The organism is Sneathiella sp. (assembly GCF_036844445.1).
In the GTDB taxonomy this organism is placed as follows: Bacteria; Pseudomonadota; Alphaproteobacteria; order Sneathiellales; family Sneathiellaceae; genus Sneathiella.
Genome location: NZ_DAIUFV010000009.1, coordinates 54697 through 109576, shown reverse-complemented (window position 1 = coordinate 109576; position 54880 = coordinate 54697). Strand labels below are relative to the sequence as shown.

58 protein-coding genes, 1 tRNA gene and 1 pseudogene (2 of these 60 running past the window's edge) are annotated in these 54880 nt (G+C 60.4%); 34 read left to right on the top strand and 26 right to left on the bottom strand.

Going from position 1 to position 54880, the window contains the following annotated elements:
• Both grpE and hrcA read right to left on the bottom strand, forming a co-directional pair.
• Window positions 1-345 carry the 5' portion of a nucleotide exchange factor GrpE gene (gene grpE, locus V7Z56_RS15345; RefSeq protein WP_334130441.1) on the bottom strand. The gene continues 282 nt to the left of window position 1, outside the view, so the window shows 345 of its 627 coding nt (coding positions 1-345); its start codon is at window positions 343-345; its stop codon lies beyond the left edge, outside the window.
• Window positions 346-369: 24 nt separating this feature from the next.
• Entirely contained in the window at window positions 370-1398 is a 1029-nt protein-coding gene (hrcA, locus tag V7Z56_RS15340) for a heat-inducible transcriptional repressor HrcA (protein ID WP_334130440.1), read from the bottom strand.
• Window positions 1399-1521: 123 nt separating this feature from the next.
• Here hrcA and rph point away from each other — a divergent pair, with 123 nt between their 5' ends.
• From rph to hemW, 3 genes and pseudogenes are all read left to right on the top strand, one after another.
• Complete coding sequence (gene rph, locus V7Z56_RS15335) at window positions 1522-2238, top strand: ribonuclease PH (RefSeq protein WP_334130439.1); 717 nt, start codon at window positions 1522-1524, stop codon at window positions 2236-2238.
• Window positions 2239-2309: 71 nt separating this feature from the next.
• Window positions 2310-2858: pseudogene (locus V7Z56_RS15330) on the top strand (non-canonical purine NTP pyrophosphatase); the annotation flags it as partial.
• Entirely contained in the window at window positions 2836-4017 is a 1182-nt protein-coding gene (gene hemW / locus V7Z56_RS15325) for a radical SAM family heme chaperone HemW (protein ID WP_334130437.1), read from the top strand. The pseudogene V7Z56_RS15330 and the gene hemW, both read left to right, overlap by 23 nt.
• On the opposite strand, the gene V7Z56_RS15320 is transcribed toward hemW, so the two are convergent.
• Window positions 4009-5469 (bottom strand): penicillin-binding protein activator, encoded by a 1461-nt coding sequence (locus V7Z56_RS15320; protein WP_334130436.1) that lies wholly within the window; start codon window positions 5467-5469, stop codon window positions 4009-4011. The two genes, hemW and V7Z56_RS15320, sit on opposite strands and share 9 nt — an antisense overlap.
• Before the next feature lie 108 nt (window positions 5470-5577).
• Between V7Z56_RS15320 and V7Z56_RS15315 the strand changes: the two genes are divergently transcribed.
• The 4 genes from V7Z56_RS15315 to V7Z56_RS15300 all read left to right on the top strand — a co-directional run bounded on the left by V7Z56_RS15315 (window position 5578) and on the right by V7Z56_RS15300 (window position 9264).
• On the top strand, window positions 5578-5961 hold the full coding sequence (locus V7Z56_RS15315; protein ID WP_334130435.1) for a YraN family protein: 384 nt from the start codon (window positions 5578-5580) through the stop codon (window positions 5959-5961).
• Between the two features lie 74 nt (window positions 5962-6035).
• Entirely contained in the window at window positions 6036-6620 is a 585-nt protein-coding gene (locus V7Z56_RS15310) for a BON domain-containing protein (RefSeq protein WP_334130434.1), read from the top strand.
• 81 nt (window positions 6621-6701) lie between these two features.
• Window positions 6702-7658: a glutathione synthase gene (gene gshB, locus V7Z56_RS15305; RefSeq protein WP_334130433.1), complete on the top strand. Its 957-nt coding sequence runs from the start codon at window positions 6702-6704 to the stop codon at window positions 7656-7658.
• Between the two features lie 82 nt (window positions 7659-7740).
• Window positions 7741-9264 (top strand): YifB family Mg chelatase-like AAA ATPase, encoded by a 1524-nt coding sequence (locus V7Z56_RS15300; protein WP_334130432.1) that lies wholly within the window; start codon window positions 7741-7743, stop codon window positions 9262-9264.
• A 27-nt stretch (window positions 9265-9291) separates the two neighbouring features.
• On the opposite strand, the gene V7Z56_RS15295 is transcribed toward V7Z56_RS15300, so the two are convergent.
• Window positions 9292-10074, bottom strand: a complete 783-nt coding sequence (locus V7Z56_RS15295; protein WP_334130431.1) for a tetratricopeptide repeat protein — start codon at window positions 10072-10074, stop codon at window positions 9292-9294.
• Window positions 10075-10145: 71 nt separating this feature from the next.
• On the opposite strand from V7Z56_RS15295, the gene V7Z56_RS15290 reads away from it, so the two are divergent.
• From V7Z56_RS15290 to V7Z56_RS15275, 4 genes are read left to right on the top strand one after another with little or no spacing between them, the layout of a single operon-like run.
• Window positions 10146-10880 carry an SIMPL domain-containing protein gene (locus V7Z56_RS15290; protein WP_334130429.1) on the top strand — a complete coding sequence of 245 codons (735 nt, stop codon included), beginning with the start codon at window positions 10146-10148 and terminating at the stop codon, window positions 10878-10880.
• A complete protein-coding gene (locus V7Z56_RS15285) occupies window positions 10873-11748 on the top strand; it encodes an SDR family oxidoreductase (protein WP_334130428.1) in 876 nt (291 codons plus the stop codon). The genes V7Z56_RS15290 and V7Z56_RS15285 overlap by 8 nt, the downstream gene beginning before the upstream one ends.
• Before the next feature lie 40 nt (window positions 11749-11788).
• Window positions 11789-12373, top strand: a complete 585-nt coding sequence (locus V7Z56_RS15280; RefSeq protein WP_334130427.1) for a TetR/AcrR family transcriptional regulator — start codon at window positions 11789-11791, stop codon at window positions 12371-12373.
• Window positions 12370-12684 carry a hypothetical protein gene (locus V7Z56_RS15275; protein WP_334130426.1) on the top strand — a complete coding sequence of 105 codons (315 nt, stop codon included), beginning with the start codon at window positions 12370-12372 and terminating at the stop codon, window positions 12682-12684. Before V7Z56_RS15280 ends, V7Z56_RS15275 begins: the two co-directional genes overlap by 4 nt.
• Here the strand turns inward: V7Z56_RS15275 and V7Z56_RS15270 are convergent.
• The gene (locus V7Z56_RS15270) at window positions 12679-13236 is read right to left on the bottom strand and encodes a TlpA family protein disulfide reductase (RefSeq protein ID WP_334130425.1); all 558 of its coding nucleotides are present in this window, start codon (window positions 13234-13236) and stop codon (window positions 12679-12681) included. The genes V7Z56_RS15275 and V7Z56_RS15270 overlap by 6 nt on opposite strands.
• 54 nt (window positions 13237-13290) lie before the next feature.
• Here V7Z56_RS15270 and argH point away from each other — a divergent pair, with 54 nt between their 5' ends.
• Genes argH through V7Z56_RS15245 form a run of 5 tightly spaced genes read left to right on the top strand, consistent with a single transcriptional unit; the run spans window position 13291 to window position 19630 of the window.
• Window positions 13291-14691 carry an argininosuccinate lyase gene (argH, locus tag V7Z56_RS15265; protein ID WP_334130423.1) on the top strand — a complete coding sequence of 467 codons (1401 nt, stop codon included), beginning with the start codon at window positions 13291-13293 and terminating at the stop codon, window positions 14689-14691.
• On the top strand, window positions 14688-14813 hold the full coding sequence (locus V7Z56_RS15260; RefSeq protein ID WP_334130422.1) for a hypothetical protein: 126 nt from the start codon (window positions 14688-14690) through the stop codon (window positions 14811-14813). Before argH ends, V7Z56_RS15260 begins: the two co-directional genes overlap by 4 nt.
• Window positions 14814-14831: 18 nt before the next feature.
• Window positions 14832-16097, top strand: a complete 1266-nt coding sequence (gene lysA / locus V7Z56_RS15255; protein WP_334130421.1) for a diaminopimelate decarboxylase — start codon at window positions 14832-14834, stop codon at window positions 16095-16097.
• 12 nt (window positions 16098-16109) lie between these two features.
• Window positions 16110-18599: a TIGR02302 family protein gene (locus tag V7Z56_RS15250; RefSeq protein WP_334130419.1), complete on the top strand. Its 2490-nt coding sequence runs from the start codon at window positions 16110-16112 to the stop codon at window positions 18597-18599.
• Window positions 18600-18631: 32 nt separating this feature from the next.
• Window positions 18632-19630, top strand: a complete 999-nt coding sequence (locus V7Z56_RS15245) for a glycosyl transferase family protein (RefSeq protein WP_334130417.1) — start codon at window positions 18632-18634, stop codon at window positions 19628-19630.
• A 9-nt stretch (window positions 19631-19639) separates the two neighbouring features.
• On the opposite strand, the gene V7Z56_RS15240 is transcribed toward V7Z56_RS15245, so the two are convergent.
• On the bottom strand, window positions 19640-21436 hold the full coding sequence (locus V7Z56_RS15240) for an extracellular solute-binding protein (protein WP_334130416.1): 1797 nt from the start codon (window positions 21434-21436) through the stop codon (window positions 19640-19642).
• 2 nt (window positions 21437-21438) lie between these two features.
• Window positions 21439-22920 (bottom strand): MocR-like pyridoxine biosynthesis transcription factor PdxR, encoded by a 1482-nt coding sequence (pdxR, locus tag V7Z56_RS15235; RefSeq protein ID WP_334130415.1) that lies wholly within the window; start codon window positions 22918-22920, stop codon window positions 21439-21441.
• Between the two features lie 174 nt (window positions 22921-23094).
• Here pdxR and msrA point away from each other — a divergent pair, with 174 nt between their 5' ends.
• Complete coding sequence (gene msrA / locus V7Z56_RS15230) at window positions 23095-23577, top strand: peptide-methionine (S)-S-oxide reductase MsrA (RefSeq protein WP_334130414.1); 483 nt, start codon at window positions 23095-23097, stop codon at window positions 23575-23577.
• A gap of 77 nt (window positions 23578-23654) precedes the next feature.
• Here the strand turns inward: msrA and phaR are convergent, their stop codons facing one another.
• Complete coding sequence (phaR, locus tag V7Z56_RS15225) at window positions 23655-24281, bottom strand: polyhydroxyalkanoate synthesis repressor PhaR (protein ID WP_334130413.1); 627 nt, start codon at window positions 24279-24281, stop codon at window positions 23655-23657.
• Window positions 24282-24529: 248 nt separating this feature from the next.
• Here phaR and V7Z56_RS15220 point away from each other — a divergent pair, with 248 nt between their 5' ends.
• The 4 genes from V7Z56_RS15220 to yddG all read left to right on the top strand — a co-directional run bounded on the left by V7Z56_RS15220 (window position 24530) and on the right by yddG (window position 28825).
• A complete protein-coding gene (locus tag V7Z56_RS15220; RefSeq protein WP_334130412.1) occupies window positions 24530-25771 on the top strand; it encodes an alpha/beta fold hydrolase in 1242 nt (413 codons plus the stop codon).
• 146 nt (window positions 25772-25917) lie between these two features.
• Window positions 25918-27087, top strand: coding sequence for an acetyl-CoA C-acetyltransferase (locus tag V7Z56_RS15215; protein ID WP_334130411.1), 1170 nt, complete (start codon window positions 25918-25920; stop codon window positions 27085-27087).
• Window positions 27088-27114: 27 nt separating this feature from the next.
• A complete protein-coding gene (gene phbB, locus V7Z56_RS15210; protein WP_334130410.1) occupies window positions 27115-27837 on the top strand; it encodes an acetoacetyl-CoA reductase in 723 nt (240 codons plus the stop codon).
• 79 nt (window positions 27838-27916) lie between these two features.
• Window positions 27917-28825, top strand: coding sequence for an aromatic amino acid exporter YddG (yddG, locus tag V7Z56_RS15205; protein ID WP_334130409.1), 909 nt, complete (start codon window positions 27917-27919; stop codon window positions 28823-28825).
• On the opposite strand, the gene V7Z56_RS15200 is transcribed toward yddG, so the two are convergent.
• Window positions 28822-29262, bottom strand: a complete 441-nt coding sequence (locus tag V7Z56_RS15200; protein ID WP_334130408.1) for a cupin domain-containing protein — start codon at window positions 29260-29262, stop codon at window positions 28822-28824. The two genes, yddG and V7Z56_RS15200, sit on opposite strands and share 4 nt — an antisense overlap.
• Window positions 29263-29264: 2 nt before the next feature.
• Window positions 29265-30035: a hydroxyacylglutathione hydrolase gene (gene gloB / locus V7Z56_RS15195; RefSeq protein ID WP_334130407.1), complete on the bottom strand. Its 771-nt coding sequence runs from the start codon at window positions 30033-30035 to the stop codon at window positions 29265-29267.
• Between the two features lie 68 nt (window positions 30036-30103).
• Between gloB and V7Z56_RS15190 the strand changes: the two genes are divergently transcribed.
• Window positions 30104-30868, top strand: a complete 765-nt coding sequence (locus V7Z56_RS15190; RefSeq protein ID WP_334130406.1) for a class I SAM-dependent methyltransferase — start codon at window positions 30104-30106, stop codon at window positions 30866-30868.
• Here V7Z56_RS15190 and metW read toward each other — a convergent pair.
• Window positions 30865-31503, bottom strand: coding sequence for a methionine biosynthesis protein MetW (gene metW / locus V7Z56_RS15185; RefSeq protein WP_334130404.1), 639 nt, complete (start codon window positions 31501-31503; stop codon window positions 30865-30867). The two genes, V7Z56_RS15190 and metW, sit on opposite strands and share 4 nt — an antisense overlap.
• Entirely contained in the window at window positions 31500-32645 is a 1146-nt protein-coding gene (gene metX, locus V7Z56_RS15180) for a homoserine O-acetyltransferase MetX (RefSeq protein WP_334130403.1), read from the bottom strand. The genes metW and metX overlap by 4 nt, the downstream gene beginning before the upstream one ends.
• A 161-nt stretch (window positions 32646-32806) precedes the next feature.
• On the opposite strand from metX, the gene V7Z56_RS15175 reads away from it, so the two are divergent.
• Genes V7Z56_RS15175 through V7Z56_RS15165 form a run of 3 tightly spaced genes read left to right on the top strand, consistent with a single transcriptional unit; the run spans window position 32807 to window position 35731 of the window.
• Complete coding sequence (locus V7Z56_RS15175; protein ID WP_334130402.1) at window positions 32807-33664, top strand: chorismate mutase; 858 nt, start codon at window positions 32807-32809, stop codon at window positions 33662-33664.
• A gap of 44 nt (window positions 33665-33708) precedes the next feature.
• Window positions 33709-34797: a histidinol-phosphate transaminase gene (hisC, locus tag V7Z56_RS15170; RefSeq protein ID WP_334130401.1), complete on the top strand. Its 1089-nt coding sequence runs from the start codon at window positions 33709-33711 to the stop codon at window positions 34795-34797.
• 7 nt (window positions 34798-34804) lie between these two features.
• Window positions 34805-35731: a prephenate/arogenate dehydrogenase family protein gene (locus tag V7Z56_RS15165; protein WP_334130400.1), complete on the top strand. Its 927-nt coding sequence runs from the start codon at window positions 34805-34807 to the stop codon at window positions 35729-35731.
• 21 nt (window positions 35732-35752) lie between these two features.
• On the opposite strand, the gene V7Z56_RS15160 is transcribed toward V7Z56_RS15165, so the two are convergent.
• On the bottom strand, window positions 35753-36793 hold the full coding sequence (locus tag V7Z56_RS15160) for a DUF2125 domain-containing protein (RefSeq protein ID WP_334130399.1): 1041 nt from the start codon (window positions 36791-36793) through the stop codon (window positions 35753-35755).
• A gap of 193 nt (window positions 36794-36986) precedes the next feature.
• On the opposite strand from V7Z56_RS15160, the gene V7Z56_RS15155 reads away from it, so the two are divergent.
• Window positions 36987-37586 (top strand): gamma-glutamylcyclotransferase, encoded by a 600-nt coding sequence (locus V7Z56_RS15155; RefSeq protein WP_334130397.1) that lies wholly within the window; start codon window positions 36987-36989, stop codon window positions 37584-37586.
• Between the two features lie 6 nt (window positions 37587-37592).
• Here the strand turns inward: V7Z56_RS15155 and V7Z56_RS15150 are convergent, their stop codons facing one another.
• From V7Z56_RS15150 to ftsE, 6 genes are all read right to left on the bottom strand, one after another.
• Window positions 37593-39926, bottom strand: a complete 2334-nt coding sequence (locus tag V7Z56_RS15150) for an adenosylcobalamin-dependent ribonucleoside-diphosphate reductase (RefSeq protein WP_334130396.1) — start codon at window positions 39924-39926, stop codon at window positions 37593-37595.
• A gap of 93 nt (window positions 39927-40019) precedes the next feature.
• A complete protein-coding gene (locus V7Z56_RS15145) occupies window positions 40020-40691 on the bottom strand; it encodes a lysophospholipid acyltransferase family protein (RefSeq protein WP_334130394.1) in 672 nt (223 codons plus the stop codon).
• A gap of 53 nt (window positions 40692-40744) precedes the next feature.
• Complete coding sequence (locus V7Z56_RS15140; RefSeq protein WP_334130393.1) at window positions 40745-41350, bottom strand: YdcF family protein; 606 nt, start codon at window positions 41348-41350, stop codon at window positions 40745-40747.
• 2 nt (window positions 41351-41352) lie between these two features.
• On the bottom strand, window positions 41353-41898 hold the full coding sequence (locus V7Z56_RS15135; RefSeq protein ID WP_334130392.1) for a D-glycero-alpha-D-manno-heptose-1,7-bisphosphate 7-phosphatase: 546 nt from the start codon (window positions 41896-41898) through the stop codon (window positions 41353-41355).
• Window positions 41898-42785 (bottom strand): cell division protein FtsX, encoded by an 888-nt coding sequence (locus V7Z56_RS15130; RefSeq protein ID WP_334130391.1) that lies wholly within the window; start codon window positions 42783-42785, stop codon window positions 41898-41900. The genes V7Z56_RS15135 and V7Z56_RS15130 overlap by 1 nt, the downstream gene beginning before the upstream one ends.
• Complete coding sequence (gene ftsE, locus V7Z56_RS15125; protein ID WP_334130390.1) at window positions 42782-43480, bottom strand: cell division ATP-binding protein FtsE; 699 nt, start codon at window positions 43478-43480, stop codon at window positions 42782-42784. Before ftsE ends, V7Z56_RS15130 begins: the two co-directional genes overlap by 4 nt.
• Before the next feature lie 123 nt (window positions 43481-43603).
• Here ftsE and V7Z56_RS15120 point away from each other — a divergent pair, with 123 nt between their 5' ends.
• Genes V7Z56_RS15120 through V7Z56_RS15110 form a run of 3 tightly spaced genes read left to right on the top strand, consistent with a single transcriptional unit; the run spans window position 43604 to window position 45308 of the window.
• Window positions 43604-44296: a DUF3426 domain-containing protein gene (locus tag V7Z56_RS15120; RefSeq protein WP_334130389.1), complete on the top strand. Its 693-nt coding sequence runs from the start codon at window positions 43604-43606 to the stop codon at window positions 44294-44296.
• A gap of 25 nt (window positions 44297-44321) precedes the next feature.
• Window positions 44322-44876: a hypoxanthine phosphoribosyltransferase gene (hpt, locus tag V7Z56_RS15115; RefSeq protein ID WP_334130387.1), complete on the top strand. Its 555-nt coding sequence runs from the start codon at window positions 44322-44324 to the stop codon at window positions 44874-44876.
• Entirely contained in the window at window positions 44877-45308 is a 432-nt protein-coding gene (locus V7Z56_RS15110; RefSeq protein ID WP_334130386.1) for a response regulator, read from the top strand.
• A gap of 14 nt (window positions 45309-45322) precedes the next feature.
• Here V7Z56_RS15110 and V7Z56_RS15105 read toward each other — a convergent pair whose 3' ends face one another.
• Both V7Z56_RS15105 and V7Z56_RS15100 read right to left on the bottom strand, forming a co-directional pair.
• Window positions 45323-45844, bottom strand: a complete 522-nt coding sequence (locus V7Z56_RS15105) for an A24 family peptidase (protein WP_334130384.1) — start codon at window positions 45842-45844, stop codon at window positions 45323-45325.
• A gap of 112 nt (window positions 45845-45956) precedes the next feature.
• A tRNA-Leu gene (locus V7Z56_RS15100) sits at window positions 45957-46042 on the bottom strand.
• Window positions 46043-46228: 186 nt separating this feature from the next.
• Between V7Z56_RS15100 and V7Z56_RS15095 the strand changes: the two genes are divergently transcribed.
• The 3 genes from V7Z56_RS15095 to V7Z56_RS15085 are packed head-to-tail and all read left to right on the top strand — an operon-like array spanning window position 46229 to window position 47879.
• On the top strand, window positions 46229-46783 hold the full coding sequence (locus tag V7Z56_RS15095) for a YqaA family protein (RefSeq protein ID WP_334130383.1): 555 nt from the start codon (window positions 46229-46231) through the stop codon (window positions 46781-46783).
• A gap of 25 nt (window positions 46784-46808) precedes the next feature.
• The gene (locus V7Z56_RS15090) at window positions 46809-47297 is read left to right on the top strand and encodes a disulfide bond formation protein B (protein ID WP_334130381.1); all 489 of its coding nucleotides are present in this window, start codon (window positions 46809-46811) and stop codon (window positions 47295-47297) included.
• A gap of 9 nt (window positions 47298-47306) precedes the next feature.
• A complete protein-coding gene (locus tag V7Z56_RS15085) occupies window positions 47307-47879 on the top strand; it encodes a demethoxyubiquinone hydroxylase family protein (protein ID WP_334130380.1) in 573 nt (190 codons plus the stop codon).
• 48 nt (window positions 47880-47927) lie between these two features.
• Here V7Z56_RS15085 and V7Z56_RS15080 read toward each other — a convergent pair whose 3' ends face one another.
• From V7Z56_RS15080 to V7Z56_RS15065, 4 genes are all read right to left on the bottom strand, one after another.
• Window positions 47928-48656 (bottom strand): hypothetical protein, encoded by a 729-nt coding sequence (locus V7Z56_RS15080; protein WP_334130378.1) that lies wholly within the window; start codon window positions 48654-48656, stop codon window positions 47928-47930.
• A 94-nt stretch (window positions 48657-48750) separates the two neighbouring features.
• Window positions 48751-49302, bottom strand: a complete 552-nt coding sequence (locus tag V7Z56_RS15075) for an HNH endonuclease (RefSeq protein WP_334130377.1) — start codon at window positions 49300-49302, stop codon at window positions 48751-48753.
• A 191-nt stretch (window positions 49303-49493) separates the two neighbouring features.
• Window positions 49494-50132 carry a DNA-3-methyladenine glycosylase family protein gene (locus V7Z56_RS15070; RefSeq protein ID WP_334130376.1) on the bottom strand — a complete coding sequence of 213 codons (639 nt, stop codon included), beginning with the start codon at window positions 50130-50132 and terminating at the stop codon, window positions 49494-49496.
• Entirely contained in the window at window positions 50129-51421 is a 1293-nt protein-coding gene (locus V7Z56_RS15065; RefSeq protein ID WP_334130375.1) for a S41 family peptidase, read from the bottom strand. Before V7Z56_RS15065 ends, V7Z56_RS15070 begins: the two co-directional genes overlap by 4 nt.
• Before the next feature lie 142 nt (window positions 51422-51563).
• Here V7Z56_RS15065 and gluQRS point away from each other — a divergent pair, with 142 nt between their 5' ends.
• Window positions 51564-52409, top strand: coding sequence for a tRNA glutamyl-Q(34) synthetase GluQRS (gene gluQRS, locus V7Z56_RS15060; RefSeq protein ID WP_334130374.1), 846 nt, complete (start codon window positions 51564-51566; stop codon window positions 52407-52409).
• A gap of 39 nt (window positions 52410-52448) precedes the next feature.
• Here the strand turns inward: gluQRS and V7Z56_RS15055 are convergent, their stop codons facing one another.
• Window positions 52449-54446, bottom strand: coding sequence for a protein meaA (locus V7Z56_RS15055; RefSeq protein WP_334130373.1), 1998 nt, complete (start codon window positions 54444-54446; stop codon window positions 52449-52451).
• 279 nt (window positions 54447-54725) lie between these two features.
• Between V7Z56_RS15055 and ccrA the strand changes: the two genes are divergently transcribed.
• Window positions 54726-54880, top strand: the 5' portion of a protein-coding gene (ccrA, locus tag V7Z56_RS15050) for a crotonyl-CoA carboxylase/reductase (protein WP_334130372.1). The gene runs 1150 nt beyond the window's last position; only the first 155 of its 1305 coding nucleotides appear in the window; it begins with the start codon at window positions 54726-54728; its stop codon lies beyond the right edge, outside the window.

The following is a 54880-nucleotide window of genomic DNA, read 5'->3' as shown; positions in this document are numbered from 1 at the left end:
CTCGTCGCTGGCGCGCGCGGTCTCGGGAACGGCCTCGATGGCGCGGCGGAGGTTGTCGGCGACGCTGAGAACGTCGCGGGCGAATTTGGAAACGGCGTAGGTGTGCGCATCCTGCTTTTCCCGCTCGGCGCGGCGGCGCATATTCTCAACCTCTGCCATCGCGCGCAGCAGCTTGTCCTTCAGATCAGCGATTTCGGCATCCTTTTCCGCGATGATGTCCGTCTGCTGGTCAGCGCTCTCTGCTGCCGCCGGCTCGGGGGTGTCCGGGGTGACATCTGCTGTCGGATTGGCCAGATTTTCATTTTCCGCCGCTGTATTAACAGGCGGTTCTTTCGGATCACTCATTCTGTCTGTTTCCTGTTCTCAACCTTAGTCCAGCAATTTACCGATAACTTTCGCGGTGTAATCCACCATCGGTACAATTCGGGCATAATTCAGCCGGGTCGGGCCAATGACGCCAATGGCGCCGATAACCTGTTCCTGACTGTTCTGATAGGGAGAGATAATCATTGACGTGCCGGAAAGCGAGAAAAGATTATTCTCCGAGCCGATAAATATTTTAACGCCGCGGCCTTTCTCAGTCAGTTCCAGTAATTTGAGTCGTTCTTTCTTGAGTTCAAGGGTGTCGAAGAGTTCGCGAATTTTCTCAAGATCTTCGAGTGCCTGAACGTTCTGCAGCAGATTGGCGTGGCCGCGCACGATCAGCGTCTCGCTGCCGCCCCAGCTCGCGATATCATGGGCGATCAGGTCCTGTGTCAGCTTGTCGATCTGCGCCTGGTGGTTGTCGAGCTCATACTGAATTTCCTGCCGCGCCGTCTGCAGCGTGCGGCCGGAAAGTTTGGCGGTGAGATAGTTGGACGCCTCGCGCAGGGCCGAATCGCTGAGCTCGGGCGGCAGTTCAATGGCCCGGTTCTCCACCATCCCGTTCGCCGAAACGATAATCACGAGTGCCCGGTCGATGCCGAGGCGGACGAATTCGATCTGTTTGATCGCCGTGTCGGTTTTCGGCGCAATGACGAGAGAGGCGCAGTTCGAGAGCCCCGACAGCATGGTCGAGGCTTCGGTCAGCATTTCCTCCATCGTCCGGCCTTCGACGGCGCAGCGCGCCTTGATGTCGAGACGCTCCTGCTCGGTCAGATTGCCAAGCTCCAAAATCCCGTCAACAAAGAGCCGCAGGCCCTGTTGCGTCGGGATCCGTCCGGCCGACGTGTGCGGCGAATAAAGCAGCCCAAGATCGGCAAGGTCAGCCATGACATTTCGGATAGAAGCGGCCGAAAGATCAAGCTCGCTCATCTTCGAGAGCGTACGGGAGCCCACCGGCTCCCCGGTCTGCATGAAGGTTTCGACAATATGGCGAAAAACCGTGCGGCTGCGCTCATTTAGCTCCAGTATTGTCATTTCGTCTCCGGATGCTGCTGAGAGTCTTCATTCGGCCTTGAATGTAGTGACGCGGAACGCTTGCGTCAATCAGACGCAACCGCTACAAAAGGCGCCACATTTCATTCAGACAAAGGAAACTCCATGCGCCCTTCCGGCCGAGCCCCTGACGAGCTCAGAAAAGTCATTCTGGAGCCCGGATATGCAAAACACGCCGAAGGCTCCTGCCTCGTCAAATTCGGCGATACGCACGTGCTCTGCACCGCGAGTGTCGAGGATCGCGTGCCCCCCTTCCTGCGCAATACCGGAAAGGGCTGGGTGACGGCGGAATACGGCATGCTGCCGCGCTCGACCGGCTCGCGCATGGCGCGCGAAGCGGCGCGCGGCAAGCAGCAGGGCCGCACCGTGGAGATCCAGCGCCTCATCGGCCGCTCCTTGCGCGCGCTTGTGAATTTCGATGGCTTCGGCGAGCGTCAGATCACGGTCGATTGCGACGTTATCCAGGCCGATGGCGGCACCCGCACCGCCTCGATCACCGGCGCATATGTCGCGCTTTACCAGGCGTTCGCGAAAATGGCGGACGCAGGGAAGATCCTTGAAATCCCGATGAAGGGACAGGTCGCTGCGGTCTCCTGCGGCATTTATCAGGGCACGGCGGTGCTCGATCTCGACTATCCCGAGGACAGCAACGCGCAGGCCGACGCCAATTTCGTCCTCACCTCGGACGGGCGGATTATCGAAATTCAGGGAACGGCGGAAGAGCATCCTTTCTCGGAAGGGGAGTTTGCCAATCTGTTCGGTCTTGCAAAAAAGGGCGTTCAGGAACTCTGCGCCCTGCAGCGCGAGGCGCTCGGCCTGTGAGCGGGCACCGCGCCTTTACCGGTGGTCGGCTGGTGGTGGCGAGCCACAATCCCGGCAAGCTCAGGGAAATTGCCGAACTGCTAGCGGCGTTTGATGTTGAGCCGATTTCCGCCGGCAGCCTCGGCCTGCCCGAGCCGGTGGAGGATGGCGACAGCTTTATCGCCAACGCGGAAATCAAGGCGCTGGCGGCGGCGCGGGGCGCAGGGATGGTGGCGCTCAGCGATGATTCGGGGTTTTCGGTTGAAGCTCTGGGCGGGGCGCCCGGTATCTTCTCGGCCCGCTGGGCAGGTCCCGGCAAGGACTTTTCCCTTGCTATGCAGAAGGTTGAGGAGGAGTTGCAGAAGAAAGGCGCCGTGACGCCAGAGACGCGCCGGGCGCGCTTTATCTGCGCGCTAACCCTCGCCTGGCCGGACGGCCACGTCGAAAGTTTTGAAGGCACGGTCGAGGGGGTCGCCGTCTGGCCGCCGCGCGGTGACAAGGGCTTCGGTTATGATCCGATTTTCGTCCCCGACGGACATGATCTCACCTTTGCCGAGATGGAGCCGCAGGCGAAGCACGCCATGAGCCATCGTGCCGATGCGTTCCGGCAATTGATCCATGCCTGCTTCCGCGACAAGTAGCGCCCCCGATCCCGGTTTCGGCCTTTACATCCACTGGCCGTTCTGCCGCAGGAAATGCCCCTATTGTGACTTCAACAGCCATGTGCGCGAGAGTGTCGATCAGGCGCGCTGGGCGGCGGCGCTGCTGCGGGAGCTTGACTGGTACGCTGCGCGAACCGACGAGAGACGCCTTTCAAGCATTTTTTTTGGCGGCGGGACGCCGTCGTTGATGAAAGCCCAGACGGTCGGTCGTTTGATTGAAGGCGCGCGGGCGCGCTTTGATTTCGCGGAAGATATTGAAATTACACTGGAAGCGAACCCGACGTCGGTAGAGGCGGCGTCTTTTGCGGGCTATGCCGCCGCCGGGGTGACACGTCTCTCGCTCGGGGTTCAGTCGCTCCGTGATGAAGCACTCAAATTCCTCGGCCGGGAGCATTCGGCGGCGGAGGCGATCAAGGCGATCGAGCTGGCGCGGGCGACATTCACCAATATCTCCTTCGATCTGATCTATGCGCTGCCGGGGCAGGAAGTGAGCGACTGGCAGCAGGATCTCGAACGGGCGCTTGCGCTTGCGGGCGATCATCTCTCCCTTTACCAGCTCACTATCGAGCCCAACACGGGCTTTGCCGGCGCGGTGAAGCGGGGCGAATTTGCGTTGCCGCGCGAAGAGAAGGCGGAAGAGATGTTCGCCCTCACCAACAGCCTTTGTGCGGCTGCGGGACTGCCGGCTTATGAAATCTCCAATCACGCCCGGCCGGGGTTCGAATGCCGTCACAACCTCACCTACTGGCGCTATGGCGCCTATGTCGGCGTCGGACCCGGAGCGCACGGAAGGCTGGTGCAGAATGGCCTTCGCACCGCGTATCAGCAGGTGAGAAGGCCGGAAAGCTGGCTGAAGGCGGTGGAAAAGTCCGGTCACGGCACGGAAAGCGCGACGCCACTTTCCGATACGGTTGAGCGCGCTGAAGAAATGCTGCTCATGGGCCTTCGGCTCGATGAAGGGGTGTGGTTTAAGAATTTCGAGGCGGCGACGGGCGCCCCGATCGGGGCGTTTCTGGATGCCGGGCGGCTAAGGCGCGTGGTTGAGGCGGGGCTGATGGAAATGGACGAGCGCCGTCTCCGCGCGACAAGCGAGGGGCGTTTTGTCCTCAATAGCCTGCTTGCCGAGATCCTAGTTTAACGCCGGTGCGAAGCTCTCGGGCGCCGGCTCAAGCACCTGCAGATTGCGCGGTCCGACCTCGATCACCGCAAGGCCCCGCTCCGCCACGCCGTTTTCGGGAAAGCGGAAGATGCCGTCATAGCCGCTGAAACCGTCCGGATTTTCAATCGCGGCACGGGAGAAGCGGAACTCATCCGGCTGCTGCGCCAATATTCCGGCGAGCGCCATGGCGTCATAGGCGAGGCTTGCAATGCGCGCGGGGTGATAGCCATAGGCGGCGGCAAAACGCTGCTGAAACCCTGCGACAGTCTGCGGCGACGGCGCGGCGAACCAGCCGCCGACAAGCGCAGGCTCCGCCGAAAGCGAGGGGTCTTCCCAGAGACCGGTGCCAATAAACTGCACAATCTCCGGATCGATGTCATAGTAGGACAGAAGCGGTGCAATTTCTTTCAGACGCGCGCCGCCCTCGGGGATGATCAGCGCATCGAACGGCACATCGCCGAAGGTATCCAGCTTTTCAAGCCGGCGCACATAGGCCTGCGACGCCGGATCATCCTTCTCCTTGGCGAGGCGGATTTCCCGATCGAGCGCGCGCTGGCGTGCCGCGTAATCGCCAAGTGCTTTGGCAATATCGTGCAACTCCGGCGCGCCGGGCGCAAGCTGCGCCGGGTAGCGCATGGTCCGCTCCAGCGTCAGGCCAAGCTCTTGCGTGACAATGCGGACATTCTCGACAGCGGCATCCCCATAGGGGCTCTGCGGTGCGAGCACTGCAAACGCCTGTCGGCCCTGGCGATAGGCAAAGTTCATGACCCGGCGGACCTGCTGGCCGACGGTCAGTCCCATCACATAAACACCGTCCCCCGCAACGGCGGTATCGGTTGAGAAGGTGATGACATTGACGCCGCGCCCGGCCGCAAGCGGCTTTATGGTGCTGACCGATGAGGAGAAAAGCGGCCCGAGAATGAGTTCCGCCCCGCCAACAAGCGCTTCGGCTGCCGCGCTTTCCGCACCCCTTGGCGTGCTTGCCGTATCGAATGTCATAAGCCGGATATTCGGGTTGCGAAGGTCAAAAAGCGCCATGTTCGCGGCGTTGAGCAGATCCTGCCCGACGCCTGCGGCCGAGCCCGAAAGCGGCAGCAGAAGGGCGATCTTGATCGGCTCCGGCGCGGCGGGATCACGGGGCGCGCGAAGCCCGACGACGGGTGCTGACGGCGCGATCAGGACGCTGAGCGGATCAGGGGCGGTTTCATCGAGCGGCGCGCTATCGCCTGGCGCATCGTCCGCGCTTTCTCCCCCCGCCTGACCTGTGCTATCCTTGGAGATATCGGTCCGGTCCTTCTCTGCCACGCTCGCCGGCTGGCAGGCGGCGAGGAACAGGAGGGCAAGGCCGAGGATACAGAGCAGGTTGAAGAATTTCCAGCCCGGCCTGAAATCGGCGGCCCTATCGGATTTTCCGCGAAGCACGATATCCACTCCGTTGATGTTTCTGGCGGTTCTGATCTGAAAGACTAGGTAACGCCGGATAGGCGGGCAAGTAAATTGTTGAGACGGGAGGCGAAACAGTTTCGGGGAGGGAATATTTTGACACATCATCCGAAAGCCGCGCGGCTGCACAAACGGCGCCGCGCCTACTTTCGCGGGCGCTGGGCGGAACTCGCTGCGGCGACGCTGCTCCGCGCCAAGGGGTATCGCATTCTGGCGCGGGGCTATCGCCGGCCGGTTGGCGAAGTGGACATCATCGCCCGCCGCGGGCGCGTGCTTGTCGCCGCCGAGGTAAAGTCGCGCGCGAGATTCGCCGATGCGATCGAGGCGATAAGCCCGAGGCAGCGCCGCCGCGTGTCGCGCGCCCTCGAAGCCTTTCTGCAGGAGCGGCCGGATCTTTACGGGCTGGACGTGCGGTTTGATGTTCTGCTTGTCACCTCTTTCCGCCGTCTGCCGCAGCATATACAGGCCGCGTGGGAGTGATGTGGAACAGAGACTTCCCCCTCCCGGAATTTGATTCTATATTGACCCGTCATCATGGCTAAAGGCGTGCTTTCATGAAAACAGTTGCTTCTCTTTTCCTTGCCCTTGCTTCCCTTCTCATTTTGAGCGGCTGCACGCCGACCGTTATTCTCGGCGGGGCGGCCGTTGGCGGTGTTGCTGTCGCCGAGGAGCGCTCGGTCGGCACCGTGGTGGACGACGCCACCATAAAGGTGCAGGTGATGAATGCGATCTTCCAAAATAGCGAGCCGCTGTTCACGTCTACCTCCACCACGGTGGTGGCGGGGTCGGTCCTGATTACCGGTGAAGTGCCGAATGCGGAGGATCGGGTGACGCTGTCGCGGCTGATCTGGGGCGTGAATGGTGTCAAGGAAGTGCATAACGAGGTGACGGTGACCGGCAGCGAGTCAAGCTCGAGCTTCGCCTCCGACAGCCTGATTACGACAAAGCTGAAACTCCGCCTGTTGCGCGACATGGAAATCTACAATATCAACTACTCGGTCGAGACGGTGAGGGGAACGGTCTATCTCATGGGCATCGCCCAGAACGAGGCGGAACTCGAACGGGTGAAGGCGCATGCCCGCGAAATTTCCGGCGTTCGCAGCATCGTCAGCTATGTCAAAATGAAATCGGATCTGTAAGATCCCTCGTGCGGCGGGTGGCGCAGGTGCCTCGCGCCGCCGATACTGTGGTGCATCGCGAAAAATCAAAAGGTCGGAAAAATGAGTCTTGCCGTAGCCATCCAGATGGATCCCATTGAAAATATTGACATAAACGGCGACAGCAGTTTTGTCCTCGGCCTTGAAGCGCAGGCGCGCGGCTACCCTGTCTATCATTACGGTCCGCAGGATATGTCGTTCGCGCAAGGACGCCTGATTGCGAACGCCCGCCCCCTGACGCTCCGCCGCGAGAAGGGAAACCATTTCACGGCCGGGTCGGCCGAGCGGATTGACCTTGCAACCATGGATGTGGTGCTGATGCGCCAGGATCCGCCGTTCGACATGGCCTATATCACGGCGACCCATCTGCTGGAGCATATCCATCCGAAAACGCTGGTCGTCAACGATCCGGTCAGCGTGCGGAACGCGCCGGAGAAGCTGTTCGTCACCCATTTCGCCGGGCTGATGCCGCCGACGCTGATTTCGTCGGACATCCGGGAAATCCGCGCGTTTCGCGCCGAATTCAAGGATATCATTGTCAAGCCGCTCTATGGCAATGGCGGCATCGGGGTGTTTCATATCAAGCCGGACGATGAAAATCTGACGGCGCTCTGCGAGATGTTTACGCAGTTCTACCGCGAACCCATGATCGTACAGAAATATCTGCCCGAAGTGCGGCAGGGCGACAAGCGGATCATCCTGATCGACGGCGAGCCGGCGGGCGCCATCAATCGCGTGCCGCAGGCGGGGGAGGTGCGCTCCAACATGCATGTCGGCGGAACGCCGGTGCAATCCTCGCTGACCGCGCGGGAGGAGGAAATCTGCCGCATCATCGGTCCGGTGCTGAAGGAGCAGGGACTGATTTTCGTCGGAATAGACGTCATCGGCGACTATCTGACGGAGATCAACGTTACATCGCCAACGGGTATTCAGGAGATCAATCGCTTCGACGGCGTGAAGCTTGAAGCGCGGATCTGGGATTGCCTCGAAGAAAAGATCCACGCGCGCCGGGAGAAATAGACGCGCTTCCCTGCAATTTTAACCATGAAGAATTTCTTTTCGCGTGCTATCGTTCTGCACGTGGGGGAGTCTCCAAAGCAAGATGCAGGCAAGAATAAGAACGGTCGCCTTTCAGGGTCTCGACGTGCGCGACGTGGATGTGCAGGTGATGATGGCCGCAGGCCTTCCGGCTTTTACCATCGTCGGCCTTGCGGATAAATCCATCGCCGAAAGCCGCGAGCGCGTGCGGGCGGCGCTGACCTCGCTCGGGATCGGACTGCCGCCAAAGCGCATCACCGTCAATCTGGCTCCGGCGGATCTCCCCAAAGAAGGCGCGCATTATGATCTCCCCATTGCGCTCGGCCTGCTCGCCGCGATGGGCATCCTGCCGGGCGAGGAGCTCGAGAGCTACTATGTCATGGGGGAGCTGTCGCTTGACGGGAGCTGCAACCCGGTCTCGGGCGTGCTGCCGGCGGCCGTCGCGGCCGTGGGAGCGGATCGGAATATGATCTGCCCGGCCGCGTCGGGGCCTGAGGCGGCCTGGGCGGGGGATCTCGAAATTCTTGCTCCTGCGAGCCTGCTTGCGCTGATCAATCATTTCAAGGGCACGCAGGTTTTAAGTCCGCCCCGGCACGGCGATATCGTGGATGATGCGCTGGGCCTGCGCCTTGAAGATATCAAGGGACAGGAGAGCGCCAAGCGCGCGCTGGAGGTTGCGGCGGCGGGTGGCCATAATCTGCTGATGTCCGGGCCGCCGGGATCAGGCAAATCCATGCTCGCCGCGCGCCTGCCGGGACTTCTGCCCCCGCTCGATGCCGAGGAGGCGCTCGAGGTCAATATGATCGCGAGCATCGCCGGGGAGATGCAGGAAGGGCGCCTCTCGCGCCGGCGTCCGTTCCGTGATCCGCATCATTCCACGTCGGTCGCGGCGATGGTCGGCGGCGGACGCGGCGCGAAACCGGGCGAGGTCTCGCTCGCGCACCTCGGGGTCCTGTTTCTCGATGAACTGCCGGAGTTCAATCGCCAGGTTCTGGAAAGCTTGCGCCAGCCCGTCGAAAGCGGCAAGGCGGTGGTCGCCCGCGCCAATCTGCATGTCACCTATCCGGCGCGGGTGCAGCTTGTCGCGGCCATGAACCCCTGCCGCTGCGGCCATCTCGATGATGCTGCGCTTGCCTGTTCACGCGCACCGAAATGCGCCGGCGAATACCGTTCCCGCATTTCCGGCCCGATGCTCGATCGTATCGATATCCATGTGGACGTGCCCGCCGTCTCGGCGGCGGATCTGAGCCTGCCGCCGCCAAAGGAAACGACCGAGATCGTCGCCGCGCGCGTCCGCCGGGCGCGGGAGATCCAGCGCCAGCGCTATCGCGGGATCGATCATCCGGTGCCGATACGCACCAACGCGGATGCGGAAGGCGAAATACTGGAGCGCGCCGTGACGCTGGACGCCTCGGCGAACGCGCTCCTGCATGAGGCGATCGGCAAGCTGAAACTTTCGGCGCGCGGCTATCACCGGGTTCTGCGGGTTGCTCGTACCCTCGCCGATCTTGCCGAAAGCGAAAACGTCCACCGCACGCACATCGCCGAAGCGCTGGAATACCGCCGCCGCCTCGCCTTCGCGGGTTAACGCGGGAGCGCGCGGGGCGCGGGGCGGTTACTTGTTCTTGTTGACGTCAATTTCCTCAAGCAGGCGGCGGGCCTCATCGCCGGCGGGTGTGTTGCTGGCGAGCTCAAGGACGCGCAGCCAGTCCTGTCGCGCCGCCTCGATCTCGCCGCTTCGGGCGCGAAGAATGCCGCGTTCATTGAGGGCTTCGGGAAGCGCGGGGTTGAGCAATAACGCCCGCTCCACATCTTCGCGCGCCCGCGCCATGTCGCCAAGATGACGCTGCGCGGCGCTGCGGAAGGTGAGCGCATCAGCGCGCGCGGGATCGATGCGAAGCGCGTGATCGAGATCGTTGAATGCCGCCTGATAATCGGCGAGCTGGGCGTAGACGCGGCTGCGGTCGATGCGAAGATCGACATTATCAGGCTCCAGCGTCAGGCCAGCCGTGGCCGCCGTAAGGGCGCGATCATATTCCTCGCCGAGCAGCCAGGCATTGACGGTCTGCGTGAGCACGCTCACCAGAAGCGGGGAGCCCGCCTTTTGCATATCCTCCGCAAGTTCCTCGAGCGTCAGCGCCGCATGGTCGTATTTCTTCATTGCGACGAGGGCAAGGGCAACGCAGTGACGGGCCGGAAATCCGCCGCCCGCATCACGCCAGGCCAGCGCGGATTCAAACGCTTTCTCGGGCTCTCTCCGGGTCAGGGTCAGGCAGGCTTCATATTCATTCGCCTCTTTCGTCGCCTGCGCGAAGGCGAGGCTCGCATCAACCGGCGCAAGGAAAATGAGGCCGAGGCCTGCGAAAATAAGCCGATGGAAAGAGGTGTGCGGGCGCATAAAATGCCTTAAATTGGACGTTATTCGGCTCTAATGCCGAAAAGGATCAAGATCATTTTGGGAGTTCTAGCATGAACAGACTGGTAATCGCCACCGTTGCTTTCCTCGCCCTCGCTCCGATGGCCGCGGCCGCGGATATGCCGCACCCGCGGTTCGCGATGCAGGATCAGGTCATTCTCGATCTGACGAATGAAGGCTGGGTGAAAACAGATACGGCGCGGGTCACCGTCCTTGTCGAACTGGTACAGCAGGAGCAAAGCGGAGATGATCTCAAGAAGCGGATCGATGCCTCTCTCCTTGCGCTTGCCAAAGACGTCGACTGGCGGATTACCTCGTCCCGCCAGCAGCTCGATCAGACGGGGCTGAACCGCTGGTACGTAACGGCGGAAGCGCGCATTCCGGAGGCGGCGATCGACGGCCTGCAGGACCGCGCGAAGGAGAGCAGCACGCCCGGCTACAAGGTGTCGATCGCGGACGTAGATTTTACCCCCTCGCTTGAAGAGTTCGAAGCGCTTCGCGCCGATCTTCGCAGCAAGCTCTATCAGCAGGCGCTTGACGAGGTGGAACGTCTCAACAAGGTGATGCCGGGGGCGGGCTACCATGTGAAGCGGGTCGATTTCGTACAGGCGGGACCGATGCCGATGCATGACTATGCGCGCGCGCAGCCGATGATGAAAGCTGCGATGGCGGCCGAATCCGCGCCATCAGGCGGGGGCGGGGCGGAGTTGCTGGTCTCGGTGAAGCAGTCGGTGTCGGCGCGCGTTGTGCTTGCGCGGACGGATGATCCGGCAGCCAAGGATGACTAACCGCGAAATAGAGCTGTTCTGCTTCGGCTTCGGCTTTACGGCCGCGCGTATCGCCGCGGACTTTCCCGAAATCGGAGTGCGGGGGACCAGCCGCACTCCGGCCGGCAAAAGGACGCCGGGCGGCGCGCCGCTGATCGCGTTCGAGCGGGGGAGGAAGGTCGAGAATTTCGCCGAGCGTGCGGCGGATGTGACACATATCCTCCTTTCCATCCCGCCGGATGCGGCGGGTGATCCCGTTTTTGATACCATGGCGGAGGAGTTGCTCCGCCTGCCGAAGCTCAACTGGGTCGGCTATCTCTCGACAACCGGCGTATATGGAAACCGTGATGGCGGCTGGGTGGATGAGACGAGTCCCCTAGCGCCAAGCGGTATACGCGGCCGGCGCCGCCTGCAGGCGGAGGAGGCTTGGCTCGGGCTTCATAACGATGCGGGCCTGCCGGTGCATATCTTTCGCCTGCCGGGCATTTACGGGCCGAGTCGAAACCAGCTGACCTCGCTCCGCTCAGGCAAAGCGCGGCGGATCAATAAGCCCGGGCAGGTCTTCTCCCGCATTCATGTTGCGGATCTTGCAAGGATTCTCGTCGCCTCGATGCGCCGGCCTGATCCGGGCTCGATCTATAATGTTGCCGATGATGAGGCAGCGCCGCCGCAGGACGTCGTCGCCTATGCCGCAGAGCTTCTTGGCGTAACGCCGCCGCCCCTGATTGACTATAATGAGGCGGATCTCACCCCTATGGCGCGCAGCTTCTATGACGACAGCAAGCGTGTCAGCAATGCGAAAATCAAGTCGGAACTTGGGATTTCGTTGATGTATCCTACCTATAGAGAGGGTCTGGCGGCTTTGCTTGACGCCGAAATGAGTATATAACCGATGTCATAGAGGCAGATGAGGTCCTTCGGGTTGGTAAATGGCACGAACGAAATGCTTTGATCGTCAGGACGCGCTGGAGAAAGCCATGAAAGCTTTCTGGGCGAAAGGCTATGAGGCCACCTCAATCCAGGATCTGGTTGACTGCATGGGCATCAACCGCGGCAGCCTCTATGATACCTTCGGCGATAAGCGACGGCTTTTTCTTGAGGCGCTCGATCAGTATGGCACCGGCGCGATCCTGCGAACGGACAGCCTGCGCGGTGACGGCGATCCGCGTGAACTGCTATCAAAGTTTCTCTATGTTTTCATGCAAAAGCAGGTGACCGATCCTATTCGGCGCGGCTGTTTCATGACCAATGCCGCGGTGGAGCTGAGTTCGCGCGATGACGAATGCGCGGAACGGGTGCGGGAGTTCTTCGCCGAGCTTGAAACGATCCTGAAGGAGCTGATCGCCCGCGGCCAGAGGGAAGGGGTGTTCACCTCGCGTCAGGATCCCGGCCGCCTTGCCGCCTATTTCGTGTGCGTCATGCAGGGCCTGCGGGTGATCGGAAAAGTGACCCCCGAAGAGGAAACCCTGCGGCCCATGGTCGATGTGGCGCTCACCGTCCTCGACCGGGAATGAGCGATTACAGCCTCAGCTTCTGGTCGGCAGCGTTTCAGGCGGCCTCCTTTATCTGCCTTATGGCGATTCCCTGGACCGACGGTAAAATCCGCATCAGTGTCGCGGTGATTGGTGCCATTGGTATCGCGACGATCCTCGGGTTTCAGCTTTATGTCGGCGTGCAGCATGACGACATCGGGCTCGGCATTGACCTCGCGACGATGACAATTTTCAATGTGATCTTGTTTGTCGCGCTGAGCTGGGGGGCGGAACGGCTGTTCCGCCTTTATCTCCTGAAACGCCGCAAGGGGCGCAACCCGCCGCCCCTATGATTTCGCCAGATAATGGCGGATCAGCGCCTTGGCTTCGGGCGAATCCCACTCGGCGGGACCGACAAGCCGGCCGACTTCCTTGCCTTCCGCATTCAGGATCAGCGTTGCCGGAAGGCCGAATGCGCCGGCACTGCGGCTCGACTGGCTGCTCTTGTCGTTGATCGGCGCAAGGCTTCTGATCGCATATTGATCAAAGAATTCTGTCACCTTCTCCATCCCCTGCAGATCCTGTCCGACGGCGAGAACGGTGAAATCATCGCCGCCAAGTTCTGCCTGCAGCCGGTCAAGGCTCGGCATTTCCTCGCGGCAGGGGGCGCACCATGTCGCCCAGAAATTCACAACGAGCACCCGACCCCGGTAGTCGGAAAGCTTCTCTTCCGCGCCCGCCGCATTCAGGAAGGTGAAATCCTTGACGGGCCGCGGTTCGTCATAGGGCGCGAATTTCGCCATCTCGCCCGTCAGCAGCGCGTCGAGATTCTGAGAGAAAGCAGTTGATGTTCCGGCTGCAAGCCCTGTAAATGTAAGCAGCAACATCAGGCTGATGAATTTCATGGGTCTGGTTATCATAATCATTAAACGTCCAACAGTTACAAAGTGAGCCCGAGAATGAGCGCAAACGAGCTTTGGGGCGGCCGGTTCGCCAAAGGCCCCGCCGAAATCATGGAACGGATCAACGCGTCCATCGACTTTGACCGCCGGCTCTATGCACAGGATATAGCGGGTTCCATGGCGCATTCCAGTATGCTGATGGCCTGCGGCATTATATCGCGCGAGGACGGCGAGAAAATACAGCAGGGATTGCAGGCTATTCTGAAGGAAATCGAGGCTGGCAATTTCAAGACCGACCCGGCGCTCGAAGACATCCATATGCATGTCGAGGTGCGCCTGCGTGAGCTGATCGGCGATGCCGCCGGACGGCTGCACACCGCGCGCTCGCGCAACGATCAGGTGGCGACCGATTTCCGCCTCTGGGTGCGCGATACCATGGATCATCTGGACGGCGAGCTTGCCGATCTGCAGGATGCGCTCCTCGATCAGGCCGAAGCCGAGGCGGAGACGGTGATGCCGGGCTTCACCCATCTGCAGGCGGCGCAGCCGGTCACCTTCGGCCATCATATGCTGGCCTATGTCGAGATGTTCGCCCGCGACCGCGGCCGCCTTCGCGATGCGCGGGCGCGGCTCAATGAAAGCCCGCTGGGTTCCGCGGCGCTTGCCGGCACCTCCTTCCCCATCGACCGCGAGATGACGGCGAAGGCGCTCGGGTTTGACCGGCCGACGGCAAACTCGCTCGACGGTGTTTCAGACCGTGATTTCGCGCTCGAATTTTTGAGCTTCGCCTCGATCACGGCGATGCACCTGTCGCGTCTTGCCGAGGAGATTGTCATCTGGTCGAGCGCACAGTTCCGCTTTGTCGAATGCTCCGACAGCTTTTCCACCGGCTCCTCCATCATGCCGCAGAAGAAGAACCCGGACGCGGCGGAGCTGATCCGCGGCAAGGCGGGACGGAGCGCGGGGGCCTTCATGTCGCTCCTGATGATGATGAAGGGCCTGCCCATGACCTATGGCAAGGACATGCAGGAGGATAAGGAGCCAGTATTCGATGCTGCCGACAATCTGCAGCTCTGCCTCGCCGCCATGACCGGGATGATCCGCGATATCACGGTAAACGGTGACGTCATGACGGCCGCCTCCGGCATGGGCTTTACGACGGCGACCGATCTTGCAGACTGGCTGGTGCAGAAGCTGAATATGCCCTTCCGCCAGGCGCATCATGTGACCGGCGCGCTCGTCAAGCTCGCCGAAAGCAAGGGATGCGGGCTTGAGGATCTCTCGCTCGCCGAGATACAGACGGTGGAGAGTGGCATCACCGATGATATATATAACGTCCTTGGCGTCGGGAATTCGGTCGCAAGCCGCGTGAGCTACGGCGGGACGGCGCCGCTTCGGGTTCGCGAACAGATTGCGCGCTGGCGGAAGATCCGGAGCGACGAGGGGAGCAAGACATGATCCGCAAACTTGTTTCACTGATGATCGTGACGGGCATGGCGCTCTCGCTTGCCGCCTGCGGCGTCAAAAGCGACCCGAAATATGTGCCCGATGCGCCGAAGGCCGAACAGAAGAACAGCTGATTTTTCAAGATTGAGACGATGGATCACTTTAATTACCGCAACGGCGAGCTGTACGCCGAGGATATCCCGCTTCGCCGTATCGCTGAAGAGGTGGGCACGCCTTTCTACTGCTATTCCACCGCCACGCTGGAGCGCCATTACAAGGTTTTCTCGGGTGCCTTTGACGGCGTGAATGCGCTTGTGTGCTTCGCGCTGAAAGCAAATTCCAATCAGGCGGTGATCCGCACGCTCGCACGGCTCGGATCCGGCGCGGATGTGGTCTCGGAAGGCGAGCTTCGCCGGGCGATTGCCGCGGGCATTCCGGCCGGAAAGATCGTTTTCTCCGGCGTTGGCAAGAAGCCCGAAGAGATGCGCGCCGCGCTTACCCTCGGGATCCATCAGTTCAACGTGGAATCGGAACCGGAACTCCATCTCCTCAGCGAGATTGCGGCGGGTATGGGAGTAAAAGCGCCGATCGCCTTTCGCGTCAATCCCGATGTCGATGCGAAAACCCATGCGAAAATTTCGACAGGCAAGGCGGAGAACAAGTTCGGCGTGCCGTGGCAGGATGTGTCGCGCATTTATGCCGATGCGGCGGCGTTGCCGGGGATCGAGATCAAGGGCGTCGATGTCCATATCGGCTCGCAGCTTACCGATCTTGAGCCCTATCATCATGCGTTTACGCGCGTCGCCGAACTGGTGCAGCAGCTCAGGAGCGAGGGGCATGAGATCACCCGCGTCGACCTTGGCGGCGGCCTTGGCATTCCCTATGACGAGGCGATCCCGCCGCTGCCGACGGCCTATGCGGCTGTCGCGCTCGAAGCGGTTGGCAATCTCGGCTGCCAGATCATTCTGGAACCCGGCCGGCTGATCGTCGGCAATGCGGGCGTTCTCGTCTCGGAAGTGATTTATGTGAAGCAGGCGACGACGCGCAAATTCATCATCCTCGATGCTGCCATGAATGATCTCGTCCGCCCCGCTCTCTATGACGGCTATCATCATATCGATCCCTTGCGCGAGGATCAGAAGCAGGGTGCCTATAGCCCCGCCGATGTGGTGGGTCCGGTCTGTGAGACCGGCGATACCTTCGCCCGCGGGCGCGATATGCCGGAGGTCCTTGCGCGCGGCGATCTTGTCGCCTTTCGGAGCGCCGGCGCCTATGGCGCGGTGATGGCCTCCACCTACAACACGCGGCCGCTCGTGCCGGAAGTGCTGGTGAAGGGCGATCAATATGCAGTGATCAGGGCGCGGCCGAGCTTGGATGAAATGATCAATCTTGATATACTCCCCGTTTGGCTGGAGTAATATCGAGGCTGAATGCAACGCGATCATGCGAGTGACGAAAAGGGATATGGATTAGGGTTTGAGATCCGCATTCTGTTGGCGCGGGCCAATCTTCTGCTGGAAGAGGGCTGGCGCGAAGGTCGCTGGTTTTTCTCTATTGCGGGATTGTTTATCGGCCTGTCGCTGCTCGATCTGTGGTCTGTCGTCCCCTCGTGGCTGCATGTCCTCGGACTGATCCTTTTCTCCGTCGCGGCTCTTGTCAGCCTTTATCTCGCCGCGCGAAATTTCCGCATTCCGGACCGTAGCCGCGCCCTTGGCTATCTCGAGGCGCGGAACACGCTGGCGCATCGACCGCTTCGCGCCCTCGGGGATCGCTCGGAGGCCGAGAAGAAGGGGCAATCCCCGTCCGGGCGGATGTGGCGGATCTATCAGAAGTCCCTCCGCCGTTATGTGACGGGGCTGAAAGTCGGGGCGCCCAATCTCGATATCGGGGCAGGCGACAGTTACGGCCTCCGCGGCGGTGTTATTCTTCTCCTTGTCGCCGCCTTTATCGTTGCGGGTCCGCGCGCGGGCGAGCGTCTTTATGCGGCGGTGACGCCCGGCGTGGGGGCGTCTGCCGTGCCCGCGGATGTAACCGCCTGGATCACCCCGCCCGTCTACACAGGCCAGGCGCCGATCCTGCTCGGCGCGCTTCCACCGGATGGCGGCGCTCCCAAGACCTATGTGGTGCCGGCCAAAAGCAGCTTTATCGCGCATATTTTCGGCGGCGGATCGGCCCGTCCCGTCCTGAAACTTGACGGCGAAAGTCAGGATTTCGTGGCGGTGGACGAGCGGAACTTCCAGATCGAAGCCGAGTTTGATCGCAGCATGACCGTCGAGATTGAGAAGGCGGGCGACGTCATTGCCAGCTGGAAACTGACGATCATTCCCGACGAGGCGCCGACGGCGGAGCTGATCGCCGATCCGGAAGTGACCGAGCGTTCTGCCTTCCGGCTGCAATACCGGGCGACGGACGATTACGGGGTCATGCGCATCGGCGGCGAAATCCGCCGCGAGAATTCCGATGAGGTCATTGAACTTCCGCTGCCGACGCCGGGACGCGGCTCGAAACAGGTGGTCTCCAAAAGCTATCACGACCTGACCGCGCATCCGTGGGCAGGTCTGCCGGTCACGCTCCGTCTCTACGCCGAGGATCAGATCGGCCAGCGTGGCTATTCGGAGCCCCATAACTATGTCCTGCCTGAGCGGCGTTTTATGCATCCGGTTGCGCGGGTGCTGATCGAGCAGCGGAAGTATCTTGCGACCGATCCGACAGGAAATCGCGACAACGCTGCGCTGGTTCTGGATGCGCTCGCCGGACTGCCCGAAACCTATGACAATGATGTAACGGTCATGCTCGCCCTCGCGACGGCGGGCGCGTTGCTTCGCAACAGTGAAGAGCAGAAGGCGGTCGATGACGCCTCCGATATTATGTGGGAGACGGCGCTGCGGCTGGAAAACGGTGGCTTGTCGCTCGCCGAGGCGGCATTGCGCGCGGCGCAGGAAGCGCTGATGGAAGCGCTCAACCGCGATGCCAGCGACGAGGAAATCAAGCGGCTGATGGATGAGCTCCGAAGCGCCATGGAGAATTTCCTTCGCGCCCTTGCAGAGCAGCAGCCGATGGAAGAGCAGCCGGTCGATCCGAACAGTCAGGACCAGATTGTGCGCTCGCAGGATCTGCAGCAGATGCTCGACCGGATCGAGGAGCTTGCCCGCGGCGGTGCGAAAGATTCCGCCCGCGAGATGCTGAGCCAGCTTCAGGATATGATGGAGAATTTGCGCATGGCCCGCCCGCAGACGCCGACGGACGGCCAGCAGGCGCAGCAGGAAATGCTGAATGAGCTTGGCGAGATGATGCGCCAGCAGCAGCAGTTGCTGGACCAGACATACCGTCAGTCACAGGGCCAGCGCCTGCAGCAGCCGGAGCGCAGCCAGCCGGGCCAGCCGGGCCAGCAGGGCCAGCGGCCGCAGCCTGGTCAGGACGGGCAGCAGGGCGAGAGCCTTCAGGATCTTTCGAAGCGGCAGGAGGCCTTGCGCCGCCAGCTCGGCGAGCTGATGCGGCGTCTTGGTGAGCAGGGTGAGATCCCCGACGCGCTCGGCCGGGCGGAGCGGTCGATGAATGAGGCGCGCGACGCGCTGCAGGAGGGCAGGGAAGGCCCGGCGATCGAATCGGAAGGCAACGCGCTTGAAAATCTTCAGCAGGGCAGTCAGGATCTGGCCGAGCAGATGATGCAGGATGGCCAGGGACAGGGGCCGCAGCAGGCAGGCCCCGGTCAGCCGGGCGAAGGGCGCGATCCGCTCGGGCGCTCCATCGAGGAACAGGGAACGCAAGGCAATGTCTCGGAAAGCGCCACCATACGGGGCAAGAGCGAGGCGTTCAGCAAGAGCCGTGATATCCGCAACGAACTGCAGCGGCGGCTTTCCGACCCGGCCCGTCCGGTGATCGAAAAGGACTATTTGCGCCGGTTGCTGGATATTTTTTAAGCCGGCGGGAAATTCCTGCTAAAGTCCCGCCCATGACAGCAGATCATCCCTTCGCAGAGTATATCCGGATCCTCGGCAAGGGGCCGAAAATGTGGCGCGACCTCACCTTCGAGGAGGCGTGCGACGCCATGGACATGGTGCTCGATGACAGGGTCGAGCCGATGCAGCTTGGCGCATTTCTGCTGCTGCTGCGCCGCAAAGGGGAGACGGGCACCGAACTTGCCGGCATGGTTGCCGCGGCGCAGGGACATTTCCTGGAGCAGGGGATTGAGGCTGCCGTCGATGTCGACTGGCCGTCCTACGCCGATCGGCACCGCCAGCAGCCGTGGTTCATTCTCGCCGCGCGGCTCCTGGCTGATCAGGGCTACAAGGTGCTGATGCACGGCATTGCCGGATATTCAGAGAATTATGCGCCGACGCGGCCGGGCCTTGCGGTGTTTCACGTGAAGCAGGCGACGTCACTTTCGGAGGCGGCAGCGGCGCTTGCAGAGGATAATTTCGTCTATCTCGGACTTGAGCATTTTTGCCCCGCCGTTCAGGCGCTTTTTGAACTTCGACCGATTCTCGGGGTGCGGACGGCGGTGAATACTTTTGCGCGCGATCTCAATCCCTTTCATGCGCCCTATCAGCTACAGGGCGTTTTCCACCCGCCCTATCAGGCCCTGCATCTTGCGACTGCCGAGACGCTTGGCCAGCCGCATGTCGCGATTTTCAAGGGCGGCGGCGGCGAGGTATTGCGAAACCCGATGAAACCAGCTCAAATTGACGCGCTGGTGGGCGGGGAGTATGTCCCTGAAATCTGGCCCGCCCTGACTGGGGAGACGACCTATAAATGGCGCGAGGAGGATCTCGCGCCGGAGCAGCTTCTTCGCATGTGGCAGGGGAAGCTTGCGCTGCCAGTCCCGGAGCTTGCGATCACGGGAACGCTCGCCGTGGCGCTGAAGATGCTGGACCCATCGCTTGACTGCGCCGCCGCCGATGTCCGCGCCCGTGACATCTGGGAAAGTCGGGACAGGCGCCGCTTCGATTGATCCGCCGGACTAATCCGCCTCATACCACCAGAGATCAGCGGAGGTTCCCCAGAAGGATGCGGTGTCGGGCAGCCGAATTTCCGGCCAATGTGCGAGCCACTGCCGGTCGGTGTAGTAGAGCGGAATGACATAATGGCCGAACAGCAGGACCCGGTCGAGCGCGCGGACGGCGGTTTCAAGCGTCTCGCGGTCTTTCGCCGTGGCAATGCGGTCGATGAGGCTGTCGACTGCGGCGAGCCGGATACCGGGATAGTTCCGGGTGCCGGGCGTGCTCGCGGCCTGGCGGCTCCAGTAGAACGCCTGCTCGTTGCCGGGTGACAGCGACTGGCCCCAGTTATTGATGATCATGTCGAAGTCGTAGTCATTCAGCCGGTTCTGATAGCTCGCCGTATCAACCTGCCGGACCGTGCTGCGGATCCCAAGCGTCTCGAGGTTGCGCTGAAACGGCGTGATCAGACGAATGAAATCCGTATTATTGACCAGAAATTCAATTTCAAACGGTCGACCGCTCTCCCTGTTCGTGAGGCGCCCATTCGCAATGTCATACCCGGCGCTCGCCAGCAGTTCTTTGGCCCGGCGCAGGTTCTCCCGCGCCCGGCCGCTGCCGTCGGTTGCGGGGAGGGAAAATGTGTCGGTGAAGATTTCAGGGGGGAGTTCATCCCGAAAAGGGGCAAGCAGCGCGCGCTCTGCATCCGGGATCGGGCCTCTTGCGGCAAGCGGCGAATTCTCGAAATAGCTCGACAGCCGCTTGTAAAGGCCGTGAAGGATGCGGCTGTTCAGCCATTCAAAATCAAATGCGTATGTCAGCGCCTCCCGCACGCGGATATCGCTGAACTTCTCCGCCCTCGTATTGAAGACGAGCGCCTGCATGGGCGCGGGAAGGGAAAGCTCCGGCTCCGATTTCACAAACTGTCGGCCGTGGCGCGTCGCTATATCATATCCGCGGGCCCATCGCCCGACATCGGTCTCAAAACGCGCATCCAGCGTTCCCGCCTTGAACGCTTCAAATGCGATGTCATCATCGCGGAAGAAATCATAGGTCACGGTCTCGAAATTGAAGCGCCCCCGGTTCTGGGGCAGATGCCAGCCCCAGAAATTCTCATCGCGCCGGTAGACGATCCGCCGCCCGGGATCGACGCGGTCGATCAGATAGGGACCGGAGCCGATAAACGGGCTGAGCGAGCTTGTCTCGAAGCTTCTTGTCTCAAAGGCGGCTTTGGGGAGGACACTCATCAGGCCCATAATCAGCGGCATCTCAAACCGTCCCTCCGCCTCGAAGCTGAAGCGGATCGCGGCTGGCGACAGAATTTCCGCCTCCGTTACCTTGCGATAGTAGGTCTGGACATTGGGCCGCCCCTTGTTGCGAAGGATCTCAAAGGAGAAAAGCACATCTTCCGCAGTGATCGGACTGCCGTCGGAGAAATACGCCTGCGGGTCGAGATTGAAGATTATCCAGCTTCGATCGGGCGCCACTTCGATGGACTTCGCGATATTGGCGTAGAGCGTGAACGGCTCGTCGCGGGATCGCTCCAGCAGCGTCTGATAGACGTGATTGAGGCCGAGCGGGGGCACGCCCTTCAGGATGAACGGATTGAGACTGTCGAAACTGCCGATGGCGCCAAGACGCAGATGCCCGCCGATGGGCGCCTCGGGATTGACATAGTCGAAATGGGTGAAACCTGGCGGATACTTCGCCGCGCCGTGCATGGCGATGGCGTGAACGGGCGCCGTCTCTTCTGCGGCGGCAGCGACGGCCGCGGGCAGAAGAAGCAAAGCGGCAATGAGACAACGCACCAATATACGCACGACTAGGCTCGGCTCCGGATAAGAACGGCAAGTTTATCGACCAGTCGCGGCATGTCTTCTTCCCTTGTCCCGGCAAAGCCGAGGATCAGCCCCGTCTGCCGGGTCGGCAGATTGTAAAAGCTCGAAAGCGCCCGCACCAGCATTCCCTGCGCCGCCGCCGCGCGCTCGATCTCCCTATCATGGATATGCGGCGGCAGAAAGGCGACAAGATGCATTCCCGACGCGGGCGCCGAGATGCGCAGCAGGTCGCCGAGCTTCTCCTCCAGCAGGGCAACGAGACGCGCCTGCCGCGCCTCGTAAAGCTGGCGTGTGCGGCGCACATGGGAGGCGAGGTAGCCTTCATTGATAAAATCGGCGAGCGCGGCTTCCGGCACGGCGGCGGAGTGGCTGTCGATGATGCGGCGAAGTGCGAGGAACACATCGACAAGATCTTCCGGCACCACCATGTAGCCGACCCTGAGCCCCGAAAACATGATCTTGCTCATGGTGCCGACATAAAGGACGCGATTGTCGTCATCCAGCCCCTGCAGCGAGGTGAGCGGCCGTCCGGCGTAGCGGTATTCGCTGTCATAGTCGTCTTCGAGAATGAAGCGGCCGGTCTCTTTCGCCCAGCGCAGCAGCTCGAGCCGGCGGGCGAGCGACATCGTCTGGCCGAGCGGATACTGGTGCGAGGGGGAAATGCAGGCGAGCCGGGCATCGGGCGCAAGCTTAAGGGCGGCATCGAGCGAGAAGCCTTCCTCATCAACGGGAACGGAGACCGGTGTCGCGCCCGCGGCAAGGATCGATGCGCGAAAGCCCGGATATCCCGGCTCTTCCATCCAGATGGCATCGCCCGGTTCGGCAAAGGCGCGCACCACCAGATGGATCGCCTGCTGCGATCCCGAAAGAACGATGACCTGATCGGCGTGACAGCGCACCGCGCGGGTCTCGCCAAGATAGGTGGCAAGGGCTTCACGGAGCGCCTTCGTTCCGCCGACGGGATTGTCGACGAGCGCGTCGAGCTTCGGGCGGCGCCAGTGGCGGGCGAGCAGGCGTGCCCAGTCATCGAAAGGGAAGACGTCGAGCGCCGGCAGGCCCGGCGAAAACGGACGGCTGCGCACTTCGGATGTGATTTTCTGCCCCTCGAACGGCGCGGCCATTTTTGAGAGATAGATTTCGCGCGGGCGCGTCTCCCCCTTCCGGCCATTTTTCGATCGTTGCAGGAGGTCATCGGGCAACTGGTCCGAGACGTAGGAGCCCGCGCCGGTGCGGCTGATGAGGTACCCTTCTGCGGTGAGCTGGTCGTAGGCGGCGAGCACGGTGTTGCGCGATATCGACTGGTCCGCCGCGAGCGCGCGGCTTGAGGGAAGGCGCGCGCCCGGCTTCAGCCGGCCTTCGAGAATGGCCTGGCGCAGACCGAGGAACAGTTGCCGGTGCAGCGGCGTATCGCTTAAAGGATTCAGGCTGAGCGTGCTGAGCTGCGCATTCTTGAGGCGACGGGGCATAGCTGTAGATCAATGGTTCTCTAGACTGGCTTCAATCTACGGGAGATTGGAACCAATTGCACGAATATCCGCCGCCATGGCAGAATATCATCAAGTTTTTCGGCGCTTCATTGTAATCTTGGGAAAAAGCGCGAGATAATAATTATCAGCGATCTTCAGGATGAGGAGATACAAATGTCGGCTACAACCGAAATTGCCTATTTTGCAGCGGGCTGCTTCTGGGGCGTGGAGGCGGCATTCCGGCGGGTGAAGGGTGTCAGGGAAACCGTCGTCGGATATCAGGGCGGCATCACCGCCAATCCGACCTATCAGGATGTCTGCTCCGGACAGACGCAACATGCCGAGGTGGTGCAGGTCGTTTTTGATCCGCGCGAGATAAGCTATGCCGAATTGCTGGACGTGTTCTGGATGAACCACGATCCGACGACGCTAAACCGTCAGGGCCCGGATATTGGCACCCAGTATCGCAGCGCGATCTTCTATCGTGATCAGGCGCAGAAGGCGATTGCCGAAGAATCAAAAGCCGCGCAGGACCGGAGCGGAAACTTCCGCCGGCCGATCGTGACCGAGATTTCACCGGCGCTCGACTTTTATCCGGCGGAAGACTACCACCAGCAGTATCTGGAAAAACGCGGTCTCGCGACCTGCCATATCTGAACGCGCGCTTGCGTCATGTCGCGGCCAGGTTTCAGACTTGCTTGTGGGTATGCCGGTTCGCCCGTGCGTGAGGACGGCTATTTTTTGCTCATCTCGTCGATGCGCTTCTGCATCGCCTGAAGCTGTTCGCGCAGTTCCCGCATCATCTCGGCTGTCTGATCGGGCGCGGTTTCTTTCTCTTTCGCGGGAGCCTCGCTCCGGCTCACCTCGCTGTCGCGGGCGCTTGCGGCCCCGGCGAAGAAGGACGGCGGGGAAAACATGCGAATGGCCTGGCTGAACATATCCATGTTCTTGCGGCCCATTTCCTCGAACTGCTTGAACATCGGGTTCGTGGTCAGATTTTCGGGCAGCAGATCCCGCATCTTGTCCTGATTATCGGTGAAGGAACGCATGGACATTTCAAGATAGTCCGGCACGATTGTCTGTAGCCGATCGCCATAGAAGCCGATCAGCTGGCGCAGGAAATTGATCGGCAGAAGATTTTGCCCCTTGGCTTCCTCCTCGAAAATGATCTGGGTCAGCACGGAGCGGGTGATATCCTCGTTCGACTTCGCATCATAGACAACGAAATCGGTCCCGTCCTTGACCATCCGGCTCAGATGATCGAGCGTGACGTAGGACGAGGTGGCCGTGTTATACAGCCGGCGATTTGCGTATTTCTTGATGACAACGGGTTTTTTGTCAGTCGTCGTTTTCTCAGCCACAATGTCTCCCTACCCTGACTGTAAGAGATTTGGTTACCTATTTTCGCCTGTATTTGTTGCGCTGCGCAAGTTTTATTGTGCAACGCCGTTGCGAAAAATGTATTTTACTCACTGAAATATACACCATCGCGCGTTGGTATCATCCTGTGCAAACATATATATAATGGCGTGAGGGCCGCGCCGGTTGTCCAGCCTGCCGCCACCCGGTCCGGCGAGCGCCTCCGGCTTTCAGACCGTGATAATCGATGATGACAGATGCTCCAGACATAACGCGGCCTCCCCGCCGCCTCGGGCCAAGACCTCTCGCGCTGCACCTCGGACTCGCGACGACATCTGTCGCCTCATCCTTTGCGACGCTGCCGCTTCGGGAACAGGGCCGGATCGATCTGCCCGTTCCGCTTCCGGCAGAACTGGAAGAGATCGCGCGGCGCGCGGCGCTCGACGGGGCTCCTGCGCATTTGGACGCGCTGGCGGCGCAGGGCCGCAGCCTTGTGGAAGAGATGATCGAAGGCATCCGCCGCTATCACGCGCATCCTTACCGCCGCGCCGATCCGGCGCGTCCCGTGCTCTGGCGGGACGGGACGACGACCCTGCTCGACGGGGCACCCTCCGCGCCGGCAACGGCGCCGATCGTCCTGCTGGTGCCCTCGCTCGTCAACCCGTCTTATGTGCTCGATCTGATGCCGGGACGGAGTTTCGTCGATTATCTCGCCGCTCGCGGCCTGCATCCGCTAATGGTCGACTGGAACGCGCCGGGTGAGGCCGAGCGCGGCTTCGATACGTCCGCCTATGTCTCCCGGCGGATCATTCCGATGCTGGATTTCGCCGCCGGGCGGTATCCGGAGGCTCCCCTCCATCTCGCGGGTTACTGCATGGGTGGCACGCTCGGGCTTGCGGCGGCGATCCGCCGGCAGAGCCGGATAAAAAGCCTGATCGCCATTGCAACGCCGTGGGATTTTCACGCGGGCTATGAGGCCGATGCGCGCGGGCTTCTCGATCAGTCAGATTTCTGGGCGAGTATCCTGAACGGCTTTGGCGAGCTGCCCGTCGATCTCCTGCAGACCCTTTTTGTCAGCCTCGATCCCGGTCTCGGGCTTCGCAAATTCGGCCGCTTTGCAAGGATGGATATGCGCTCGGACGAGGCGCGGGAATTCGTCGCCATTGAAGATTGGCTGAACGAAGGCCATCCGCTTCCTCGCGGCGTCGCAGAGGATGTCCTGAACGGCTGGTACGCCCGAAACGAGCCTGTGCAAAATCAATGGATGGTTGACGGCATCGCGGTGCGGGCGCAGGATATGACCCTGCCGTCGCTTATCGCCGTTCCTGAAACAGACAGAATTGTTCCGCGCCTCTCCGCCCTTGCGCTGGCGGAGGCATTGCCGCGATCGACCGTGATCACTTCGCCGTCCGGGCATGTCGGGATGATGGCGGGACGGCAGGCTTCGAGCGGATTATGGCGGCAGGCCGCTGACTGGATTGCGACAAGCTGACGCGCCCTGACGGTTGTCGCGAAAAAGAGGTTGCAGTTCGCTGTGACTAAGGTTATTTCGTATGAGTGAATGATTTCGATGCGAAAATTTCTCATGCGATATATTTTTTGAACTAAAATTACTCAATGAGAAACAGGAGAAAAATCATGGACGTCGTCATTACCAGCGCGGTGCGCACCCCGGTCGGTTCCTTCAACGGCGCGCTGTCATCTTTGACCGCGCATCAGCTGGGCGAGATTGTTATCCGGGAATCGCTGGCGCGCTCGAAAACCGACGCGGCTGACGTATCGGAAGTCATTCTCGGCCAGATTTTGAGCGCCGGTCAGGGGCAGAACCCGGCGCGTCAGGCGTCGGTCAATGCGGGCGTTCCCTATGAAGTGCCCGCATGGGGTGTGAACCAGCTCTGCGGCTCGGGCCTTCGGGCGGTTGCGCTTGGCTATCAGGCGATCGTCAACGGAGATTCGAAGATCGTCGTCGCGGGCGGCCAGGAAAGCATGAGCCAGGCGCCGCACTGCGCCCATCTGCGGGAGGGTCAGAAAATGGGCAATGTCGAGTTTATCGACACTATGCTGAAAGATGGCCTGATGGACGCGTTCCATGGCTATCACATGGGTAACACGGCCGAGAATGTCGCGGCGCGCTGGCAGATCACGCGCGAGATGCAGGATGAGTTTGCCGCCGAATCGCAGCGCAAAGCCGCCGAAGCGCAGGCCTCCGGCCGCTTCAAGGATGAAATCGTGCCGGTCACCATTACGTCGCGCAAGGGCGAAACCGTTGTCGATCAGGATGAATATATCCGCGGCGGCACGACGGTGGAAAAGCTGCGCGCGCTGCGTGCGGCGTTCGCGAAGGACGGAACCGTCACGGCGGGCAATGCCTCGGGGATCAACGACGGTGCGGCGGCGGTCGTGCTGATGAGCGCGCGGGAAGCCGAGGCGCGGGGGCTGAAGCCGCTCGCCCGGATTGTTTCCTGGGCGCAGAGCGGCGTCGATCCCGCGGTTATGGGCACCGGACCCATTCCTGCGAGCCGCGCAGCACTCGCCAAGGCCGGCTGGACGAAGGACGATCTCGATCTCGTCGAGGCAAATGAAGCATTCGCCGCGCAGGCCTGCGCGGTCAATAAGGATCTTGGCTGGGACACCGGCAAGGTCAATGTCAACGGTGGCGCCATTGCCATTGGGCATCCGATTGGTGCATCGGGCGCCCGCGTGCTGGTCACGCTTTTGCATGAAATGCAGAAGCGCGATGCGCATAAGGGGCTGGCAACGCTGTGCATTGGAGGCGGTATGGGTATCGCCATGTGTGTAGAGAGATAGAGCATTTCGAACAAAAGGGGACGAGGAATGTCAAGAGTGGCAATCGTAACGGGGGGCACCCGCGGGATTGGCGAAGCCATTTCCATCATGCTGAAGGACAAGGGCTATAAAGTTGCGGCAAACTATGGCGGGAACGACGAGCGGGCGAAGGAATTTTCGGCCCGCACGGGTATCCCCGTCTATAAATGGGATGTGTCCGACTACAAGGCTTGCGTCGACGGCGTGGCGCGGGTGAAGGCAGACCTCGGCCCGATCGAAATTCTTGTCAATAACGCCGGGATCACGCGGGACGGGACACTGCACCGGATGGAGCAGGATAGCTGGCAGAAGGTGATTGATACCAATCTCGGTTCCTGCTTCAACATGTGCCGCGTGACGATCGAGGATATGCGCGCCGCAAAATTCGGCCGGGTGATCAATATCGGCTCCATCAACGGGCAGGCCGGCCAGTATGGCCAGGTCAACTATGCGGCGGCGAAATCCGGCATTCATGGCTTCACCAAAGCGATGGCGCAGGAAGGCGCCAGCCAGGGCATCACGGTAAACGCCATTGCGCCGGGCTATATCGACACCGATATGGTCGCGGCGGTGCCGGAAAATGTGCTTGCCAAGATTGTCGCCGGCATTCCGGTCGGACGGCTTGGCAAGGCGTCGGAGATTGCCCGCGGCGTCTGCTTCCTCGCCGCCGATGAGGCCGGTTTCATCACCGGCTCGACGCTTTCCATCAATGGCGGTCAGCATATGTATTGATCCGTCCTGCAGATACGGTTATGGCTGGGGCATGACGCTACATCGTGTCATGCCCTTTCTTTTTCCGGAAACTCACCGCATGGACAGGCAGCAGAAGGCAAAGACGGTTGCGACCCTCTCGGGACTTGGCGCAATACTGCTCTGGGCGCTTCTTGCCCTGTTCACGACCGGGACAGCGGGTATCCCGCCCTTCCAGCTTACCGCCATGACGTTCGGGATCGCCTTCGCCGGCGTGCTCATAAAATGGGTGGTTTACCGGCAGGATATACGCCCCTTTTTCCGTATTCCCGCCGGGCTCTGGGCGCTCGGGATTGCCGGGCTCTTCGGCTATCACTTCTTCTATTTTCTCGCCCTCAAAAACGCACCGGCGGCGGAGGCGAGCCTGATTGCCTATGTCTGGCCACTGCTGATCGTACTCTTCTCGGCGCTGCTTCCCGGTGAGCGGTTCTACTGGTTTCACTTCGCGGGCGCGCTCCTCAGCCTGCTTGGCGCCGGCCTGCTGATCTCAAAAGGTGCAGCCTTCGATTTTCGCACTGACGACAGCAAAGGCTATCTCGCGGCGCTCTGCTGCGCCTTTATCTGGTCGGGCTATTCGGTGTTGAGCCGGCGCTATGCGGCGGTGACATCCGACGTGATCGGCCTTTTCTGCGCGGTTACGGCGCTGCTCGCCCTGATCTGCCACCTTCTTTTTGAGGCAACGAGTTGGCCGCAAAGCACGCTGCAATGGCTCGCCGTGCTCGGCCTCGGGCTCGGGCCGGTTGGTACGGCGTTTTTTCTCTGGGACCGGGGGATGAAGCATGGCGATATCCAGACGCTCGGCGTCCTCTCCTATCTCTCGCCGCTACTCTCGACGCTGATCCTGCTCCTGATGGGGGTCGCGAGCTTTTCCTATTCGCTGCTGTTCGGCTGCCTTCTGATCACCGGCGGGGCGATCCTCGGATCGCTCAACCTGATCCGTATCGCCCGCCGGGCCGAGACGGCGGGTTAGCGGCCCGGCTCCCACCCCTCGGCTGCAAGCTCGAAACCGGCGAACTCAAAGCCCGGCGCCACCGTGCAGCCGACCAGCGTCCAGTCGCCGAGTGAGCGCGCGGACTGCCAGTGCCCGCGCGGAATGACGATCTGCGGTCGCTCGCCCGCCGCGAAGTTGGTCCCAAGAACATGCTCCTCTGGCGCCGCGCCGTCCGCCGCCACAGCAAGCATGAGCGGCGCCCCCGCATAGTGATGCCAGATCTCCACCGCATCGACGCGGTGCCAGTGCGACCTCTCCCCCGCCCGCAGGAGATAGTAGATGGCGGTCGAGACGCTGCGCTCCTGTCCCGGCAGTGTCACCTCGTCGCGAAAGATTTCAGTGAAATAGCCGCCTTCGGGGTGCGGCGCGAGGTTGAGGGCGGCGATGATCTCCGCGGCGGTTTGAACGTCAGCCATGCTTAGAAATTATCCTTTCGCCGCCGCGTTTCGGCAAACACCGCGACGGGATCTGTGGCGCTGAGATTGAGCTCGGCAGCAAGCGAGGGATCATCGGCGCGCAGGAACGGGTTGGTCGCCTTCTCCTCGCCAAGTGTTGAGGGGACAGTCGGCTTGTTCCGTTTGCGAAGCGCTACAATTTCCGCAAACCGCTCCTGCAGCGCTTTGTTTTTCGGATCGACCGAGAGCGCGAAGCGGCCGTTTGATTCCGTATATTCATGGGCGCAGTAGACGCGCGTGGAATCGGGAAGGTTGCGGAATTTCCCAAGGCTCTGCCACATCTGCGCCGGCGTGCCTTCAAACAGGCGTCCACAGCCGAGCGCAAACAGCGTATCGCCGCAAAAGAGCGCATCGGACTTCTCGAACCAGTAGGCGATATGTCCGACCGTGTGCCCCGGAACCTCGAAGACTTCCGCTTTCTCCGCGCCGAACTCGAAAATATCCCCCTCCTCAAGTCTGATATCGATGCCGGGGATGCGCGCCGCATCCTTTTTCGCCCCCACGATGGTGCAACCAGTTGCCTCTTTGAGCTCCAGATTGCCACCCGTGTGATCGCCGTGATGATGAGTGTTGAGGATATGGGTAAGGGTCCAGCCCAGTTCCTTCAGCTTGGATAGAACGGGGCCCGAGACCGCCGGATCGACAACACCGACAAGGCCGCTTTCAGGCTCACGAAACAGATAGACATAATTGTCATTGAGAACCGGAATTTGATGGATGTCGAGTTTACTCATGAAAAAGTCTTTCACCGTCGCGTTTTCTGTTAATTCTCCATTTCAATATTATATGTCAGTATAGCACCATGATCAGACCTGATGTTATTGATTTGCGGAATTTTTACCACAGCCCTCTCGGCCAGGTGGTGCGCCGCGTCATCAGCCGCAAAATCCGGCAGATGTGGCCGGACCTCAAGAACTTCCGTCTCCTCGGCCTTGGCTATGCGACCCCTTACCTGAACATCTTTCGCCCGGAGGCGGAGCGGGTCATCTCCTTCATGCCGCTTGAGCAGGGGGTGATCCAATGGCCGCGCGAAGGCGGCAGCCTTGTCAGCCTCGTCGATGAGCGCACGCTGCCGCTTCCCGATGCATCGATCGACCGGATCATCTGGGTGCACGGTCTTGAGAACAGCACCGATATCGATCCCATTCTGCAGGAACTCTGGCGGGTCCTGACATCGACAGGCAAACTGCTCGTCGTGGTGCCGGGCCGCCGCGGACTGTGGGCGCGGACAGAAAATACGCCCTTTGGCTATGGTTACCCCTATAACGACAAGCAGCTGAACCGGCTGCTCCGCGACAATGGCTTCACGCCGGGTGACCGGCAGGGCGCGCTTTACATGCCGCCCGGGAACTGGCGGCTCAACCTCCGGCTCTGGCGCGTCTGGGAGAATGTCGGCGCCAAATGGTGGCGGCGGTTCAGCGGGGTGCGCATCATGGAGGCGGAAAAGCAGGTTTATGCGCTGACGGCGCTGCCCGAGCGCGAAACGCGGCGCCGGCCCGTCATTCTGCCGGCGGCGCGCCCGGTGATCGTCGGGCGAGAGCTGCCCCGCATCGGCGAGGATCTCTAGCCTTTTCGCGACAGCACGAAAATACAGTCGACGCCGAAGAAATTCGCGATGCCGCTGGTGTGCGAGGCTGACATCACCTCACCCGAGGCATTCAGAATGACCGATTTTTCAATATGGACATCCAGATGCTCGCAGAGCGCGGTGAAATCGCGGAGCGTGCAGAAATGAATGTTCGGCGTTTCATACCACGGCACGTCGAGCGCGCTCGTCATCGGCATCCGGCCCTTGAACGCGAGATAGGTCCGGCAGCGCCAGTAGGCGAAATTGGGGAAGGAGACGATCGCCCGCCGGCCGATCCTGAGAAGCTGCTGCAGGACGACATGCGGCTGATGGGTGGTCTGCAATGTTTTGCTTAAAATCGCATAGTCGAAACTGTCATCGGGGTAGTAGACGAGATCGGTGTCCGCATTTCCCTGTACGACCGAGAGGCCGTTGGCGACGCAGATATTGACGCCCTGCTGGCTGAGCTCGAGCCCGCGTCCGTCGACATTCTTCGTTTCCGTCAGATGCGCGAGAAGCTGGCCATCATCGCAGCCGACATCGAGCACCCGGCTCTCGGGCGCCACGATCTCCGCGATCAGTTGCCAGTCAACGCGGATATCGCGTCTTGGCGTGATGTCTGTCAGTTCGCTCATTCGGCAAGACCCCGGCTTCTGGCGGTTGACTGCAGGAAACCGTCGATGGTTCTTAGCATATCCGGCGTGTCGAGCAGAAAGGCGTCATGGCCCTTGTCCGTTTCCACCTCAACGAAGCTGACATTCGCCGCCGCCGTGATCAGCGCGTGGACAATCTGCTTGTTCTCCGACGTCGGGAACAGCCAGTCGCTGCTGAAGGAGACGACGCAGAAGCGCGTTTTCGTGCCCTCAAACGCGGTGGCGAGATTACCGCCGTGATCACTGAAAAGGTCGAAATAATCCATCGCCCGCGTGATATAGAGATAGGAGTTGGCATCGAAGCGATCGACGAAGTTGATCCCCTGGTAGCGAAGATAACTCTCCACCTGGAATTCCGCATCGAAGCCATAGGCGAGGCTGTCACGATCCTGCAGGTTGCGGCCGAATTTGCGGTGCAGCGCCGCTTCCGAAAGATAGGTGATATGCGCCGCCATCCGGGCAACCGCGAGGCCCGACGTGGGTTTCCGCCCGCTGCCGTAATATTCGCCGCCCTGCCAGTTGGGATCGGCCATCACGGCCTGCCGGCCAACCTCGTGAAAGGCGATATTCTGCGCGCTGTGACGGGCGGCGCAGGCGATGGGGATGGCGCTATATACCCGCTCGGGGTAGGCGGCGGCCCATTGCAGGGCCTGCATCCCGCCCATCGAGCCGCCGATAACGCTGAACCAGCTATCGATGCCGAGATAATCCTGCAGCATTGCCTGTGCGCGGACCATGTCGGCGATGGTGATGATGGGGAAGGTGAGGCCGTAGGGCTTGCCGGTCTTGGGGTCGATCTCCGAGGGCCCGGTTGTCCCCATGCAGCCGCCGAGGACGTTGCTGCAGACGATATAATATCTGTTCGTGTCGAGGATCTTGCCGGGGCCGATCATCATGCTCCACCAGCCGTCCTTGCCGGTGACCGGCTGGCGGCTCGCCGCGAACTGGTCGCCCGTCAGCGCGTGGCAGACCAGAATGGCGTTGGACCTGTCGGCGTTGAGCGTTCCGTAGGTGCAGTAAGCCATCGAGATGGAGCCCAAAGTCACGCCACAATCGAGTTGCAGGGGCGTCTCCGTTCCGAGGATAACGGAGTGGCTATCCGACTTTGGGAGGTTTACCGACACTTTATGTTTCTCTTTTCGTGCAATAGGATTAAAAAATGTTTGTTTTGGATAACTTTGCTGTTAGCTAGTGCGGCGAGGCGAGGTCTGTCAATATATTCTTTGCCAAACATTTGGGTTTATGCTCCAATTTTGACACAACGGTCTCTGGGTTCTGGGTAAAAATGGTGACACTAACAAATACAAAACTGGAGACGCTCCGGGCTGAAATCGATCGTCTGGACGCGGAGCTTCTGGCCGTGCTTGAGAAGCGCGTCGCGATCGTCGGGGATATCGCCGCAGCGAAGCAGATCGATGGCAATTCACTCTCATTTCGTCCGGGCCGCGAAGCGACGATCCTGCGCAAAATTCTTGAACGGCACTCGAGCGCACTCCCCGATACGGTCGTTGCCGCAATCTGGCGGGAGCTGATCGCTGCCGTTGGCTGGATCCAGCAGCCCTACTCGGTTTCGATAACCGCGCCTGATAAATCCGTTGGCTACTGGGATTTGGCGCGGTTTCATTTTGGCTCGGCGACGCCGATGAAGCTGCATCAGAACCCGGGCAATGTGCTGCGCGAAGTCTATGACAACCCGACCGTCCTCGGGGTGCTGCCGTGGCTGACGCGCGAGCGCGATACCTGGTGGACGCATCTTGCCAATGGCGGGGAGAACGTCCCGAAAATTCTCGCGGCGCTGCCGTTCCTTGAAAGCCCGGCGGGTGAGTTTGAGGATCTCAACTCCCTCGTGATCGGCCGCGCAAGCCCGGAACCTTCCGGCGATGATGTGACGGTGATGGTCGTCATCACGCGCGAAGAAGTCAGCCGCGCACGGATCAATGATAACCTCGGCAAGGTCGGGCTGAAAGGCCACTGCCTCGACTCCCGCCGCCCCGATGGCGATGACGGCGACTGGATGCATCTGGTTGAAATGCCGGAATTTGTCGCCAAGGGCGATGCGCGTCTCGAGGATCTCGGCCGGATCAGCGGCGATGTTTTCATCAAGGCGGTCATTCTCGGCGCCTATGCCGTGCCGATCAAATAGCTGTAAGACATATCTTTATAGAGCCTGACATTTAGAGAATTTCCATGACGACACCGCTCCCGCAGCCCTCCATTCTCACCATTTCGCCCTATGTCGGCGGCAAGTCGTCCGCAGGCGACAATCGGAAGGTGGCGAAGCTCTCCTCAAATGAATCGCCGCTCGGCCCAAGCCCCAAAGCTGTTGAGGCGGTGCGGAGTGCCGCGGCAAACGCACATCGCTATCCCGATGGCGGCGCGCATGACCTGATTGCGGCGATTGCCGAAGTGCACGGGCTCGACCCCGCCCGCATTGTCTGCGGCAATGGATCGGATGAACTTATCTCGCTGTTGAATACGGCTTATGTCGGCCCGGGCGATGAGGTGCTCTACAGCGAATATGGTTTCCTGATGTATGCAATTTCGGCAACGGTGGCGGGCGCGACGCCGGTAAAAGCGCCGGAGCTCAACCGCACGGTGTCCGTCGATAACCTGCTGGCCGCGGTAACTGAGCGCACGAAGCTCGTCTTTCTTGCCAACCCCAACAATCCGACGGGAACCTATCTCCCCCATTCGGAAGTGAAACGGCTCCGCGAAGGCCTGCGCCCCGATGTCCTGCTGGTGCTGGACGCGGCCTATGCGGAATATGTCTCCAATGATGACTATTCGGCGGGCGAAGAGCTGGTCGAGGCCCATGACAACGTGGTGATGACGCGCACTTTTTCAAAAATCTATGGCTTCGCCGCGCTCCGTCTCGGCTGGGCCTATTGCCCGCCGGCGGTTGCCGATGTGCTGCACCGGGTGCGCGGACCCTTTAACGTCAACGCGCTCGCCCAGGCCGGCGGGGTCGAAGCTGTTCGCGATCAGCAGCATGTCGAGGCCGCGCGGCGGCATAATGACAAATGGCTGCCGATCCTGACGCAGGCATTTCGCGGTATGGGCCTTGGCGTCACGCCAAGCGTTGGCAATTTCCTGCTGATCGATTTCGAGGGAACGGGAAAGACGGCCGCCGAGGCGGAAAGCTATCTCGCGGCCGAGGGCCTGCTGCTGCGCGCGGTTGCGGGCTATGGCCTTCCAACGTGCCTGCGCATGAGCATTGGTCTTGATGACGAAAACGATGCGGTAATAGAGGCGCTGAGAAAATTTCTCGGCAAATAGGCTGATTATGGCGGAAGTTAAGTTCAAACGGCTGGCGCTGATCGGCATTGGCCTGATCGGTTCCTCCATCGCCCGCGGGGTCCGGCGGCACAATCTCGCGGCGGAAATTGTCTGCGCCGCGCGGACCGCCGACACGCGCCGCGTCGCGAAAGAGATCGGCATTGTCGATGCGGCGTATGAGAACCCGGCCGATGCCGTGAAGGGCGCGGATCTCGTCATCCTCTGCACGCCCGTCGGCACCTATGCGACGCTTGCCGAGCAGATCGCGCCGTTCCTTGAAAAAGGGGCGATTGTCACCGATGTCGGATCGGTCAAGGGCGCCGTCGTGAAAGCGGTCGGGCTGCATATTCCTGAAGGCGTCGATTTTATTCCGGGCCACCCCGTTGCGGGGACGGAGAAATCGGGTCCCGCCGCCGGCTTTGCCGAGCTGTTTATCAACCGCTGGTGCATCCTCACGCCATGCGATCAGTCGAGCGATGCGTCGCTTGAGCGACTGAAGAATTTCTGGGTCGCGCTTGGATCCAAGGTCGAGATCATGGAACCCGCACATCATGATCTGGTGCTCGCCATTACTTCGCACATCCCGCATCTGATCGCCTATAATATCGTGGGAACGGCCGATGATCTTGAAGGCGTGACGCAGTCGGAAGTGATCAAATATTCCGCCGGCGGGTTTCGCGACTTCACCCGTATCGCCGCCTCCGATCCGACGATGTGGCGCGATGTCTTTTTGCATAACAAGGAAGCGGTGCTTGAAATGCTGGGCCGCTTTACGGAAGATCTGGCGCAGCTTCAGCGGGCCATCCGCTGGGAGGATGGTGATACGCTCTTCAATATCTTCTCGCGCACCCGGGCGATCCGCCGTCAGATTATTGATGCCGGACAGGAAACGCCGGAGCCGGATTTCGGCCGCGTGCTGAAGTCCGACGACTGACGGGGCGCCCGCCTCCGGACGTCAGTTGCTCCCTGTGACGGGACGCAGGCTCAACAGATAAACCGGGCCGAGATAGAGCCCGCCATTATCGGCCGTGAGCGGGAGGCCGATGTAGCGCCGGCCGTTCTCATCCTCGCGCGCCAGCAAATCAATTGCGAAGCTGATTGTCCGCCCGGCATCCGGGTCAATCCGGCCGGCAGTGATCAGCGCCCCGAGGATCTCGCGATAGCCGGTAATCCGGGTGTCAATGATCCCTTCCGGCCGGAGCAGCGCATCAAGAGCGAGACGGCCGTCTCCGTCGATCGTGCCGGGCCCCCAGTCCAGGTGCCAGGCATCAATATCGACATAGCCGCCATTACTCCGCCATTCATGGAGCGTGTCGGCGGCAGGAAGCCGGCGGATCGTCCCATGCAGCGTTGTTGAGAGATCGAAACTTTCGATCCGCGATCCAAGCGGGAAATCCTCCATGCCGTTGATGAGCAGATTGTCGATACGGAGCACGATCTGTTGTCCGGGATCGGGGCTTGCCGCTTTATCGCCATCAGCGACGGGCTTCGGGCGGCCGTGAAGCTGGAGCCGTTCGGCGCTGATCGGCGGACGCCAGTCGGGCACGGCCTCAAGCCCCTTGATATCAAGCGCGGCCGTTCTTATCCGCCCCTGCCGGTTGAAGGTCGCGCTGCCGAGGATCGACGCGGCGGTAAAGGGCATCTCGCGGAGCGCGCCCTTCTCCTCCCAGCTCAGCTTGCCGCTGTTGTCCGTGCCATAGATCACATGATTGAACCGCCAGGGCTGAGTGATGGCCCAGAAGCGCGTCACCTCAAGGCGCGGCTTGTAGTCATTGCCCGGATTGCTGATCGTGAGCTCCTCCGCCGTGATCGCGACGCGGTAGGGAAAGCCGGATGCATAGAGCGGCTTGTGGCTGATCTCATATCCTTCGGCAATGCGGGCCGCGCGCCATTTCTCTGCCTCGACCAGCATGCGGTCGGCAAGATAGTTCCACCAGAAATAATATCCGACAACGACGAGGACCAGTGCCAGAATGCTGCTGTAGAAAATGCGCATCTTCAACCCGTTCTGCTGCTTGTGTACATGCGGGGCAGACTATATAGAAAGGGAAGCGGATGTCACATTTTTTAAGGCGACGGCGGCTTGATGGAAGGATCGCGGGCGGCCGGGACCGATTGGTTTATAAGAGATCCGGCGGATCGAAAGCCGTACTTCGGAACGGCGCATCACCGGATGCGAAGCGGACATAATGCAAAAATACGATCTTGTACTCGAACCGGACCTCCCGGCCGTCGATTATCCTCTGCCCGAGCTTCCCGAGGGGGAGAATCTCTGGATTTTCGGCTATGGGTCGCTGATGTGGCGACCGGGGTTCGATCATCTCGGCATTGAGGATGCGCAGCTCTATGGCTATCACCGGGCTTTCTGCGTCACCTCCGTGGTGCACCGGGGAACGCCGGAGATGCCGGGGCTGGTACTCGGGCTGGACCGGGGCGGCTCTTGCCGCGGTAAAGGGATCCTTTGTCCTGCCGATATTCGCGCGCCTGTAATTGACTATCTCTATCGCCGGGAAATGGTGACACGGGTTTACCGCCCGAAAATGGTGCGCATTCGCCTTCTGAAGACGGGCGCCATGGCGTCCGCGCTAACCTTTGTCGCCGATCCGACGCACGACCAGTATTGCGGAAAGCCGGCGGAGGAGGCGGCGGCCCGCATCATCGCCCGCGCCCGCGGACGCGGCGGTCCCAACGTCGAGTATCTGCAAAGCACGCTTGACCATCTCGATGAATTCGGTATTGCCGACGGCCCGCTGCACCGGATCATGGACCGGATCAACTCCGGAGCCTGACGGCCCTTAGCTGCATTTGGAGTAGCCGCAGGTGGTGCAGGTATCGCACCCCTCGATCCGGATCAGCCCGGCTTCGCCGCACTGCGGGCACTGGCGGAGCAGGCCTTCAACGCGCCGGCCATCCCCTGCCATGACCCGCGTCTCGCCGCTCCCGTCCCGATCGGTGTCTGCCGATGCGGGCAGAAACCCGATCTGGATCATGTGGGTTTCAATGACCTCCCCGATGGCGGCGAGTAGCGAGGGCACATATTTCCCCTGCACCCAGGCGCCGCCGCGCGGATCAAAGACGGCTTTCAGCTCGCCGACAACGAAGCTGACATCGCCGCCGCGGCGGAAGACGGCCGATATCATGCGCGTCAGCGCCACCGTCCAGGCAAAATGCTCGACATTTTTCGAGTTGATGAAAATTTCAAACGGTCGCCGCCGCCCGTCCTGAATGATGTCATTGAGGGTGATATAGATGGCGTGATTGCTCTCGGGCCAGCGCAGCTTGTAGGTCTGGCCCGGCAGCGTTCCGGGCCTGTCGAGCGGCTTGGTCATATAGACAACGCCGCCGGCCTCGAAATTATCCGCGGGCTTGTTATATGGCTCGCCGAGCGGCAGAAGCGGTTGCTCGGCGGCCTGTTCCTCTTCCGCCTTTTTGTTCACTTCAAGAACAGCGCCGGTCACCTCGTTGGGGCGATAGGTGGTGCAACCCTTGCAGCCCTGCTCATAGGCCTGCAGATAAATATCCTTGAAATTCTCGAAGCTGATATCTTCGGGGCAGTTGATGGTTTTCGAGATGGAACTGTCGATATAGTCCTGCACGGCGGCCTGCATGCGCACATGATCGGGCGGCGTTAAGACCTGCGCATCGACAAAATAATCGGGCAGCGGCTCGTTTTCCCCCTTCAGCCGGCGGAAGAGACGGAGCGCGTAATCGGTCACCTCCTCCGGCCGGCGGGTATCGTCGGGCATCAGCACGTTGCGGGTGTAGGAGAAGCTGAAAACCGGCTCGATCCCGCTTGAGATATTATCGGCGAGCAGGGAAATGGTGCCGGTCGGCGCGACCGACGTCAGCAGCGCGTTGCGGATGCCTTTTTCAGCAATCGCCGCGCGCACGTCTTCGGGGAGGGTCCGCACGGTTTCGCCGGCGAGATATTTCTCCCGGTCGAACAGCGGGAAGCTTTCCTTCTCCTCGGCGAGATCGGTCGATGCGAGATAGGCGGCGCGCTGGATCTTTGCCATCCAGTCGCGGGTCAGCGCAATCGCTTCGTCCGATCCGTAGCGGATGCCGCACATGATCAGCGCATCGGCAAGGCCGGTAATGCCAAGGCCGATGCGACGCTTGGCGCGCGCCTCATGCGCCTGTTCCGGCAACGGATAGCCGGAAATATCGATGATGTTGTCAAGCAGCCGAACGGCATCGCGCACGACAGCCTCCAGCTTTTTCGCGTCGATTTCCGCGCTGTCGCCGAACGGATCGCGGATAAAGCGGGTGAGATTGACGGAACCGAGCAGGCAGGCGCCATAGGCTGGCAGGGGTTGTTCGCCGCACGGGTTGGTTGCCGTGATCGTCTCGGCGTAATAGAGATTGTTGCGGGTATTGATGCGGTCAATAAAAATGACGCCGGGCTCTGCATAGGCATAGGTCGCGCGCATGATCTCGTCCCACAGATCGCGGGCCCGGATCGTCTTGTAAAGCGTGCCGTCAAAGCGCAGCTCCCACGGATCGTCGCGCTTCACCGCTTCCATGAAGGCGTCGGTGACAAGGACCGAGAGATTGAACATGCGCAGCCGCCCCGGATCCTGCTTCGCCTTGATAAACTCAAGGATATCCGGATGGTCGCAGCGCAGCGTCGCCATCATTGCGCCGCGGCGCGAGCCCGCGCTCATGATCGTCCGGCACATGCTGTCCCAGACATCCATGAAACTGAGCGGACCGGAGGCGTCCGATCCCAGCGCCTTCACCGGCGCACCCTTGGGCCGCAGGGTCGAGAAATTATAGCCAATGCCGCCGCCCTGCTGCATGGTGAGGGCGGCTTCTTTCAGATTGTCGAAAATGGACGACATGTCATCGTCGATATCGCCCATGACGAAGCAGTTGAAGAGGGTGACTTTCCGCTCCGTTCCGGCGCCTGACAGGATGCGTCCCGCCGGCAGGAATTTATAGTCTTTAAGAAGTGCGTAGAACCGTTCTTCCCAATGGTCACGGTTCGGCTCCGGCTCCGCTTCGGCTGCGGCGCGGGCAACCCGCCGCCAGCTATCTTCGATAGACCGTTCCCGGACGCTGCCGTCGGGGGAGCGGAAGCGATATTTCATATCCCAGATTTGCTGTGAAATCGGGGCAACGGCTGACATTCGGATACCTCCTGTCATGTGTATTACGCCCTTTGAATATAGGACGAAAAATGGTGGACGTAAAATTCTATGTGCGGTGCTGGCGCGCCCGTCTTACGAGAGATATTTCTCTCGCCCCTCGGCGACCAACTCGCGCGTTTTCGCCTCGATCCGCTCTTTCAGCTCGGCCATGAACAGCTTGCGATCAAGGCCGGGTTCGATCGGCGGCAGGAATTCGATGACCATGACGCCGCCGCGGCAGAAGAAGCTTTTTCGCGGCCAGAACAGCCCGGTATTGAGCGCGACGGGCGTCACCGGTTGCCCGAGTTTCGTGTAAAGCGCCGCGATCCCCGGCTGAAATGGCAGGTCCTCATCGAGCGGCGAGCGGGTGCCTTCGGGAAAGATGATGATCGGCCGATTGTCGGCAATGGCTTTTTCGGCCTGCGCCAGCATGGATTTGAGCGCCGCCGCGTGGCCCTTGCGGTCAACCGCGATCATCTCCGTCTTGCGGCAATACCAGCCATAGACGGGAATATTCAGCAGCTCCTTCTTCAGGATAATCGCGGGATCATCGGTAATCCGGTGAAAAACCATCGTCTCGAATGCAGACTGATGCTTCGCCGCGATAATCCCGGCGCCGTCCGGTATATATTCCCGGCCGCGAATTTCAAGACGGAGGCCACATATCGTGCGGAGCAGAAAAATAATGCCGCCCGACCACAAACGCTGACCCAGAACCACCCATTTTTTCGGCAGCAGAAGCGCCGGGATAAAGGCCAGATTCATGATCACGGACCAGATAAAAAAACAGATGAAGAAACTAACGGATCTTATCTTGGTCACGCATTTCTCTCTTTCAGCCAGTCATCCAGACGCGCCCGGACAAGGCTGAACACATATTTGTTAAATTCGCCGGCGACAATCAGAAACGCCTTAGGACTTTTCCACCAGCCATCGAGGCCCAGCGTATCATTCGCCACCGGATAGGAAAACAGATTTGCATCAGGCATGTAGCGTTTCAGCTCGATGATGCTTCTTGGCATATGGTATGCGCTGGTGACGATGGCAAGGGTTGTATAGTCGTTGGTTTGCGCCCAGAGGTAGGTCTCATAGGCGTTGCCCTCGGTATTGCGCGCGAGCCGCCCGAGATCGACGCAGCAGTCCATCAGCCGCTCGCTCTGCCCGGTTGCCTGGCGCAGCATTTCGCGGGTCACCTTGGAGTTGACGCCCGAGACCAGCAGCCGCGCGCCTTCATTTTCCTTCAGGAGGTCAAACCCGGCCGTGAGCCGGGCCGGCGTCCCGGTGAGGATCACGATGCCGTCAAGTTCGGTCGTGATCTCCTCGGGCGGGTTGCCGACCTGCGCCATATAAGAGAGAAAGCCGCCGGCCCAGAGACACAGGAGCAGAAACACGAAGATCGCGACCGGCTTGATCTCGCGCAGCATGGCTAGAACCTTCCTGCCAGAATGAAATCGGCCGCCTCATCAAGGTCGCGCGCGACATGGACGGGAAGAAGCTCGCGGGCGATGCCGCGGGCCAGCGTCTGCTGGCCCTTTCCGGTCTGCACAAGAATGCGATGGCAGCCGGCAGCCTTTGCCGCTTCGAGATCGCGCCCGCTGTCGCCGATAAAAACCGTCTCTTTGGGACGGTGGCCGAACTTCCGCATCGCTTCGATCAGCATGCCGGGGCCGGGCTTACGTCGCTCCGTCGCCGCCCAGGGCGCGTCCGGGGCAACGATAATGTCATCAAGCTGCCCGCCAACCTTCGCGAGCGCGTCGTTGAGCTTGCCGTGGATGGCGGCAAGCTGCTCAAACGAGATAATCCCGCGCCCGATGCAGGACTGGTTGGTTGCCACCACCAACTGGTGGCCGTGTTCTTTCAGGCGGGCAATGGCTTCCAGCGCCTTCGGAATGAACACAAGCTCGCCCGGCGTTTTAACAAAATCCGCCCGGTCCTCGTTGATCACGCCGTCCCTGTCCAGCAACACTAGCATCACATCATCCGGCCGAGCGTGCGAAGAACCACCCGCCGCACTGTATAGCGCGTGAGAAGCGCGATCAGAAGCGGCAGCAGGAGGAGCGCAATGATCCCTTCGATGCCGATACTAAGGGGCGGCAACATCGAAGCCTCCAGTGATCCGATCAGAAAATTGAAGATAAACATGACGATAACCGCAATTATAAGACCCGGCAGGGAGCCGAGAAAGCTCAAGCGGGCAAAGTAGTTCTGAAACTGCTCCGCGATGTAATTATCCCGCGCACCGATCAGATGGAGAACCTGAATTACTTCGGAATGCATGACAAGGCCGGTGCGAACCGCGAAAATAACGATAATCACCGTGACCGCGCCGATCAGCAGCATGATGCCGCCCGCCAGGAACTGTACGGAGCGGCCGAGCAGCACCATCTTGTCGAGCCACGGCCGATGGATGTCAAGACGCGCGCCGGGAACGGCCTCGCTCAGCTTTTCGCTGAGGGCGGCGAGGTTGACCGCGCTGTCGGGCGCGATAATCACTTCGATCAGCCGCGGGATCGGCAGATCGCCAAGGGAGGCATTCCGCCCAAGGAAGGGTTCGAGCAGCTTCAGCGTTTCGGCCTGCTCGATAGCCCGCACCGAGGCGACGCCGGGCGTTGCCTCAAGGAGCGCAACCGCGTCCGCGACTTTTCGGTCGAGATCGGCGGCGGAATCATGGGCGATTTCCACCGTGAGATTGCCGGTCAGGGTCTGCGACCAGCTTCCGATCGCGTTGTTGAGCGAGAAGAGGCCGCCGATGGCAAGGGCGGCGAGGAAAATCATCGCCGAGATAACCACCGGCAGATAGCGGGTGGAAACGTCTTTTTCGAGCTGCAGTTCCGCAGATTTGCCGGCAAAACGGATCATGCGTCCTCTCCGCCAAACTGCGCCGGGACTTCATTCTGGCGGCGCGTGGTGAGTTGACCGTCTTTCAGATACATCACCGGGTTTCCAAAGCGTTTGATCAGTTCAAGGTCATGGGTGGCAACGACAACGGTCGTGCCGATTTTATTCAGCTCCTGAAAAAGATGCATCAGGCGCAGCCCCATGTCCCAGTCCATGCTGCCGGTCGGCTCATCGGCGATCAAGAGGCGCGGGCGGTTGATCACGGCGCGGGCGATGGCGACGCGCTGCTTCTCGCCGCCCGACAGCGTCGGCGGCTTCGCGTCCACCTGCCGACCGAGCCCGACCCATTCCAGCAACTCCGCCACATGCGTGTAGATCTGGTCGTTCTTCGCCCCCGCAATTTTCAGCGGCAGCGCGACATTTTCGAGGGCGGAGAGGTGATCGAGCAGGCGGAAATCCTGAAACACAACGCCGATCTTGCGCCGCATGGCGGGCAGGTCATCGCGCGGAATTCCCGAAAGCTCCCGGTCGAACATCGTTATGAGGCCGCGGCTCGGGCGATGGGAGAGGGCGAGCAATTTGAGGAGAGAACTTTTGCCGGCGCCGGTCGGCCCCGTCAGAAAATGAAAGGATCCCGGTTGCAGGTGAAAACTGACGTCGCGCAAAACCTCCGGTCCGAGGCCATAACGCATTCCTACATTTTCAAACCTGACCATTCGTCCTCCGGGCAAAACGCGTCTGAGCATAAACTATGATAGATTTATCAGCCAGTCTTGTGCATGTGCAAGCAAACGCCTATAAAAAAGAAACTTTAATTCGTGAGATGGTGTCTCTCGCCGATGATTTTAACCTGTCCCGGTTGCGCAACTCGTTATTCCATCGACCCGGTTACCATTGGCCCGGAAGGCCGTGCCGTGAAATGCGCGAAATGCGGCCACAAGTGGCGGGAATATCAGCCGGACGACATGCCAAAGCCGGTGCCGCCCGCGCCTACGGTGACCGAAACGGAGCCGCAGCCCGAGGACGGTCTTAGCATCGAGCAGATGACGGCGGCACGAAAGCCGGCGGCGGCGCCCGTGGTCACAGCCCCAAAGCGCGGTTGGATCGGCTGGCTCCTGCTCCTTCTGGTGCTGGTCATGCTTGTCGGCGGCGCGTATGTCGCCCGCAACAACATCGTTGCGCAATGGCCGGCGAGCGCGGCGGTCTATCAGGCGCTGCGCATTGATGTTGAAACACCCAACAAGCTTGGTCTGGAGATCCATGACCTCCGAACGCGCTCTGTTCTCCAGGACGGCGTGACGACGCTCACCGTCACCGGCGTCATCCGAAATGTCACCGAGACGCCTCATCCGCTGCCGCGTATCCGGATTGCGTTGATCGACGCCGAGGGACAGTCTGTTTACAGTTGGACAACGACGGTCGAGGAGCCGCAGGTGATGCCGTGGGGGCAGGTCGAGTTTTCGAGCAGCATGAACGAGCCGCCGGCGGAAGCGAAAAACGTCAAGGTCGATCTGATCGACCCTGAAAAGTGACTCCCCGTCAGAGGAGCGGGTCGGGATGAACGCGGGCGATAAACCTGAAATTGAAGTTCTCTATGCCAGCGGGGAAATCGCAAAACGCATCGAGGAGCTGGCCGAGGATATCGCGGCGAGCATGGGCCCGGATATTCTCGTGATCGCGATCCTGAAGGGGAGCTTCGTTTTTGCCGCCGACCTGATCCGCGCGCTCCACCATGCCGGGATCAATCCGCAAATTGATTTTATGGCGCTCTCCTCCTACGGCGACAAGACGGTGAGCAGCGGCAATGTCGTCATCACCCGCGATATTGTCGATCCGGTCGCGGGCCGCCAGATCCTGCTGATTGATGATATTCTTGAATCGGGACGCACCCTCTCCTTTGCGACCGGCGAACTCATCGCGCGCGGCGCAGGCATGGTCAAGACCTGCCTGATGCTGGACAAAAAGGGCAAGCGGGTGACCGATTTCGAAGCCGATTTCGTCGGTTTCGACTGCCCGGATCGCTTTGTTGTTGGCTACGGCCTCGATTATGCGCATTATTTCCGTGAACTGCCCTATATAGGCTACATTGTCAGGCGCGGAACGGAGGCATGAATGGCGCGTATACTGATCGCTGAAGATGAGGCCGCGCTTCGGGAATTCATCAGCCGCGCGCTGATCCATCACGGGCATGAAGTCGTCGCTGTCGGCGACGGTGCGGACGCGCTGGTCACGCTGCAGCGCGGACAGCCGTTCGATCTTTTGCTGACGGATATTGTCATGCCGGTGATGGACGGCATTGCGCTCGCGCTGAAGGTGGCGAAGGAGTTCCCCGATCTTCGCATCCTCATGATGACGGGTTATGCGGCCGAACGGCAGCGCGCCTACAATCTCGATGTCCTCATCCATGACGTGATTGCCAAGCCGTTCACGCTCGCTGAAATTTGCGAGAAGGTGACGGAGGCGCTGACCAGCGATCGGACAAACTTGCGCCCCGCAACGACGGTCGACCGAGGATTGCAGCAGAAGCGACAGGATAATCCGTAAGCGCTCTGCCCCGTTCACATGACTTTGAAGAACTGATAGAAGACCGTGGCGCCGGCAACGGCAATGGCAACGCCATAGGGAAGCTGAATGCCCATCGACTTGACGGTTTGCAGCATCGGCGCCGGCTGGTGGAGAATTTTCACGAAGAACCAGTCAATCAGCGCGGAGAGCGGCGGCCTGCGGAGGATTAGAACCGGGATCACGAAAACAAGCGCGAGCGCGCCGCCGGCAAGGCATGTCATCAGCAGCAGCAGAAGGAGCTGGTCAGGTCCCGCCCAGAGCGCCAGCGCGGCGAGGAGCTTGACATCGCCGCCGCCCAACCAGCCGAGGGCAAAAATGAAGATCCCGACGACAAGGACGCCAAGACCGCAGAGGAGATGCCACGGGATCTCGGCCCAGCTTCCGGTCATGCCGGCGCTGAGGAAGTACAGCAAAGCTATTATAAGCGGGAGCAGGTTCGGAATCCGCCGCGAATAGACATCCCAGATCGCGGCGACGACCAGAAGGCCGCCGGCCGACATCATCAGAACTGGCATCGTGCTTTCCCACCTTACAGCTTGCCTCAGACAGGCCGAATTTTACGCGCAAGGTCTTAGCGTGGGGTTAACAAATGCAGGGGAATTTTATGAGAATCCGGCGTAACGCGGATGGTGCCCCTGGCCTGACTCGAACAGGCACGCCCTGAGGACAACAGATTTTGAATCTGTCGCGTCTACCAATTCCGCCACAGGGGCCCGTGTGGAAAATGCGCACTATAACGATGATTTTTAGCCGGTCAATAAAATCCGCAAGGGCCTTCATTTATCATATTTTAAGGTTAGCGATTGTAGTAATTCGGGAAAGCGGCTAAGAAGCCACATCCTGACAGGCGATAAAAAAGTACGGACCCGGTTATGCTTCGACGTTTGTATGACTTTACAATGAGCCTTGCTGCAAAGCCGCGGGCGAAGTGGTTTCTCGGCGGCGTTTCTTTCATTGAAAGCTCGTTTTTTCCCATTCCGCCGGACGTCCTGCTCATTCCCATGGTGCTTGCCAATCGTCAGGAAGCCTGGCGGCTCGCCTTTCTCTGCAGCGTCACGTCGGTGCTGGGCGGCCTGTTCGGCTATCTCGTCGGGGCCTTTTTCTTCGAGCTGATTGGCGCACCGATCATCGATTTCTACGGCTATGCAAATAAATTCGCCGAATTCAGCGCCTATTACAACGAATGGGGCGGGTGGATTGTCGCCTTTTTCGGCCTGACGCCCTTTCCATATAAAGTGATCACTATTGCGAGCGGCGTTACGCAACTCGATATCCTTGTGTTTATTGTGGCCTCCACCCTGTCACGGAGCCTGCGTTTCTTTGTAGTTGCCGGGCTGCTCTGGAAGTTCGGCGCGCCGATCCAGACCTTCATTGAAAAGTATCTCGGTCTTTTGACCGTTCTTTTCTTCATTCTGTTGATCGGCGGGTTTGTGGCGATTAAATATCTCATGTAGTCAGCACGGAAGGAGCGCGATTGGCATGGCGTGGATGCAGAGAAATGCGTTGTGGATTGCCCTTCTCGCTGCCGCCGCGGCGCTCGCGTTCGCCTTCACGTCGCAATATGTCTTTGACCTCTGGCCTTGCGTTCTCTGTCTTTATCAGCGCTGGCCCTATGCGATGGTCATCATCCTCGCGCTTGCCGGGATAACGCTTCGCAAACGATATGGCGCTGCGCCCTTTCTGCTGCTTGCCGCCCTTGCGTTCCTCGTGACGGCCGGGATCGGCGGTTATCACGTCGGCGTCGAGCAAGGATGGTGGGAGGGAACCGCAGAATGTGTCGGCGATACTGGCGCGGTGAGCAATATCAATGATTTGAAAGCCAAAATCATGTCGACACCGCTCGTCCGCTGCGATGAGATCGCGTGGTCCCTGTTCGGTATTTCCATGGCCGGTTACAATGTCATCTTCGCCATAGTTATGGCTGTCTTTTGTTTTATCACTGCGCTAAGTTCTTCAAGGAAGAATTAAGAGGCAAAGATGATCGACACATCTCCGCAGGACGACAAGCCCCGCTTTGGCCGTCAGCCCGGCGATCTCAGCCCGCGCGAACAGCTTGAGCGGATTATTCGGGTGGATCATGCCGGAGAGTTCGGCGCGGTCCGTATCTACGAGGGGCAGCTTGCCGTGCTCGGCAAGACGGAGTCGGCTGAAACCCTCCGGCATATGAAAGAGCAGGAAGAGCTGCACCGCAAGAAGTTCGAAGAGCTGCTGGCGGCGCGGCGTGTGCGGCCGACGCTTCTTGGCCCCGTCTGGCACCTCGCCGGATTTGCGCTTGGCGCGGGCACGGCGCTGCTCGGCAAGGAAGCGGCAATGGCCTGCACCGAAGCGGTCGAGGAAGTGATCGACGAGCATTACCGCGCGCAGCTCGAAACGCTTGGGCCGGAGGAAGCGGCGCTGAAAGAGACCATATCGCAGTTTCGCGACGAAGAGATCGAACACCGCGATATTGCCCGCAGCGAAGGTGCGAGCGATGCGCCGGGCTACGAGCTGCTGACAACGGCGGTCAAAACAGGATCCAAGCTCGCGATCTGGCTCTCATCGCGTATCTGACAAGCTTTGGTGCAGCGACGGTCGCCTTGGGAGCGACCGCGTGTCATTTTACGGAAAATCGCAGCGCGTTGCCGAGATGGTGGCGAAGCTCTGTTTGCCGGCAAGGATGCTGAAGCGATACTCATTCGCGCCGAAGACGACGCTTTTGTGCAGTGGCAGCACACCCGACAGCTGCTCCGTCTGTCCACCAAGCTGCGTGAAGGTGATTTCCACGGGTTCGTTCGGGTCATACCAGGCTTCCACGCGGTTTTCCGCATTGACGGCGGATTTGCCTTTGCCGGTAACGGTGATCGTGCCGTTGCCGAGGCTGACGGAGTTGCCGGGGCTTGAGAAGATTGGCGTGTTGACGATAAAGCGCTTCGTTTCCGGCGCGGGATCGCAGTTCTGGCTGTTCTGGGCGAGCGTTATAAGGGATTGCAGCCGCTCCGCCTCCAGGCCGTCATTGATGCGCTGCTGAACCAGCGTCAGAATGTCCCGCACGGCGCCGGTCGGGATCTCATTTTCGAACTTGTCACGCCAGACGCGGGCCTCGGCCAGCGCCGCGCTCTGCTTGTCGAGCGCCGCCCGTGCCTGATCGTTCAGCCGGTCATTCTCGCTGGTCAGCGCGATGACCTGCCCTTCGATATCGGCAATGCGTCGCTCCGCATTGGCCTGTCCTTCATAATAGCCGTAGGTCCCGGCCCCCGCGAGCAGCGCGATATAGAATATAAACTTGAAAAAGCGGCTGCGCCGTTGGCGGGCCTGCTTTTTCTCGGAAAGTCCAAGACCGTAACTCATTTTACATCATATCTCGACAGGAACAGTTCATATGAAATCGGTTCCTATATAGACGCCGAGGGGCGGGTAGTGCAAGTAGGCGAGGGGCAAAATCCTAATGCTCGAGCTCCGTATCCCAGTAGAGATAGTCGCGCCAGCTTTCATGCAGGTAGTTCGGCGGGAAGCCACGCCCGCGCCTGTTAAGGAGTTCGGGCGTCGGGATAAAGGGCGCAACGGCGGGAAACATATTGGCGTCGCGCGGCGTGCGGCCGCCCTTTCGCATGTTGCATGGCGCGCAGGCGGTGGTGATATTCTTCCAGTTCGTCCGCCCGCCAAGACGCCGCGGCAGCACGTGATCAAACGTCAACTCCTCGGCCGAGCCGCAATATTGGCAGCGGAAACCGTCGCGAAGAAAAAGATTGAAACGCGTGAAGGCTGGCTGGCGGCTCTGGCGGACATAATGCTTCAGGCTGATGACGCTCGGCAGGCACATTTCAAAGCTCGGCGAGCGGATCACCCGGTCATATTCAGAGACGATGTTGACGCGATCCAGAAAGACCGACTTCAGGGTGTCCTGCCACGACCAGAGTGACAAGGGGAAATAGCTCAGCGGCCTGTAGTCGGCGTTCAACACAAGGGCCGGATATTTTTCAACTGACGCCTGCACCGGTTTTGTCTCCACGCGAGGTGACTGCCAGAAAGTTTGGCGCGTTCGCTGTAAAATTGCAAATGCTAATACAGTCTTTTGTATGAAATATTTTATGCGCCACCATATCTAGGTAATGGTTGAATTTCATCGCAACCGAGGTGAAGCCCGATATGCGCGCCGGTCAGACGGCGTAAAAGCGGCGGATTTGCTTAACTCTCCCCGCGGCGCGACGGCGCCTGCACCACATCCGCATAATAACGCCACAGAATGCGCGCCGCAACGGTGCGATAGGGACGAAGCGGTTCGCCGAGCAGGTCCATCGCCATCGCATCGGGCCGCGCCGGAAGGCCTTTCAAATGGCCGAGAGCGGTTTGCAGGGCGACATCGCCCGCCGGCCAGATATCGCGGCGGCCAAGGCAGGCGATCATATATATTTCCGCGGTCCAGCGGCCGATGCCCTTGATGCGGGTAAGCTGTTCCAGCACGGCGGCATCATCATGTTCATGCAGGCGATCGAGCAGCAGGCGGCCTTCGACAATCTCGCTTGCAAGGGCGAGGCAGTAGCGCGCTTTCTGGCGGCTGAGGCCAACGCGGCGGAGCGCCTCCTCATCCTGCAGCATCATCCGCTCGGGCGTAAAGGGCGTGACGGCGGCGGCGAGCCGTTGCCAGATTGCTTCGGCGCTCGCCAGCGACACCTGCTGCTCGATGATGATTTTCGTGAGATGCTCAAAGCCTGCCGGGCGGCTGCGGTCGGGGAGCGGGCGGATCAGCGTCAGCGCACGGGCGAAATCGGCGTCTCTTGCCCGAATGAAGGCAAAGGCATCCGCGATATAATCGCCCGCCGTCATTGCGCTGTATTGAGCGCCGTCGTCAGGTTCGTTGAACAGTTCAGGCTTTTGGCGGCGAGGGCGATCTGGTAGGCGTCGCTTTCCCCCTCGGCATCCGCATGGGGGATATCCGGTGCGAGCCCGACACCGTGGAAGGTCGGGCCACCGCCCGTCGTGAAGCGGCCCGTCGTCAGCCTCAGGCCGCCGCCGTTGCGCAGCGGCATCAGCGATTGCATCAGGCCCTTGCCATAGCTCTGTTCCCCGAACAGCTTGGCGCGCGCCTGATATTTCAGCGCCCCTGCAACGATCTCGGAGGATGATGCGGATTTCTTGTTCAGCATGACGACAATGGGAGTTCCTCGCGCCTGGTCGCCATGTTCCGCCTCCCGAACGATCATCCGGTGGCCGCGGTTCTCAACGGAGTATATGTTGCCGCCGTCGAGAAAGGCGTCGGCGACCATCTCGGCGGCTGAAACGAGCCCGCCCGGATTGTTCCGCATATCAAGAACGATGCCGCAGAGCCCGGAGCCGAGTTCCCGGTCAATGTCCCGAAGCGCGGCCGTGACGCCTGAGCCAGTCTTGCGGGTGAAGGAATAAATCCGGATATAGCCGACATTCCCCTCCACCCGATGGGCGACAGAAGGAACCTCCACTTCCTTGCGGGTAACGGCAACCAGCATCGGATCAGTGAGGGGCGGGCGGCGAATGGTCAGCTCGGCGATGCTGTCTTCCGGTCCGCGAAGCAGCGCGCGGGCCTCCTGCAACGTCAGGCCTTTGATGGGGTTGCCATCGACATGGGTAATAATGTCCTTCGCGCGGAGATCGGCGGCTTCCGCACCGGAGCCTTTCAAGAGATCCATGATGGTGAGATCGCCCTCAACCATGCGGATATGAACACCAAGGCCAATAAAATGGCCATCGAGACTCTCGCGGTAGGTGGAGAAATGCTGCGGGGCCATATAGCCTGTGAAGCGGTCCATCGAGGCGAGCATGGCATTGAGGGCGCGGGTCGTCGGATCCGTCTCGAACGGCGCCTTGCTGTCATCCGGGGTTGCCGCGAGCGCCTTGATCGCCCGGTCGATCAGCTGCTCGGGATTGACATCGTCGACATAGCGCCGGTCGATCGTTTCCAGAACGTCCGCCATGACGGCGATATTCTCCGCTGTGCGGGGATCGTCGCGGACAATTTCGCGATAGGCATTCTCATAACGCTCCATCGCCGTGTTGATATCATGATTGCGGCTGATCGGGATAGCGCACGCCGTCACCAGCAGCAGGATATTCAGCGCGATCAAGATACGTCTAAACATTTGTCTCGCCTGTCGGTCTTCTTTATATACTTAACAAACAATTAACAAAGGCTACCGCCGGGGTGGATGGCTGACAACAAAAACAGGTAAAATTTTAGATGTATTGTGAGTATATTTTAACGTCCGGCCCCCTGTTAACGATATGGTAACTATAACCCGCTTCGCGCCGAGTCCAACGGGATATTTGCATCTTGGGCATGTTTACTCGGCGGCCTCTGCCTTTCGCGCGGCGCGTGAAAGCGGCGGCCATTTCCTGCTTCGGATCGAGGATATCGACGTGACCCGATGCCGGCCTGAATTTGAGGCCGGGATCTTTGAGGATCTCGCCTGGCTGGGGTTCGAATGGGAAGAGCCGGTGCGCCGCCAGAGTGAGCATTTCGATGACTATGCGGCGCTCCTTGCGAAGCTTTCGGACCGCGATCTGATCTATCCCTGCTTCTGTACGCGGAAGGAAATTGCCACCGAAATAGCCCGCAGCAATTCGGCCCCGCACGGCCCCGACGGGCCTGCATATCCGGGGATTTGCCGGCATTTGAGCCCGGCGGAGCGGCAGGCGCGCTATGCCGACGGATCACCTTACGCGCTTCGTCTCGATATGGTTAAGGCGATGGCCTCAGTACCGCTTGCCGCGCTTCGCTTCGAGGAAGTGAACAAGGGGTTCATCCAGTGCAATCCGGCCCCCTTCGGTGACATTGTTCTCGCCCGCAAGGAGACGCCTGCGAGCTATCATCTCGCCGTCACGTTCGATGACGCGGTGCAGGGGGTCAACCTCGTGGTACGCGGGCAGGATCTCTTTGCGGTGACGCATATCCATCGCCTTCTTCAGGCGCTTCTCGACCTACCGACGCCGCGATATCTGCATCACGGGCTGATCTCCGATCCGCAGGGAAAGCGGCTTTCGAAGCGCGACGGCGCGGCCACTGTCCGATCCCTCCGCGAGGAAGGCTATACAGCCGAAGAAGTGCTGAAAATGATCGACTATAGTTAATTTCCGGCGGGTGGCTGCGAATCTCCCGCCGCGAAACCATCAGGCGACATCGTCATATTTCATAATGATGTCCACCATGTCGATAATGATTCCCGCCATGTCGAAATCCTTCGGCGTATAGACCGCGCTGACACCCGCTTTCTTCAGCTTTGCCGCATCGTCGGGCGGAATAATCCCGCCGACAACCACCGGAATGTGACCGAGCCCCTCGGCGGCAAGCCGCTCGCAGACTTCGGTGGCAAGCGGAATATGCGAGCCGGAGAGAATGGAGAGGCCGACGAGATCGACGCTGCCCGCCTTGGCGGCCGTGACGATCTGCTCGGGCGTCAGGCGGATCCCTTCATAGACCACCTTCATGCCGCTGTCGCGCGCGGCAACCGCAATCTGCTCGGCGCCGTTCGAATGGCCGTCGAGGCCCGGCTTGCCGACCAAAACCTTGAGCGGCCGGCCAAGCTCGCCGCTCGCAACCGCGACTTTTTCGCGCGCGGGCTCCAGAATGTCATTCTCGACGTTGGAGACGGCGACACCGACGCCTGTCGGGGCGCGATATTCACCGTAGACCTGACGGAGCGCTTCCGACCATTCGCCGGTCGTGACGCCGGCCTTTGCGGCGACGATGGAGGGTGGCATGATGTTGCTGCCCTCGCGGGCGGCTTTGGAGAGGGCTTCAAGCGCACGCTGGACGGCATTTTCATCGCGGCTCGCGCGCCAGGCTTTCAGTCGCTCGATCTGCTCGGCCTCGGCGGCTTCGTCAACGACCATGATGCCGCCGTCCGACTCCTGCGTGAGCGGAGACGGCGCGGATTCGGTAAAGCGGTTGACGCCGATAACCGGCAGCTCCCCGGCGATGACCGACTGGACGCGGGCGGTGTTGGAATTGACGAGGCTTTCTTTCAGATAGCCCGTGTCCACCGCGGCGACGGCGCCGCCCATTTCCTCGATCAGGCGCAGCTCCTCGCGCGCGGCGGCCTTCAGCTCTTCCACCTTGCGGTCGATTTCGACGGAGCCCTCGAAAATATCGCCGAACTCCAGAAGATCGGTCTCATAGGCGACGATCTGCTGCAGGCGGAGCGACCATTGCTGATCCCACGGGCGCGGCAGCCCGAGCGCCTCGTTCCAGGCCGGAAGCTGGACGGCGCGGGCGCGGGCTTTTTTGGAGAGCACCACGGCGAGCATTTCGAGGAGGATACGATAGACGTTATTTTCCGGCTGCTGTTCGGTGAGGCCAAGCGAGTTGACCTGAACGCCGTAGCGGAAGCGGCGGAACTTCTCTTCCCTGACGCCGTAACGATCGCGCAGGATTTCATCCCAAAGGTCGACGAAGGCGCGCATCTTGCACATTTCAGTGATGAAGCGAATCCCCGCATTGACGAAGAAACTGATCCGTCCCGTGGCTTCCGGAAAGTCCTCCGGTGCGATCTGGCCGCTGTCCCGCACCGCATCAAGAACGGCAATCGCGGTTGCAAGTGCGAAGGAAAGCTCCTGCACCGGCGTCGCGCCGGCCTCCTGAAGATGGTAGGAGCAGACGTTGGTCGGGTTCCATTTCGGCATTTCGCGGTAGGTGTAGCTCACGACGTCCGTGATAAGCCGCATGCTCGGGCTGGGCGGAAAGATATAGGTCCCGCGGGAGAGATACTCCTTGATGATATCGTTCTGGACTGTTCCCTGCAGCGCCGAGATATCGGCATTCTGTTCCTCGGCGACCGCAATATAGAGCGCGAGCAGCCACGCGGACGTGGCGTTTATCGTCATGGAAGTATTCATCTTTTCGAGGGGGATGCCCTCAAAAAGAGTGCGCATGTCACCAAGATGGCAGATCGGAACGCCGACCTTTCCAACCTCGCCGCGGGCGAGAACATGATCCGAATCATAGCCGGTTTGGGTCGGCAGATCGAAGGCGACGGAGAGGCCGGTCTGCCCGCGCGCAAGATTAGTCTTGTAGAGCTCATTCGATGCGCTGGCCGAAGAATGACCGGAGTAGGTACGGAAAAGCCAGGGCCGGTCTTTCTTTGAAACGGCGGTTTTCGGGGCTTCCATTTCGACTTTCCTCATAATATTATTTCGTTTTGAACGTCAAATCAGAGCGGTTGTTACGCGACGGTGTTTCACTGCGTAATAACATATCTCCGTGCTGCAATGCAAAAAATACTTGTTATCTGGCCAAAGGTCAGTAATCTTCCCGCAAACGGGGCTAATGTAAAGGTCTCAGTTCCAATTTTGATGCGATGCGATATATCATGCGAGACTCGGGAATTTGTAAGCTCTGATATCTGCGCTTTATAGATATAGAACCCTAAAAATGCGAAGGATGTTTTGATGTCAAATACGCAATCAGCCGCTCTGTCCGAAACAGGCGCTCACTTACCGGCTGGCAAGATTAAGGATCTTTACGAGGTCGGCGAAATTCCGCCGCTCGGTCATGTCCCTGCCAAGATGTACGCCTGGGCGATCCGTCGGGAGCGCCATGGCGT

Bases quoted from the DNA above. Each gene is read 5' to 3' on its own strand.
- V7Z56_RS15270 (WP_334130425.1), bottom strand. From the start codon at position 13,236: ATGAAATTCATCAGCCTGATGTTGCTGCTTACATTTACAGGGCTTGCA.
- V7Z56_RS15140 (WP_334130393.1), bottom strand. From the start codon at position 41,350: ATGCTGCGCGAGATCAAGCCGGTCGCGATCTTCGTGTTTCTGCTCCTG.
- hpt (WP_334130387.1), top strand. From the start codon at position 44,322: ATGAACGCGGGCGATAAACCTGAAATTGAAGTTCTCTATGCCAGCGGG.
- argH (WP_334130423.1), top strand. From the start codon at position 13,291: ATGAGCGCAAACGAGCTTTGGGGCGGCCGGTTCGCCAAAGGCCCCGCC.
- V7Z56_RS15120 (WP_334130389.1), top strand. From the start codon at position 43,604: ATGATTTTAACCTGTCCCGGTTGCGCAACTCGTTATTCCATCGACCCG.
- pdxR (WP_334130415.1), bottom strand. From the start codon at position 22,920: ATGCCCCGTCGCCTCAAGAATGCGCAGCTCAGCACGCTCAGCCTGAAT.
- V7Z56_RS15300 (WP_334130432.1), top strand. From the start codon at position 7,741: ATGCAGGCAAGAATAAGAACGGTCGCCTTTCAGGGTCTCGACGTGCGC.
- V7Z56_RS15165 (WP_334130400.1), top strand. From the start codon at position 34,805: ATGGCGGAAGTTAAGTTCAAACGGCTGGCGCTGATCGGCATTGGCCTG.
- V7Z56_RS15150 (WP_334130396.1), bottom strand. From the start codon at position 39,926: ATGTCAGCCGTTGCCCCGATTTCACAGCAAATCTGGGATATGAAATAT.
- V7Z56_RS15215 (WP_334130411.1), top strand. From the start codon at position 25,918: ATGGACGTCGTCATTACCAGCGCGGTGCGCACCCCGGTCGGTTCCTTC.
- V7Z56_RS15145 (WP_334130394.1), bottom strand. From the start codon at position 40,691: ATGAATCTGGCCTTTATCCCGGCGCTTCTGCTGCCGAAAAAATGGGTG.
- V7Z56_RS15055 (WP_334130373.1), bottom strand. From the start codon at position 54,446: ATGGAAGCCCCGAAAACCGCCGTTTCAAAGAAAGACCGGCCCTGGCTT.
- V7Z56_RS15275 (WP_334130426.1), top strand. From the start codon at position 12,370: ATGAGCGATTACAGCCTCAGCTTCTGGTCGGCAGCGTTTCAGGCGGCC.
- V7Z56_RS15260 (WP_334130422.1), top strand. From the start codon at position 14,688: ATGATCCGCAAACTTGTTTCACTGATGATCGTGACGGGCATGGCGCTC.
- V7Z56_RS15310 (WP_334130434.1), top strand. From the start codon at position 6,036: ATGAAAACAGTTGCTTCTCTTTTCCTTGCCCTTGCTTCCCTTCTCATT.
- V7Z56_RS15280 (WP_334130427.1), top strand. From the start codon at position 11,789: ATGGCACGAACGAAATGCTTTGATCGTCAGGACGCGCTGGAGAAAGCC.
- gloB (WP_334130407.1), bottom strand. From the start codon at position 30,035: ATGAGTAAACTCGACATCCATCAAATTCCGGTTCTCAATGACAATTAT.
- gshB (WP_334130433.1), top strand. From the start codon at position 6,702: ATGAGTCTTGCCGTAGCCATCCAGATGGATCCCATTGAAAATATTGAC.
- hrcA (WP_334130440.1), bottom strand. From the start codon at position 1,398: ATGACAATACTGGAGCTAAATGAGCGCAGCCGCACGGTTTTTCGCCAT.
- V7Z56_RS15085 (WP_334130380.1), top strand. From the start codon at position 47,307: ATGATCGACACATCTCCGCAGGACGACAAGCCCCGCTTTGGCCGTCAG.
- V7Z56_RS15135 (WP_334130392.1), bottom strand. From the start codon at position 41,898: ATGCTAGTGTTGCTGGACAGGGACGGCGTGATCAACGAGGACCGGGCG.
- V7Z56_RS15190 (WP_334130406.1), top strand. From the start codon at position 30,104: ATGATCAGACCTGATGTTATTGATTTGCGGAATTTTTACCACAGCCCT.
- V7Z56_RS15160 (WP_334130399.1), bottom strand. From the start codon at position 36,793: ATGCGCATTTTCTACAGCAGCATTCTGGCACTGGTCCTCGTCGTTGTC.
- V7Z56_RS15095 (WP_334130383.1), top strand. From the start codon at position 46,229: ATGAGCCTTGCTGCAAAGCCGCGGGCGAAGTGGTTTCTCGGCGGCGTT.
- V7Z56_RS15090 (WP_334130381.1), top strand. From the start codon at position 46,809: ATGGCGTGGATGCAGAGAAATGCGTTGTGGATTGCCCTTCTCGCTGCC.
- V7Z56_RS15245 (WP_334130417.1), top strand. From the start codon at position 18,632: ATGACAGCAGATCATCCCTTCGCAGAGTATATCCGGATCCTCGGCAAG.
- metW (WP_334130404.1), bottom strand. From the start codon at position 31,503: ATGAGCGAACTGACAGACATCACGCCAAGACGCGATATCCGCGTTGAC.
- yddG (WP_334130409.1), top strand. From the start codon at position 27,917: ATGGACAGGCAGCAGAAGGCAAAGACGGTTGCGACCCTCTCGGGACTT.
- gluQRS (WP_334130374.1), top strand. From the start codon at position 51,564: ATGGTAACTATAACCCGCTTCGCGCCGAGTCCAACGGGATATTTGCAT.
- lysA (WP_334130421.1), top strand. From the start codon at position 14,832: ATGGATCACTTTAATTACCGCAACGGCGAGCTGTACGCCGAGGATATC.
- V7Z56_RS15295 (WP_334130431.1), bottom strand. From the start codon at position 10,074: ATGCGCCCGCACACCTCTTTCCATCGGCTTATTTTCGCAGGCCTCGGC.
- V7Z56_RS15130 (WP_334130391.1), bottom strand. From the start codon at position 42,785: ATGATCCGTTTTGCCGGCAAATCTGCGGAACTGCAGCTCGAAAAAGAC.
- msrA (WP_334130414.1), top strand. From the start codon at position 23,095: ATGTCGGCTACAACCGAAATTGCCTATTTTGCAGCGGGCTGCTTCTGG.
- V7Z56_RS15080 (WP_334130378.1), bottom strand. From the start codon at position 48,656: ATGAGTTACGGTCTTGGACTTTCCGAGAAAAAGCAGGCCCGCCAACGG.
- hisC (WP_334130401.1), top strand. From the start codon at position 33,709: ATGACGACACCGCTCCCGCAGCCCTCCATTCTCACCATTTCGCCCTAT.
- V7Z56_RS15220 (WP_334130412.1), top strand. From the start codon at position 24,530: ATGACAGATGCTCCAGACATAACGCGGCCTCCCCGCCGCCTCGGGCCA.
- V7Z56_RS15065 (WP_334130375.1), bottom strand. From the start codon at position 51,421: ATGTTTAGACGTATCTTGATCGCGCTGAATATCCTGCTGCTGGTGACG.
- V7Z56_RS15070 (WP_334130376.1), bottom strand. From the start codon at position 50,132: ATGACGGCGGGCGATTATATCGCGGATGCCTTTGCCTTCATTCGGGCA.
- rph (WP_334130439.1), top strand. From the start codon at position 1,522: ATGCGCCCTTCCGGCCGAGCCCCTGACGAGCTCAGAAAAGTCATTCTG.
- V7Z56_RS15110 (WP_334130386.1), top strand. From the start codon at position 44,877: ATGGCGCGTATACTGATCGCTGAAGATGAGGCCGCGCTTCGGGAATTC.
- phbB (WP_334130410.1), top strand. From the start codon at position 27,115: ATGTCAAGAGTGGCAATCGTAACGGGGGGCACCCGCGGGATTGGCGAA.
- ftsE (WP_334130390.1), bottom strand. From the start codon at position 43,480: ATGGTCAGGTTTGAAAATGTAGGAATGCGTTATGGCCTCGGACCGGAG.
- V7Z56_RS15105 (WP_334130384.1), bottom strand. From the start codon at position 45,844: ATGCCAGTTCTGATGATGTCGGCCGGCGGCCTTCTGGTCGTCGCCGCG.
- V7Z56_RS15200 (WP_334130408.1), bottom strand. From the start codon at position 29,262: ATGGCTGACGTTCAAACCGCCGCGGAGATCATCGCCGCCCTCAACCTC.
- V7Z56_RS15290 (WP_334130429.1), top strand. From the start codon at position 10,146: ATGAACAGACTGGTAATCGCCACCGTTGCTTTCCTCGCCCTCGCTCCG.
- hemW (WP_334130437.1), top strand. From the start codon at position 2,836: ATGCCTGCTTCCGCGACAAGTAGCGCCCCCGATCCCGGTTTCGGCCTT.
- V7Z56_RS15155 (WP_334130397.1), top strand. From the start codon at position 36,987: ATGCAAAAATACGATCTTGTACTCGAACCGGACCTCCCGGCCGTCGAT.
- V7Z56_RS15285 (WP_334130428.1), top strand. From the start codon at position 10,873: ATGACTAACCGCGAAATAGAGCTGTTCTGCTTCGGCTTCGGCTTTACG.
- V7Z56_RS15175 (WP_334130402.1), top strand. From the start codon at position 32,807: ATGGTGACACTAACAAATACAAAACTGGAGACGCTCCGGGCTGAAATC.
- V7Z56_RS15250 (WP_334130419.1), top strand. From the start codon at position 16,110: ATGCAACGCGATCATGCGAGTGACGAAAAGGGATATGGATTAGGGTTT.